52 protein-coding genes, 5 tRNA genes and 1 other RNA gene (1 of these 58 cut by a window edge) are annotated in these 56,293 nt (G+C 73.5%); 32 read left to right on the top strand and 26 right to left on the bottom strand.

Translation table 11 applies throughout. The features are described from left to right. The 3 genes in view from purL to purS are tightly spaced (each overlapping or abutting the next) and all read right to left on the bottom strand, a layout consistent with a single transcriptional unit that may run on beyond the window. Positions 1–1,796, bottom strand: the 5' portion of a protein-coding gene (purL, locus tag ACH499_RS24685; RefSeq protein ID WP_356199158.1) for a phosphoribosylformylglycinamidine synthase subunit PurL. 463 nt of this gene lie to the left of the window's left edge; 1,796 of the gene's 2,259 nt are visible here — the first part of the coding sequence; it begins with the start codon at positions 1,794–1,796; its stop codon lies beyond the left edge, outside the window. After that, positions 1,793–2,473: a phosphoribosylformylglycinamidine synthase subunit PurQ gene (purQ, locus tag ACH499_RS24680; RefSeq protein WP_261699234.1), complete on the bottom strand. Its 681-nt coding sequence runs from the start codon at positions 2,471–2,473 to the stop codon at positions 1,793–1,795. Before purQ ends, purL begins: the two co-directional genes overlap by 4 nt. Beyond that, entirely contained in the window at positions 2,470–2,742 is a 273-nt protein-coding gene (gene purS, locus ACH499_RS24675) for a phosphoribosylformylglycinamidine synthase subunit PurS (RefSeq protein WP_356199156.1), read from the bottom strand. The genes purQ and purS overlap by 4 nt, the downstream gene beginning before the upstream one ends. Positions 2,743–3,082: 340 nt before the next feature. Between purS and ACH499_RS24670 the strand changes: the two genes are divergently transcribed. The 8 genes from ACH499_RS24670 to ACH499_RS24635 all read left to right on the top strand — a co-directional run bounded on the left by ACH499_RS24670 (position 3,083) and on the right by ACH499_RS24635 (position 7,727). Beyond that, positions 3,083–3,400 (top strand): Lsr2 family protein, encoded by a 318-nt coding sequence (locus tag ACH499_RS24670; RefSeq protein ID WP_356199155.1) that lies wholly within the window; start codon positions 3,083–3,085, stop codon positions 3,398–3,400. Positions 3,401–3,555: 155 nt separating this feature from the next. Beyond that, positions 3,556–3,627: transfer RNA gene (locus ACH499_RS24665), tRNA-Gly, on the top strand. Positions 3,628–3,707: 80 nt separating this feature from the next. Beyond that, positions 3,708–3,780 (top strand) — tRNA-Gly (locus ACH499_RS24660). Between the two features lie 134 nt (positions 3,781–3,914). Then, a complete protein-coding gene (locus ACH499_RS24655) occupies positions 3,915–4,883 on the top strand; it encodes an ABC transporter ATP-binding protein (RefSeq protein WP_399018370.1) in 969 nt (322 codons plus the stop codon). Next, positions 4,880–5,686: an ABC transporter permease gene (locus ACH499_RS24650; RefSeq protein WP_399018368.1), complete on the top strand. Its 807-nt coding sequence runs from the start codon at positions 4,880–4,882 to the stop codon at positions 5,684–5,686. Before ACH499_RS24655 ends, ACH499_RS24650 begins: the two co-directional genes overlap by 4 nt. Before the next feature lie 51 nt (positions 5,687–5,737). Then, a complete protein-coding gene (locus ACH499_RS24645) occupies positions 5,738–7,006 on the top strand; it encodes a sensor histidine kinase (RefSeq protein ID WP_399018366.1) in 1,269 nt (422 codons plus the stop codon). Continuing rightward, the gene (locus ACH499_RS24640) at positions 7,003–7,617 is read left to right on the top strand and encodes a response regulator transcription factor (protein ID WP_356199148.1); all 615 of its coding nucleotides are present in this window, start codon (positions 7,003–7,005) and stop codon (positions 7,615–7,617) included. Before ACH499_RS24645 ends, ACH499_RS24640 begins: the two co-directional genes overlap by 4 nt. Positions 7,618–7,651: 34 nt before the next feature. Continuing rightward, positions 7,652–7,727: transfer RNA gene (locus ACH499_RS24635), tRNA-Gly, on the top strand. A 47-nt stretch (positions 7,728–7,774) separates the two neighbouring features. On the opposite strand, the gene ACH499_RS24630 is transcribed toward ACH499_RS24635, so the two are convergent. The 6 genes from ACH499_RS24630 to ffs all read right to left on the bottom strand — a co-directional run bounded on the left by ACH499_RS24630 (position 7,775) and on the right by ffs (position 16,696). Beyond that, positions 7,775–8,674: a phosphoribosylaminoimidazolesuccinocarboxamide synthase gene (locus ACH499_RS24630; protein WP_356199147.1), complete on the bottom strand. Its 900-nt coding sequence runs from the start codon at positions 8,672–8,674 to the stop codon at positions 7,775–7,777. Between the two features lie 82 nt (positions 8,675–8,756). Beyond that, positions 8,757–10,280: a N,N-dimethylformamidase beta subunit family domain-containing protein gene (locus ACH499_RS24625; protein ID WP_399018364.1), complete on the bottom strand. Its 1,524-nt coding sequence runs from the start codon at positions 10,278–10,280 to the stop codon at positions 8,757–8,759. A 201-nt stretch (positions 10,281–10,481) separates the two neighbouring features. Further along, positions 10,482–12,551 carry a hypothetical protein gene (locus ACH499_RS24620; protein ID WP_399018362.1) on the bottom strand — a complete coding sequence of 690 codons (2,070 nt, stop codon included), beginning with the start codon at positions 12,549–12,551 and terminating at the stop codon, positions 10,482–10,484. 306 nt (positions 12,552–12,857) lie between these two features. Further along, positions 12,858–14,123 carry a phosphoribosylamine--glycine ligase gene (gene purD / locus ACH499_RS24615; protein ID WP_399018360.1) on the bottom strand — a complete coding sequence of 422 codons (1,266 nt, stop codon included), beginning with the start codon at positions 14,121–14,123 and terminating at the stop codon, positions 12,858–12,860. 127 nt (positions 14,124–14,250) lie between these two features. Next, a complete protein-coding gene (locus ACH499_RS24610) occupies positions 14,251–16,551 on the bottom strand; it encodes a DNA polymerase III subunit gamma and tau (RefSeq protein ID WP_399018358.1) in 2,301 nt (766 codons plus the stop codon). A 46-nt stretch (positions 16,552–16,597) separates the two neighbouring features. Further along, positions 16,598–16,696: signal recognition particle sRNA small type (gene ffs / locus ACH499_RS24605), an RNA gene on the bottom strand. Positions 16,697–16,767: 71 nt separating this feature from the next. On the opposite strand from ffs, the gene ACH499_RS24600 reads away from it, so the two are divergent. Further along, a tRNA-Ser gene (locus tag ACH499_RS24600) sits at positions 16,768–16,855 on the top strand. Positions 16,856–16,973: 118 nt separating this feature from the next. Here ACH499_RS24600 and ACH499_RS24595 read toward each other — a convergent pair. Then, complete coding sequence (locus ACH499_RS24595; RefSeq protein WP_399018356.1) at positions 16,974–17,573, bottom strand: short chain dehydrogenase; 600 nt, start codon at positions 17,571–17,573, stop codon at positions 16,974–16,976. A 169-nt stretch (positions 17,574–17,742) separates the two neighbouring features. Between ACH499_RS24595 and ACH499_RS24590 the strand changes: the two genes are divergently transcribed. Next, on the top strand, positions 17,743–18,609 hold the full coding sequence (locus ACH499_RS24590; RefSeq protein ID WP_399018354.1) for a LysR family transcriptional regulator: 867 nt from the start codon (positions 17,743–17,745) through the stop codon (positions 18,607–18,609). Positions 18,610–18,905: 296 nt separating this feature from the next. Here ACH499_RS24590 and ACH499_RS24585 read toward each other — a convergent pair whose 3' ends face one another. Both ACH499_RS24585 and ACH499_RS24580 read right to left on the bottom strand, forming a co-directional pair. After that, a complete protein-coding gene (locus ACH499_RS24585; protein ID WP_356199135.1) occupies positions 18,906–19,526 on the bottom strand; it encodes a GNAT family N-acetyltransferase in 621 nt (206 codons plus the stop codon). Beyond that, positions 19,519–21,588, bottom strand: coding sequence for a penicillin acylase family protein (locus tag ACH499_RS24580; protein ID WP_399018352.1), 2,070 nt, complete (start codon positions 21,586–21,588; stop codon positions 19,519–19,521). Before ACH499_RS24580 ends, ACH499_RS24585 begins: the two co-directional genes overlap by 8 nt. An 81-nt stretch (positions 21,589–21,669) precedes the next feature. On the opposite strand from ACH499_RS24580, the gene ACH499_RS24575 reads away from it, so the two are divergent. From ACH499_RS24575 to ACH499_RS24545, 7 genes are all read left to right on the top strand, one after another. Then, on the top strand, positions 21,670–22,392 hold the full coding sequence (locus ACH499_RS24575) for a siderophore-interacting protein (RefSeq protein WP_356199131.1): 723 nt from the start codon (positions 21,670–21,672) through the stop codon (positions 22,390–22,392). Positions 22,393–22,416: 24 nt separating this feature from the next. Next, on the top strand, positions 22,417–23,019 hold the full coding sequence (locus ACH499_RS24570; protein ID WP_356199129.1) for an HhH-GPD-type base excision DNA repair protein: 603 nt from the start codon (positions 22,417–22,419) through the stop codon (positions 23,017–23,019). A 74-nt stretch (positions 23,020–23,093) separates the two neighbouring features. Beyond that, a complete protein-coding gene (locus tag ACH499_RS24565; protein WP_356199127.1) occupies positions 23,094–23,789 on the top strand; it encodes an HdeD family acid-resistance protein in 696 nt (231 codons plus the stop codon). Between the two features lie 88 nt (positions 23,790–23,877). Continuing rightward, on the top strand, positions 23,878–24,252 hold the full coding sequence (locus tag ACH499_RS24560; RefSeq protein ID WP_399018349.1) for a hypothetical protein: 375 nt from the start codon (positions 23,878–23,880) through the stop codon (positions 24,250–24,252). A 57-nt stretch (positions 24,253–24,309) separates the two neighbouring features. Continuing rightward, positions 24,310–24,447: a hypothetical protein gene (locus tag ACH499_RS24555; protein WP_356199123.1), complete on the top strand. Its 138-nt coding sequence runs from the start codon at positions 24,310–24,312 to the stop codon at positions 24,445–24,447. 154 nt (positions 24,448–24,601) lie between these two features. Then, positions 24,602–24,898 carry a type II toxin-antitoxin system VapB family antitoxin gene (locus ACH499_RS24550; RefSeq protein WP_003999914.1) on the top strand — a complete coding sequence of 99 codons (297 nt, stop codon included), beginning with the start codon at positions 24,602–24,604 and terminating at the stop codon, positions 24,896–24,898. Between the two features lie 159 nt (positions 24,899–25,057). Next, positions 25,058–25,681, top strand: coding sequence for a LytR C-terminal domain-containing protein (locus ACH499_RS24545; protein ID WP_356199196.1), 624 nt, complete (start codon positions 25,058–25,060; stop codon positions 25,679–25,681). Between the two features lie 27 nt (positions 25,682–25,708). Here ACH499_RS24545 and upp read toward each other — a convergent pair whose 3' ends face one another. After that, positions 25,709–26,344 carry a uracil phosphoribosyltransferase gene (upp, locus tag ACH499_RS24540; protein ID WP_356199122.1) on the bottom strand — a complete coding sequence of 212 codons (636 nt, stop codon included), beginning with the start codon at positions 26,342–26,344 and terminating at the stop codon, positions 25,709–25,711. A gap of 140 nt (positions 26,345–26,484) precedes the next feature. On the opposite strand from upp, the gene ACH499_RS24535 reads away from it, so the two are divergent. The 8 genes from ACH499_RS24535 to ACH499_RS24500 all read left to right on the top strand — a co-directional run bounded on the left by ACH499_RS24535 (position 26,485) and on the right by ACH499_RS24500 (position 31,150). Continuing rightward, a complete protein-coding gene (locus ACH499_RS24535; protein WP_356199120.1) occupies positions 26,485–26,721 on the top strand; it encodes a hypothetical protein in 237 nt (78 codons plus the stop codon). A gap of 311 nt (positions 26,722–27,032) precedes the next feature. Beyond that, complete coding sequence (locus ACH499_RS24530) at positions 27,033–27,575, top strand: hypothetical protein (RefSeq protein WP_356199195.1); 543 nt, start codon at positions 27,033–27,035, stop codon at positions 27,573–27,575. 92 nt (positions 27,576–27,667) lie between these two features. Beyond that, entirely contained in the window at positions 27,668–28,102 is a 435-nt protein-coding gene (tadA, locus tag ACH499_RS24525) for a tRNA adenosine(34) deaminase TadA (protein WP_356199119.1), read from the top strand. Between the two features lie 65 nt (positions 28,103–28,167). Continuing rightward, positions 28,168–28,252, top strand: a tRNA-Ser gene (locus ACH499_RS24520). A 158-nt stretch (positions 28,253–28,410) separates the two neighbouring features. Then, positions 28,411–28,587, top strand: coding sequence for a hypothetical protein (locus ACH499_RS24515; RefSeq protein ID WP_077801305.1), 177 nt, complete (start codon positions 28,411–28,413; stop codon positions 28,585–28,587). Continuing rightward, positions 28,587–28,880 (top strand): Dabb family protein, encoded by a 294-nt coding sequence (locus ACH499_RS24510; RefSeq protein WP_356199118.1) that lies wholly within the window; start codon positions 28,587–28,589, stop codon positions 28,878–28,880. The genes ACH499_RS24515 and ACH499_RS24510 overlap by 1 nt, the downstream gene beginning before the upstream one ends. 140 nt (positions 28,881–29,020) lie before the next feature. After that, positions 29,021–29,932: an RNA polymerase sigma factor SigF gene (locus ACH499_RS24505; protein ID WP_356199116.1), complete on the top strand. Its 912-nt coding sequence runs from the start codon at positions 29,021–29,023 to the stop codon at positions 29,930–29,932. A gap of 291 nt (positions 29,933–30,223) precedes the next feature. Then, positions 30,224–31,150, top strand: a complete 927-nt coding sequence (locus ACH499_RS24500) for an RNA polymerase sigma factor SigF (RefSeq protein WP_356199115.1) — start codon at positions 30,224–30,226, stop codon at positions 31,148–31,150. Between the two features lie 88 nt (positions 31,151–31,238). Here ACH499_RS24500 and ACH499_RS24495 read toward each other — a convergent pair whose 3' ends face one another. Next, the gene (locus tag ACH499_RS24495; protein ID WP_356199113.1) at positions 31,239–31,439 is read right to left on the bottom strand and encodes a hypothetical protein; all 201 of its coding nucleotides are present in this window, start codon (positions 31,437–31,439) and stop codon (positions 31,239–31,241) included. Between the two features lie 206 nt (positions 31,440–31,645). Here ACH499_RS24495 and ACH499_RS24490 point away from each other — a divergent pair, with 206 nt between their 5' ends. The 3 genes from ACH499_RS24490 (at position 31,646) to ACH499_RS24480 (ending at position 35,659) form a co-directional block, all read left to right on the top strand. Continuing rightward, positions 31,646–32,146, top strand: coding sequence for a MarR family transcriptional regulator (locus ACH499_RS24490; RefSeq protein ID WP_356199112.1), 501 nt, complete (start codon positions 31,646–31,648; stop codon positions 32,144–32,146). Between the two features lie 13 nt (positions 32,147–32,159). Then, a complete protein-coding gene (locus ACH499_RS24485) occupies positions 32,160–34,694 on the top strand; it encodes an MFS transporter (protein ID WP_399018346.1) in 2,535 nt (844 codons plus the stop codon). Between the two features lie 143 nt (positions 34,695–34,837). After that, positions 34,838–35,659, top strand: coding sequence for a YceI family protein (locus tag ACH499_RS24480; RefSeq protein ID WP_399018344.1), 822 nt, complete (start codon positions 34,838–34,840; stop codon positions 35,657–35,659). Here the strand turns inward: ACH499_RS24480 and ACH499_RS24475 are convergent. Both ACH499_RS24475 and ACH499_RS24470 read right to left on the bottom strand, forming a co-directional pair. Continuing rightward, complete coding sequence (locus ACH499_RS24475; protein WP_356199107.1) at positions 35,642–36,352, bottom strand: GAF and ANTAR domain-containing protein; 711 nt, start codon at positions 36,350–36,352, stop codon at positions 35,642–35,644. The genes ACH499_RS24480 and ACH499_RS24475 overlap by 18 nt on opposite strands. A gap of 39 nt (positions 36,353–36,391) precedes the next feature. Then, positions 36,392–37,117, bottom strand: coding sequence for a GAF and ANTAR domain-containing protein (locus ACH499_RS24470; RefSeq protein WP_356199106.1), 726 nt, complete (start codon positions 37,115–37,117; stop codon positions 36,392–36,394). 217 nt (positions 37,118–37,334) lie between these two features. Between ACH499_RS24470 and ACH499_RS24465 the strand changes: the two genes are divergently transcribed. After that, on the top strand, positions 37,335–37,703 hold the full coding sequence (locus tag ACH499_RS24465) for an STAS domain-containing protein (RefSeq protein WP_399018401.1): 369 nt from the start codon (positions 37,335–37,337) through the stop codon (positions 37,701–37,703). Positions 37,704–37,712: 9 nt separating this feature from the next. Further along, positions 37,713–38,183: a PPOX class F420-dependent oxidoreductase gene (locus tag ACH499_RS24460; RefSeq protein WP_399018342.1), complete on the top strand. Its 471-nt coding sequence runs from the start codon at positions 37,713–37,715 to the stop codon at positions 38,181–38,183. 25 nt (positions 38,184–38,208) lie between these two features. Here ACH499_RS24460 and ACH499_RS24455 read toward each other — a convergent pair whose 3' ends face one another. The 10 genes from ACH499_RS24455 to ACH499_RS24410 form a co-directional block, all read right to left on the bottom strand. Next, positions 38,209–38,967 (bottom strand): TetR/AcrR family transcriptional regulator, encoded by a 759-nt coding sequence (locus ACH499_RS24455; protein WP_356199103.1) that lies wholly within the window; start codon positions 38,965–38,967, stop codon positions 38,209–38,211. Positions 38,968–39,047: 80 nt separating this feature from the next. Continuing rightward, entirely contained in the window at positions 39,048–40,565 is a 1,518-nt protein-coding gene (locus tag ACH499_RS24450; RefSeq protein ID WP_356199101.1) for an MFS transporter, read from the bottom strand. Positions 40,566–40,648: 83 nt separating this feature from the next. Beyond that, on the bottom strand, positions 40,649–42,781 hold the full coding sequence (locus ACH499_RS24445; RefSeq protein WP_399018339.1) for an ArnT family glycosyltransferase: 2,133 nt from the start codon (positions 42,779–42,781) through the stop codon (positions 40,649–40,651). After that, complete coding sequence (locus tag ACH499_RS24440) at positions 42,778–44,052, bottom strand: glycosyltransferase (protein WP_399018337.1); 1,275 nt, start codon at positions 44,050–44,052, stop codon at positions 42,778–42,780. Before ACH499_RS24440 ends, ACH499_RS24445 begins: the two co-directional genes overlap by 4 nt. A gap of 14 nt (positions 44,053–44,066) precedes the next feature. Then, positions 44,067–45,638 (bottom strand): HAMP domain-containing sensor histidine kinase, encoded by a 1,572-nt coding sequence (locus ACH499_RS24435; protein ID WP_356199095.1) that lies wholly within the window; start codon positions 45,636–45,638, stop codon positions 44,067–44,069. Continuing rightward, entirely contained in the window at positions 45,635–46,375 is a 741-nt protein-coding gene (locus ACH499_RS24430; RefSeq protein ID WP_356199093.1) for a response regulator transcription factor, read from the bottom strand. Before ACH499_RS24430 ends, ACH499_RS24435 begins: the two co-directional genes overlap by 4 nt. Positions 46,376–46,489: 114 nt before the next feature. Further along, complete coding sequence (locus ACH499_RS24425; RefSeq protein WP_356199091.1) at positions 46,490–47,410, bottom strand: amidohydrolase family protein; 921 nt, start codon at positions 47,408–47,410, stop codon at positions 46,490–46,492. Positions 47,411–47,491: 81 nt separating this feature from the next. Continuing rightward, positions 47,492–48,364, bottom strand: coding sequence for a DUF2797 domain-containing protein (locus tag ACH499_RS24420; RefSeq protein ID WP_399018334.1), 873 nt, complete (start codon positions 48,362–48,364; stop codon positions 47,492–47,494). Positions 48,365–48,449: 85 nt separating this feature from the next. Then, positions 48,450–49,316 (bottom strand): GyrI-like domain-containing protein, encoded by an 867-nt coding sequence (locus ACH499_RS24415; protein ID WP_399018332.1) that lies wholly within the window; start codon positions 49,314–49,316, stop codon positions 48,450–48,452. Positions 49,317–50,330: 1,014 nt separating this feature from the next. After that, complete coding sequence (locus ACH499_RS24410) at positions 50,331–51,704, bottom strand: erythromycin esterase family protein (RefSeq protein WP_399018330.1); 1,374 nt, start codon at positions 51,702–51,704, stop codon at positions 50,331–50,333. 1,054 nt (positions 51,705–52,758) lie between these two features. On the opposite strand from ACH499_RS24410, the gene ACH499_RS24405 reads away from it, so the two are divergent. Both ACH499_RS24405 and ACH499_RS24400 read left to right on the top strand, forming a co-directional pair. After that, positions 52,759–53,616 carry an ABC transporter ATP-binding protein gene (locus tag ACH499_RS24405; protein WP_399018328.1) on the top strand — a complete coding sequence of 286 codons (858 nt, stop codon included), beginning with the start codon at positions 52,759–52,761 and terminating at the stop codon, positions 53,614–53,616. Continuing rightward, complete coding sequence (locus tag ACH499_RS24400; protein ID WP_399018326.1) at positions 53,613–56,138, top strand: ABC transporter permease; 2,526 nt, start codon at positions 53,613–53,615, stop codon at positions 56,136–56,138. Before ACH499_RS24405 ends, ACH499_RS24400 begins: the two co-directional genes overlap by 4 nt. Positions 56,139–56,293 lie beyond the last annotated feature (155 nt).

Here is a 56,293-nt window from a genome sequence, read left to right as displayed (position 1 = left end):
GTGTCGCCGAGGAGGTACAGGAGCTGGCCGTCCTCCTGGAAGGCGACCGGCGTGCGGCGGGCCACGTCGTCGATCACACCGAGGACCGCGACCACCGGGGTCGGGTGGATGGCGGCCTCGCCGGTCTGGTTGTAGAGCGAGACGTTGCCGCCGGTGACCGGGGTGCCGAGCTGGAGGCAGCCGTCGGCCAGGCCGCGCACGGCCTCCGCGAACTGCCACATGACCGCCGGGTCCTCCGGCGAGCCGAAGTTCAGGCAGTCGGAGACGGCGAGCGGCTTGGCGCCGGTCGTCGCCACGTTGCGGTAGGCCTCCGCCAGGGCGAGCTGCGCACCCGTGTACGGGTCGAGCTTGGCGTACCGGCCGTTGCCGTCGGTGGCGATCGCGACGCCGAGGCCGGTCTCCTCGTCCACGCGGATCATGCCCGAGTCCTCGGGCTGGGCGAGGACGGTGTTGCCCTGCACGAAGTGGTCGTACTGCTGGGTGATCCACTGCTTGGACGCCTGGTTCGGCGAGGACACCAGCTTCAGGACCTGGTCCTTCAGCTCCTCGGAGGTCTCCGGGCGCGGCAGCTTGTTCGCGTCGTCGGCCTGGAGGGCGTCCTGCCACTCCGGGCGGGCGTAGGGGCGCTCGTAGACGGGGCCGTCGTGGGCGACGGTGCGCGGGTCCACGTCGACGATCTTCCCGCCGTGCCAGAAGATCTCCAGGCGGTCGCCGTCGGTGACCTCACCGATGACGGTGGCGATGACGTCCCACTTGTCGCAGATCTCCAGGAACCGGTCGACCTTGTCGGGCTCGACCACGGCGCACATGCGCTCCTGCGACTCGCTCATGAGGATCTCCTCGGGCGAGAGCGTGGAGTCGCGCAGCGGTACGTCGTCCAGGGTGACGCGCATGCCGCCGGAGCCGTTGGAGGCCAGCTCGGACGTGGCGCAGGACAGGCCCGCGGCGCCCAGGTCCTGGATGCCGACGACCAGCTTCTCCTGGAACGCCTCCAGGGTGCACTCGATGAGCAGCTTCTCCTGGAAGGGGTCGCCGACCTGCACCGCCGGGCGCTTCGACGGCTTGGCGTCGTCGAAGGTCTCCGAGGCGAGGATGGAGGCGCCGCCGATGCCGTCGCCGCCGGTCCGGGCCCCGTACAGGATGACCTTGTTGCCCGCGCCGGACGCCTTGGCGAGGTGGATGTCCTCGTGCCGCATGACGCCGATGGCGCCGGCGTTCACCAGCGGGTTGCCCTGGTAGCAGGCGTCGAAGACGACCTCGCCGCCGATGTTGGGCAGGCCCAGGCAGTTGCCGTAGCCGCCGATGCCGGCGACGACGCCGGGCAGGACGCGCTTGGTGTCCGGGTGGTCCGCGGCGCCGAAGCGCAGGGGGTCCACGACGGCGACCGGGCGGGCGCCCATCGCGATGATGTCGCGGACGATGCCGCCGACGCCCGTGGCCGCGCCCTGGTAGGGCTCGACGTAGGAGGGGTGGTTGTGCGACTCGACCTTGAAGGTGACCGCGTAGCCCTGGCCGACGTCGACGACGCCGGCGTTCTCGCCGATGCCGACGAGCATCGCGTCGGACTCGGGGGCCTTCTCGCCGAACTGGCGCAGGTGCACCTTGCTGCTCTTGTACGAGCAGTGCTCGGACCACATGACGGAGTACATGGCGAGTTCGGCGCCGGTCGGGCGGCGGCCGAGGATCTCCACCACCCGCTCGTACTCGTCCTTCTTCAGGCCCAGTTCGGCCCAGGGCAGCTCGACGTCGGGGGTCGCGGCCGCGTGCTCGACCGTGTCCAGAGGCGTCCGGCTCATGCGTTGACCAGCTTCTTGAGGATCGAGGTGAAGAACGGGAGGCCGTCGGTGCGGCCGGTGCCGATCAGCGGCTCGACGGCGTGCTCGGGGTGCGGCATCAGGCCGACGACGTTGCCGGCGGCGTTGGTGATGCCGGCGATGTCGTTGAGCGAGCCGTTGGGGTTGACGTCCAGGTAGCGGAAGGCGACCCGGCCCTCGGCCTCCAGCTCGTCCAGCGTCCGCCGGTCGGCGACGTAGCGCCCGTCCATGTTCTTCAGCGGGATGTGGATCTCCTGGCCGGCGGTGTAGTCGCCGGTCCAGGCGGTGTCCGCGTTCTCCACCCGCAGCTTCTGGTCGCGGCAGATGAAGTGCAGGTGGTCGTTGCCGAGCATCCCGCCGGGCAGCAGGTGGGCCTCCGTGAGGATCTGGAAGCCGTTGCAGATGCCGAGCACCGGCAGACCGGCCTTCGCCTGGTCGATGACGGTGTCCATCACCGGCGAGAAGCGCGCGATGGCGCCGGCGCGCAGGTAGTCGCCGTACGAGAAGCCTCCGCACAGCACCACGGCGTCGACCTGCTTGAGGTCCTTGTCCTTGTGCCACAGGGCGACGGGTTCGGCGCCGGCGACGCGGATCGCGCGCTGCGTGTCCCGGTCGTCGAGACTGCCGGGGAAAGTGACGACGCCAATACGAGCGGTCACTTCACGGCCCCCGCGACTACGTCGTCCGACTCGACCTTGACGGTGAAGTCCTCGATCACGGTGTTGGCGAGGAAGGATTCCGCAAGATCATGGATGCGGGCGAGGGCGGCCTCGTCGACCGGCCCGTCCACTTCCAGTTCGAATCGCTTTCCCTGGCGGACGTCCGAGATCCCTTCGAAACCCAGTCGCGGCAGTGCGCGCTGCACCGCCTGGCCCTGGGGGTCGAGGATCTCCGGCTTGAGCATGACGTCGACTACGACGCGTGCCACTGGCACTCCCGGTGTGTGGTGCTGAGCAGGTTCCTTCAGACTACCCGTACAAAATTTCTACGCGCGTAGCCTTGGAGGATTCTACGTGAGCGCCATCACGACTCGCCCCCGTGGAGGGACCGCCGAGAAAAGCTTCGGGAAAGATCCCCGATCCCTCCCGGATGCCTATTGCGCAACAGACACGCGGAGAGATTTAGTCGGGCTTCCCATTGCAATGCCAGGCACGGTACAAATGAAATGTCATTAGCCGATACTTTGCCCAATTACAGGCGAACAGTCGGCATCATCGCGGCGTCCTGGCACGTCATCGCGGAGATGCCGCACGAAGGGACCGATATTCGTGGCGCAGCGTGTCGTGGTCACTCTCTTTGACGACATCGACGGCTCCGAAGCGGCGGAGACGGTCGCCTTCGGGGTCGACGGCCGGATGTACGAGATCGACCTGAATGAAGCCAATGCCCGGAAACTGCGCAAGGCGCTCGAGCCCTACGTGGCGGCCGGCCGCAAGCGCTCCCGGTCCGGCAGGGCCTACCGGCAGACGGAGGTCGCCCCCGATCCGGCGGCCGTCCGGGCGTGGGCCCAGGCACACCAGATGGACGTGCCCGCGCGGGGCCGCATCCCGAAGAAGGTGTACGAGGCGTTCACCGAGGCACAGTGAACACCCGCCCCCGGCGGCCGGCGCCCCGCCGTCCGGTCGCCGACGGCCGCTCAGCGGCCCCTCGCCGCAACCGACTTGCGCAGCACCCCGGGTGATCAGCTAAAGTCTGGAGCACGCCGAGGGGCGAGGCCGAAAAGGCCCAGCTCACGGAACATGCGGGTGTAGTTCAGTAGTAGAACATCCCCCTTCCAGGGGGAAGGCGCAGTGTGCAATTCCTGTCACCCGCTCTGCACCGCCGTACCGATCACTCGATCGGATCAGGTAGGCTGGTGCTCGCACCGATCGGTGAAGGCCGGTCGGGGGCAATGCGGACGTAGCTCAGTTGGTAGAGCGCAACCTTGCCAAGGTTGAGGTCGCGAGTTCGAGCCTCGTCGTCCGCTCGGGAATGAGACCCCGGTCCTCCACGGACCGGGGTCTTTTCGTGTGCCCGGCCCGGACCGCGTCTGACATTTGTCATGCCGAGCGGTGACGGCCCGCACTGTCGCGCAGCCCGCCCCGCCGGGACGCTTGGCGCATGCAAGCAAACGGACACGAGCACGTGATAGAGGTCACTGGCCTGCGACGTGTGTACGGGGGCGGGTTCGAGGCGGTGCGCGGAATCGACTTCTCCGTGCGCCGGGGGGAGATCTTCGCGCTGCTGGGTACCAACGGCGCCGGCAAGACCTCGACGGTCGAACTCCTCGAGGGCCTCGCCGCACCGGCCGGGGGACGGATCCGCGTCCTCGGGCACGACCCGTACACCGAGCGGGCCGCCGTACGGCCGCGCACCGGCGTGATGCTGCAGGAGGGCGGCTTCTCCTTCGAGCTGACCGTCGCGGAGACCGCCCGGATGTGGGCGGGGTGCGTGAGCGGGGCCCGCCCGCCGGCCGAGGTGCTGGCGGTCGTCGGCCTGGAGTCGAAGGCCGGGGTCCGCGTCAAGCAGCTCTCCGGGGGCCAGCGGCGGCGGCTCGACCTGGCGCTCGCCCTGCTCGGCGACCCCGAGGTGCTGTTCCTGGACGAACCCAGCACCGGGCTGGACGCCGAAGGACGCCACGAGACCTGGGAGTTGGTGAGCGCGCTGCGCGACGGCGGTACGACCGTGCTGCTGACCACGCACTACCTGGAGGAGGCCGAGCACCTGGCCGACCGGCTCGCGATCATGCACGAGGGCCGTATCGCCGCCACCGGGACCCCGGCGGAGGTGACCGCCTCGCAGCCGTCCCGGATCTCCTTCGAACTGCCCGAGGGCTACGTCGTCGGCGACCTGCCGCCGCTGGACGAACTGGGCGTCGGCGCCCACGAGACCGAGGGCCGCACGGTCCGGCTGAGCACCCGGGAACTGCAGCGCGCGGCCACCGGACTGCTGGTGTGGGCCGAGCGCGCCGGGGTCGAACTGCGCCGCCTGGACGTGCGGTCGGCGTCCCTGGAGGAGGCGTTCCTCAGCATCGCGAAGGAAGCCGCCGCACAGCCGGCCCGGGCGACGACGAAGGAGTACGCGGCATGAGCGCCACGACCGCCGAGGACACCGGGACGCGCGCCCCGGCCACCACGCCGCTCAGGCGCATGACCGCCCTCGCCCGCGCCGAACTCACCCTGCTCCGGCGGAACAAGGGCACGCTCGTCGCCGCCCTGTTCGTGCCGCTGGCCCTGCCGTTCAGCACGCGCACGGCGGCCGAGGAGATGGACCTGGCCGGGGCCGGGCTGGACGTCGGCACCCTCGTCCTGCCCGCCGCAATCGGGTTCTCCCTGATCTTCGCCGTCTACTCCGCCCTCGTCGGCGTCTTCGTGGTCCGGCGCGAGGAACTGGTCCTCAAGCGGCTGCGCACCGGCGAGCTGCGCGACGCCGAGATCCTGGGCGGGGCGGCGATGCCGGCCGTGCTCATCGGGCTCGTGCAGTGCCTGCTGCTGACGGCGGGCTGCTTCGTGCTGCTGGACCTGTCCGCGCCGTCCGCCCCGCATCTCGCCGTCGCCGGGCTGCTGCTGGGACTCGTGATGTGCGCGGGGCTCGCCGCCGCCACCGCGAGCTTCACCCGGACCGGCGAGAGCGCGCAGGTCACGCCGATGCCGCTGATGCTCGTCTCGATGATCGGCTCCGGCATGATCGTCCCGTTGGAGCTGATGCCGGACCGGCTGGCGTCCCTGTGCGAGCTGCTCCCGCTGAGCCCGGTCATCACGCTGGTGCGCGGCGGCTGGACCGGCGACCTGTCGGCGTACGAGGCCCTGGGCGCCCTGGCGACGGCGGTGGCCTGGACGGTGCTCGCGGTGTTTGCTGTACGACGGTGGTTCCGCTGGGAACCGCGACACTGACCTACGACGGGACCCGGGCCGGGGAGAACGAGAGCGGGGGTGGGCCGGGACATGCGCAGGCCGAGGCGCTGGTGGGGGCGCAAGAGCACGCCGGCGAAGGTGGAGACGTACACACGCTGGTCGTTCCACTTCTTCGGGCTCTGCGAGGTCCTGTCGCTGGGCGTGTCCACTTTCGAGAAGGTCGGCGGGCGGCTCGCGGCCGGGCTCACCCTGCTGGTCGTCGCGCATGCCTCGGTGTGCATGCTGGTCGCCTCCCGCTCCCTGGACTGGACGCGCGGCCGGCGGGCGCAGCCGGTGCGGCTGGTGTGGACGCTCGGCGTGCTCACGGCGCTGATCGCCGTCGGCGCGATCGCCCTCGCCGAGCGCGGGCCGGGCGGCGCGGGTGTGGACACCGCGGCCGGGGGGATCTTCGGCGGCGTGCTGTGCTTCGGCGCGGGCAACATCACGCTCGGGGTGCGCGACCGGCGCCGGGTGATCGCCGTCGTCGCCGGCTTCGCCTTCGGTGCCGGGATCGTGTCGTTCCCCCTGGGCCTGCCGAGCGCGGCCGTGCTCGGGGTCGCGTGCCTCGTCCTGGTGGGCGGCGGGTTCCTCGCCTTCACCTCGGTCTTCTCCGTCTGGCTGCTGAACGCGGTCTACGAGCTCGACGAGGCCAGGGAGACCCGGGCCCGGCTCGCCGTCGCCGAGGAACGGCTGCGGTTCGGCCGCGACCTGCACGACGTGATCGGCCGGAACCTGGCCGTGGTCGCGCTCAAGAGCGAGCTGGCCGTCCAGTTGTCCCGGCGCGGGCGGCCCGAGGCCGTGGAGCAGATGATCGAGGTGCAGCGCATCGCCCAGGAGTCCCAGCGTGAGGTCCGGGACGTCGTCCGCGGCTACCGGGAGGCCGACCTGGAGGTCGAACTCGCCGGCGCCCGGGGTGTGCTGGGCGCGGCCGGGATCGCGTGCGAGGTGCGTGACGGGACGTCCGGGCTGCCCGCCGAGGTGCGGTCGGCGCTCGGCTGGGTGGTGCGGGAGGCGACCACGAACGTGCTGCGGCACGGGGACGCGGAGAAGTGCTCCGTGGTGGTGCGGGTGTCGAAGGGGCGTGTGATGCTGACGGTGGAGAACGACGGGGCGGCGCGGCCGGCCGGGCAGGGTGCCGGGAGCGCGGGTGCCGCGGGCGCGGGTGCCGCCTCCGACGGGTCCGGGCTCGCGGGGCTGCGGGAACGGCTGTCCGCCGTGGACGGCACGCTGGAGGCCGGGCACGCCGACGGCGGTGTGTTCCGGCTCACGGCCGAGGTGCCACTGCCCGCCGCCCGGGCCGTGCTGGAGGCCGCGTCGTGACGGCGCCCGTGCGGGTGCTGCTCGCCGACGACGAGCATCTGATCCGCGGCGCGCTGGCCGCGCTGCTCTCCCTGGAGGACGACCTCGTCGTGGTCGCCGAGGCCGCCACCGGTCCGGAGGCCCTGGCCATGGCACGGGCCCACGAGCCCGACGTGGCCGTACTGGATCTGCAGATGCCCGGCGCCGACGGTGTGAAGGTCGCCACAGCCCTGCGCGCCGAGCTGCCCGGCTGCCGGGTGCTGATCGTGACCGGTCACGGGCGGCCGGGGCACCTGAAGCGGGCGCTCGCGGCGGGGGTGCGGGGCTTCGTCCCCAAGACGGTCAGTGCCCAGCGGCTCGCCGAGCTGATCCGCACGGTGCACGCCGGACACCGGTACGTGGACCCCGAGTTGGCGGCCGACGCGATCTCCGCCGGGGACTCGCCGCTGACCGCGCGGGAGGCCGAGGTGCTGGAGCACGCCGCCGACGGGGCGCCCGTCTCGGAGATCGCCGAGCGTGCCGCGCTCGCCGAGGGGACCGTGCGGAACTACCTGTCGTCGGCCACGACGAAGCTCGGCGCGGAGAACCGGCACGCGGCGGTGCGGCTCGCCCGGGAGCGAGGTTGGGTATAGTTGCTTTCGCACCACGGAGAAATCCGCGGAGCAGGCGAACGTAGCTCAGTTGGTAGAGCGCAACCTTGCCAAGGTTGAGGTCGCGAGTTCGAACCTCGTCGTTCGCTCCACACGAAGAAGCCCCCGGCTCACGCCGGGGGCTTCTTCGTGTCCGCTCCTAGGACCAGCTCATGCCGGTGAGGCGCTCGTAGGCCTCCACGTACTTGGCGCGGGTCGCCTCCACGACCTGCTGCGGCAGCGCCGGCGGGGGCTGCTCGCCCGTGCGGTCCCAGCCGGACTCCGCCGAGGTCAGCCAGTCCCGCACGTACTGCTTGTCGTACGACGGCTGCGCGCGGCCCGGCTGCCACTGGTCGGCGGGCCAGAAGCGGGAGGAGTCGGGGGTGAGGACCTCGTCGGCGAGGACCAGGTCGTCGCCCTCGTAGCCGAACTCGAACTTGGTGTCGGCCAGGATGATGCCCCGCTCGCGGGCGATGTCCCGGGCGCGGGAGTAGACGGCGAGGGTCGCCTGGCGCAGCAGGGCCGCGGTGTCCGCGCCGACCTGCCGGGCGGCCTCCTCGTAGGAGACGTTCTCGTCGTGCTCGCCGACCTCGGCCTTGGTGGCGGGGGTGAAGATCGGGGCGGGCAGCTCCGAGCCGTCCACCAGGCCCTCGGGGAGGGCGAGGCCGCAGACGGTACGGGTCTGCCGGTACTCGGCCAGCCCGGAGCCGGTGAGGTAGCCGCGGGCCACGCACTCCACGGGGACCATCCTCAGCGACTTGCAGACCAGGGTGCGGCCCCTCCAGTCGGCGGGGGCGCCCTCGGGCAATTCGGTGCTCAGGACGTGGTTGGGGACCAGGTCGGCGAGCTGGTCGAACCACCACAGGGAGAGCTGGGTGAGCACCCGCCCCTTGTCGGGGATCTCGGTCGGCAGCACCCAGTCGTAGGCGGACATGCGGTCGCTGGCGACCATCACGAGGTCGCCCGCCTCGTTCCGGTACAGGTCGCGCACCTTGCCGGTGTGCAGATGCACCAGGCCCGGAACCTCGATCGGTTCGGGCTTTTCGACGAATCCGGACACGGTTCCTCCCCGTGGTTCTGTCCAAGTACGACGATTCTCCCGTATGCGGGGATCGGCGTCCGGCCGGGGTGGCCGCGGGCGGTCAGTCGCGTTTGCAGATGCGGTCGAGGAGGTTGGCGGTGGCGCGCTGGACGCGCGGGTCGACGTGGCCGGGGCGGTCCAGGGCCGGGGACCAGGCGAAGGTGCCGGACGCGAAGACCCAGGCGCCGGACGCGGCCCGGTACAGCGACGTCTCCTGGTGGCGCCGGGCGCCGGCGGCGTCGGTGTACGGGGAGTGGGCGAGCAGGACGCGCTCGTCGTACGCGGGCAGCGCGGTGCGCGGGAAGTAGCGGTCGGCCTCGCCCGCGACCAGGTCCTCGATCTCGTCGCCCTCGTGGGCGCCCGTGGACTCCCAGAGCCAGTGGCCGGCGTTGCGGACGATCAGCGGGTGCGGTTCGGGGACGCGGCCCGCGTACTGGATGCCGAGGAGCTGCTGCTCGGGGCGGTCGACCTCCCGCCACAGCACGGGCCGGCCGGGGCCCTGGCGCTTGCGGCAGGTCAGCAGGCGGTCGGGGACGCCGGAGGCGGACGGGGACAGCTCCACCTGCCAGTACATGGTGTTGGCGGAGAGGAAGACCAGGGAGGTGCCGTGGTCGCGGGCCTTCTCCGTGGCCCGGCGCATGGCCGCGGACCAGTACTCGTCGTGGCCCGGGAAGATCAGTCCGCGGTAGCGGGACGGTTCGACGCGGCCGGAGTGCAGGTCGCGGGCGTCGGCGTAGGCGAGGTCGTAGCCGTAGCGCTCGGCGAAGCGGATGACGTCGTAGGCGTGGCCGACGTGCAGGGGCAGGCCCGCGCCCGCGTACGGGCGGTCGAAGGAGACGGTGGTCGCGGCCTCCGCCTCGCCCAGCAGCCGGCCGTCCTCGTCCCAGGCGTGGTAGAGGCTGGCACCGGTGCGGCCGTCCTCCGGGTAGAGGTTGTACGCCTGCCAGGTGATGTCCGGCAGGAGCAGGAGGAGGTCGGCCGGGCGGTCGTCGCGGACGGTGAAGGGGACGTGGGAGCGGTAGCCGTCGGCCGTGGTGAGGACGGCGACGTAGGCGCCGACGCTCCAGTCCGACGGGATCTGCAGCCGCCAGGACAGCCACCAGTGGTGGCAGGAGACCGTGCGGTCGGCGGTGAGCGGCGCGGGCTGGACGATCCCGGACAGGCGGGGGCTGGTCGTGATCTTGGACGCGCCGTCGCCGCCGTAGTGGCCGATGCGGTAGACGTCGACGCTGAACTCCTGCGGCGGGTCGACGGTGACGTGGAAGTCGATGGCCTCGCCGGGGGCGGCCGCTCCGGTACTGGTGAAGCCCTTGATCTGGCGGTGGACGTCGTCGGCGGCGCGGGGGCCGACCGTGGTCGGGCGGCGCTCCGGGGTCCGCCGGCCGGTGGCCCGCCGGGAGCCGGTACCGGCCTCGTCCGGGGCCTGGCCGGGATTCTGCTCCACGTACCAGGGGACCACCTGGCCGGTGTCGCTGAAGTACGTCTCTCCGCCGCGCAGCCAGGGGACGGGTCCCTGCCCGAAGGGATCCGTCACGGCGTGCGCGAGTGCTCCCGACTCCCATCGGCGGATGTGCTCGGACCCCATGGGACCGCCCCCTCCCTCGTGCCCCCGTGGTCGTGCGTATGACTGACGCCCATGCCATGTGCGCGATCGGTCCCAGCACATCACATTTTGCGCGGGTGCTGTCACTGTTCGTCGCGAAGTGACCGAAAGGGGAGTTTGGGATTCCGGCGTCCGGGACCGCTGGTGCGCGAGCCGCCTTCGCGGGGCGTGACCCCGGGCGGGTCAGACCAGGCGTACCGGCTTCTCCGGGCGTATGCCGAGCGCCTTCAGCCAGGCGCGCAGAGGGGCCGGGTCGCCCGCTTCGACGAGGCTGAGGACGCGGGGGGCCAGGTCGGTCGCGCGGGCGCCGCCGACGAGGAGGGACGGGCCGTCGAGCCAGTCCAGGCCGGGGGTGGCTCCCGCGGTGTCCATCGCCGCGCAGCACACCATCGCCGTGATGTGGTCGGTGAGGATCTCCCGGCCGCTGCGCGGGGGCTGGAGCGGGAGGAGCGGCAGCGCGCGGTCGTCCCAGAGGGGGGTGTCCGGGCCGGTCCGTCCCGTGGTCGCCCCGGAGGCGGACGTCGGGGCTCCGGTGGTGTCCGCCTCCTCACGGGCCAACTGCGCGCTGAGCCCGGCGGCCAGGGCGGCGCCCCGGGGGGTGGTGTCGGCCAGGTCGTCCTCGTCGTCGGCGGGGGCGGCGCCCGTGGCGGCGGTGGCCGCCGGGCTGGGGGCGGGCTCGTCGTCGGGGGGCGCGGCTTCGGTTCCGGGTACGGGGTCGCTTCCGACGCGGGGCGCTGCCCCGTCCCGAGATGCCCGCGGGGTGCCGGAGGGTGCGGTGGGGACCGTTCCTGGAGCGTCCTCGGTGCGGGCGTGGGGCCGTGTCCCCGTCGGCGCGGTGCCGGGCTTCCCGTCGGGCGCGGGTGCCGTCCCGCCGTCGGTGGGTCGGGGGCCGGTCCCCGTCCGTTCGGCCCGCGCCTCGGTTTCGCCTCCGTCCTGCTCGGCGGGCGGGCGCTCCGGGGTGACCGGGGCCGTGCGGGACGTGAGGTGGTCCAGGACCCGGGCCAGGGTGGGGCCCTCGGTGTCCGGGGTGGGGGTGCCGGGGCGGACGCCCAGGGTGTCGAGGACGCGGTGGAGGCGGGCCGCGTCCGTGCGCCAGGTGCGGTCGACGACCTCCTCCGGATACTCCTCCCACCCCACCGGCGCCCAGTCCGGACCCCTCTCGGCCGGTCCCCCGTGGAAGAGGCGCGCGGCGAGCAGGGAGACCGCCTCGTCGATCACGCCGGGCTCCTCCAGCAGGTCGCAGGCCGGACGCTCGCCCAGACGCGAGGCGAAGCCCTCGGCCAGGCGGTCCCGGCGGGACAGCTCCGTGAGCGCCGCGACGACGCCGACGTCCAGCCGGGCCGGCCAGCGGCCCATCCGCCAGGCGGGCAGCGCCACCCGGGTCAGCAGCCGGTCCCAGCCCGCGTACGCCAGCCCGACCTGCTCCTGGGCGACGATCCGCAGCCCGTAGTCCACAGCCTGTGCGCGCTCGGCGGCCGCCGCCGCGACCCCGCGTTCCATCTCGGCGGCGTGGACGCGGCAACTGCGCAGCAGCAGCCGGGAGACCTGGCCGAGGCCCGCGCACGCGGCACGGGAGAGCGGGCCGCGGTTCCCCGTCGAGGCGACCGCCACCGCGGCGTCCAGCCCCCGTATGAAGCGCCGGGCGGCGGCTATGTCGGGGTGCGCCGACGGTCCCGTACCGGCGACGACCGGGGCGAGGACGGCGCGCAGCTCGCCCACGCGCATCCACCACAGGAAGGGCGAGCCGATGACCAGGACGGGCGCTGCGGGGCCGTGGTGGTGGACGGGCCCGCCCGGGTCCGCCGGGCCGCCGGGCCGCCGCGCGGGCGGCGGTCCGTGGGCCGGGTGGGTGCGGTCCTCCAGCCAACTGTCGCAGTCCGGGGTGAGCGCTATCGCGGACGGCGCGGGCACCTCCAGCCGGTCGGCGAGGTCGCGCACCATCCGGTACAGGTCGGGCGCCGACTCCTCGGGGACCGGCACCGTCGGGGTCGCGGCGGGCCGGGCGCGGGCCACGACCAGGGCGACGCCGGCGGCGGCCGACAGGACGAGGACGGCGAGCGCGGAGACGGTCCAGCGGGCGGCGTCCCAGCCCGCGCCGGCGAGGTGGCCGGTGGAACCGCCCACGAGCAGGATCACGGCGGCGGCCGCGGGCAGCAGGGCGACGGCCAGCGCCCTGCTGCGGACGCGCAGCACGGCCAGCGCCCGGGAACGCGCGGCCCGCGCGCCCAGCTCCACACCACCGATACCGGTCACGGCCGGACCTCACCCCCTCCTTGCTGCCCTGGGCTGTCCCACTGCTCCTGCTGCTCTCCCGAAGTCGGTCATGCCCCCACTGTGGCACCGGCCACTGACATCGCAATGCCGGTGGGCCAAGTGCCGGAACGCTTGCGCGGCACCCTAGTTGGGGGCTCGGCGCCCGTCAGCCGTATGGCGGATCGGTCACTCGATGGAATGGCTTTGGGGAAAGGTGGATGACGGACAGCAAAGGTCAGGCCCCGGTTCCTGGGAGGGAGCCGGGGCCTGTCGTTCGGGGTGGGAAGAGGTGCTCCCGGGGGCCGGTCAGGCCCCCGTCGCGGCTTCCCGGGCCGCCTTCGCCGCGATGTCCGTACGGTGCTGGGAGCCGTCGAGGCCGATGCGGGCCACGGCCCGGTAGGCGCGGTCGCGGGCCTCCGTGAGGTCCGCGCCGGTGGCCGTGACGGACAGGACGCGGCCGCCCGCGCTGACGACGGCGTCGCCCTCGCGCCGGGTGCCGGCGTGCAGGACGTAGGCGTGCGGGGCGTCCTGGGCGGCCACCTCGTCGAGGCCGGTGATCGGGTCGCCGGTGCGCGGGGTGCCGGGGTAGTTGTGCGAGGCGACGACCACGGTGACGGCCGCGTCCTCGCTCCAGCGCAGGGGTTCGAGGTCGGCGAGGTTGCCGGTGGCGGCGGCCATCAGCAGACCGGCGAGCGGGGTCTTCAGGCGGGCCAGCACGACCTGGGTCTCGGGGTCGCCGAAGCGGGCGTTGAACTCGATCACGCGCACCCCGCGCGAGGTGATCGCGAGGCCGGCGTAGAGGAGGCCGGAGAACGGGGTGCCGCGGCGGCGCATCTCGTCGACCGTCGGCTGGAGCACGCTCTCCACGACCTCGTCGACCAGCTTGGGGTCGGCCCACGGCAGCGGCGAGTACGCGCCCATGCCGCCGGTGTTCGGGCCCTGGTCGCCGTCCAGGGCCCGCTTGAAGTCCTGGGCGGGCTGGAGGGGGCGTACGTTCTCGCCGTCGGTGACGGCGAAGAGGGAGACCTCGGGGCCGTCGAGGTACTCCTCGATGACGACCCGCTCGCAGGCGTTCGCGTGGGCCCGGGCGGCCTCGACGTCCTCGGTGACGACGACGCCCTTGCCGGCGGCGAGACCGTCGTCCTTGACGACGTAGGGGGCGCCGAAGGCGTCGAGGGCCGCGTCGACCTCGGCCGGGGTCGTGCAGACGTACGAGCGGGCCGTGGGAACCCCGGCGCGCGCCATCACGTCCTTGGCGAAGGCCTTGGAGCCTTCGAGCCGCGCGGCGCTGCCGGAGGGGCCGAAGACCGGGATGCCCGCCTCGCGCACGGCGTCGGCGACCCCGGCGACGAGGGGCGCCTCCGGGCCGACGACGACCAGGTCGGCACCCAGCTCCGTGGCCAGGGCGGTCACGGCCGCGCCGTCGAGGGCGTCGACCTGGTGCAGTTCGGCGACCTCGGCGATGCCGGCGTTGCCGGGTGCGCAGTGCAGCGCGGTCACGTCGGGGTCGAGGGACAGGGAACGGCACAGGGCGTGTTCGCGGGCGCCGCCGCCGATGACAAGGACCTTCACGGGGTCAGCCTAATGGGAACGGGCCGGGCCGGTTTGTGCGGGCGCCCGAAGGGGCGGGCGGGAGGGGCTCGTACGTTCCTCCAGCCAGGGGCCCGGGGACCCGGCGGGCGGCGTCCGTTCGCGGGGTCTACTCGTGGGCGATCTCCTCGACCACGGTCGCCCCCAGCTCGCGTACGAGCAGGTCCTTGCCGGAGAGGGCCGACTCGTCGAGGTCGGGGTCGTCGTCCTCGGGGACGTCGTCCTCCGGGGAGACCGGGGGCGGCGGCTCGGGTGCCGCGGGCCGGGGCGCGGCGGCGGCCGGGGCGGGGGAGGACGGCGTCGGAGAGCCCGTGCCCTGGGAGGGCGGGGCCGCGGGTGCGGGGGCCGCCGGACGCTGGGCGGGAGCGCCGCCACCGGATCCGCCGAAGCCGCCCGCGCCGCCGGCTCCGCCGTGGCCACCGCCGCCGTAACCGCCGGACGGGCCCGAGGAGGGCGGGGGTGCCGAGCCGCCGGAGGGGTCGACGACCGCCTCGATCTTCCACTGCACGTTGAACTGCTCGGCCAGGGCCTGCCGCAGGACGTCCTCGCTGCCGCTGCTCTGGAAGTTGTCGCGGGCTCCGGCGTTGACGAAGCCGATCTGCAGGGTGGTGCCGTCGAAGCCGGTCACCTGGGCGTTCTGGCTGAGCAGGATCCAGGTGAAGCGGCGGCGGTTCTTGACCGCTTCCAGGATGTTGGGCCACAGCGAGCGCGGGTCGGGTCCGCCGGCCGGGGGCGGGGTCGGACCGGCCGGGCGCGCGGCGGGGGCCTGCGTCGCAGCCGGGGCGGGCGCCGCCGGGGACTGGGCCGCGGGGGCCGGTGCCTGGGGCTGTCCGCCGCCCGCCGGGGCAGCCGTGGGCCAGCCGCCGGGCCGGCGTCCGCCGCCCGCCGGTGCGGCGGTGGGCCAGGCGCCGGGCGCGGGGGCCGAGGCGGCGGCCGGCGCGGGAGCGGAGGGTGCGGGAGCGGCAGGCGCCTGGGGCTGCCCGGCGCCCTCACCGGGACCGGGACCGGGGGCTGTGGGAGCGGGGCTTGGCGCGGGTGCGGGCGGCGCGGGAGCGGGGCCCGGCGCGGGAGCGGCCGGCGCGCCCTGCGCGGCGGGGCCGCCCGGGGCCGCGGCACCCTGCCCCCGTACCGCCGCCCGGGCCGCGGCCGGACCGCCGCCCGGTGGCACCGGTGCGACGGCCGCGGGGCCCGCGTGGGCCTCCGGGCCGGGGACGTACCCCATGGCGGGCGCGCCGGCGCCCGCGGAGAACTGCACGCCCCGCTCGATCCGGTCGAGGCGTGCCATCACCGACCGCTCGTCGCCGTACGCGGCGGGCAGCATCACGCGCGCGCAGATCAGCTCGAGCTGGAGGCGGGGCGCATGGGCGCCGCGCATCTCGGTGAGGCCCTCGTTGACGATGTCGGCGGCGCGGCTCAGCTCGGCGGCGCCGAAGGACCGCGCCTGGGCCTGCATCCGCTCGACGACGTCGGCGGGGGCGTCGATGAGGCCCTTCTCCGCCGCGTCGGGCACGGCGGCGAGGATCACCAGGTCGCGGAGGCGCTCCAGCAGGTCGGTGACGAAGCGGCGGGGGTCGTTCCCGCCCTCGATCACCCGGTCCACGACCTCGAAGGCGGCCGAGCCGTCCCCCGAGGCGAACGCCTCGACGACGGAGTCGAGCAGCGAGCCGTCGGTGTAGCCGAGGAGAGCCGTCGCCATGGCGTACGTCACACCGTCGGCACCGGCGCCGGCGAGGAGCTGGTCCATGACGGACATGGAGTCACGCACGGAACCGGCACCCGCCCGCACGACCAGCGGCAGCACGCCGTCCTCGACGGGGATGTCCTCCTTGCCGCACACCTCGGCGAGGTACTCCCGCAGGGTGCCCGGCGGGACGAGCCGGAACGGGTAGTGGTGCGTGCGGGAGCGGATGGTCCCGATGACCTTCTCGGGCTCGGTGGTCGCGAAGATGAACTTCAGATGCTCCGGCGGCTCCTCGACCACCTTGAGCAGGGCGTTGAAGCCCGCCGACGTGACCATGTGGGCCTCGTCGATGATGTAGATCTTGTACCGGCTGTGAGCGGGCCCGAAGAACGCCTTCTCTCGCAGGTCACGGGCGTCGTCCACACCGCCGTGCGAAGCGGCGTCGATCTCGATGACGTCGATGGAGCCCGGCCCGTTCCTCGCCAGGTCCCGGCACGACTGGCACTCGCCGCACGGCGTCGGGGTGGGGCCCTGCTCGCAGTTCAGGCACCGCGCGAGGATGCGCGCGCTGGTCGTCTTGCCGCACCCGCGGGGACCGCTGAACAGGTAGGCGTGATTGACCCGGTTGTTCCGCAGCGCCTGCTGCAGCGGGTCGGTGACATGCCCCTGCCCGATGACCTCGGCGAAGGACTCCGGGCGGTAACGGCGGTAGAGCGCGAGAGACGACACGCATACGAGGTTATAGGCGGCCACCGACAACCGGTCCGCCCCGCGGAACGCAAGCGCCCCCCACGCACCCGCCAGAGCCGACCTACCCTTGCTGCCTTCCGGCCCTGGGGGAGTTCAGTCAGATAGCGCCGCGTGAGGGGCTGCGCACAGGCTACCTGATCCGAGGGCCGGGAACGAGTTCGCAAGCACTCTCCGACGTCATGTAATGTTTGCCGCGGAGGATTCGCCTAGAGGCCTAGGGCGCACGCTTGGAAAGCGTGTTGGGGGCAACCCCTCACGAGTTCGAATCTCGTATCCTCCGCCAGTGCCTCACCGGGCACGATGTCGAAGGGCCCCCTGGAAACAGGGGGCCCTTCGACGTTGTCGGGTCCCCTCGGAGGCGTCGCCGTACGTGTCGTGTGCCACAGAGGCGTCGGCCGGGGCTACCAGACCCGGTAGACCTGCCCCGTCTGCGCGCCCTCGATCGAGCGGACGTACGCCGTCGCCACCCTGGCCGCCGGGACCGTCTCCATGCCGGGGAAGAAGGGCCCGTAGGCGGGGAGGGACTCCTCGGCCACCGTCGGGCTCACCGCGTTGATCCGCTGCGGCGGGAGTTCGATCGCGGCGGCCCGCACGAAGGCCTCCACCGCGCCGTTCGCCGCGGACGCGGCCGCCCCCGCCACGATCGGCTGCTCCGCGATGATCCCGCTGACCAGCGTGAACGAGCCGTTCGGGGCCACGTGCCGGGCACCCTGGCGGACCAGCTCGAACTGGCTCAGCGCCTTGCCCCGGAACGTCGTCGTGAAGTCGTCGGCGGTCAGCTCGCCCAGCGGCTTGAACACGGCGTCGCCCGCCGCGACGGCCACCGCGTCCAGCGCGCCGGCCTCCTCGTAGAGCCGGGCCACCGCCTCGGGGTCGGTGACGTCGGCCACGAGATCGCCGCCCGAGCGGCCCACGCCGATCACCTTGTGCCCGCGTTCCGTGAGCGCCTCGCGCACCGCGCCGCCGAGTGTGCCGCCCGCGCCGACCAGAAGAATCCTCATGACCCACCGTCCCCGGCCCGCCACCGCGAGCCGAAAGCAGAAACCGAAAGAACCATGCCGCTGCCCGGTGAGTCCTCAGGACCACCGGAGCCGGTCGGCGTCTTTGACGCTACGGAGCGTCGCCCGGATCCCGGAAATGCCGTCTGCGCAGCGTCTATGCTCCACAGGCATGGATGATGTGGAGCTGCGCCATCTCAGGGCCCTGCACGCGGTGGCCGACGCGGGCACCATCACGGCGGCGGCGTCCCGGCTGCACATGACGCAGCCGGCCCTCTCCCGCACCCTGGCGCAACTGGAGTCGCGCGTCGGGGTCGGGCTGGTGGACCGCTCCTCCCGCCACCTCGCCCTCACCCCGGCGGGGACGACGCTGCTCGGACACGGGCGGGCGATCCTCGCCCACCTGGACGCGGCCCTCGCCGACACCCGTGCCGTCTGCCGTCCGCTGCGCGTCGGTTACACCTGCGCGGTACTGGGCCGGCAGACCGTCCCCCTGCTCCGCTCCTGGCGGCGCGCGCACCCCGACGTCCCGCTCGACGTGGTCCGGCAGGACAACAGCACCGCGGGTCTGGCCACCGGCGACACCGATGTGGCGGTGCTGCGGACCGCGCCCGCCGATCCGCTCATCCGCAGCGAGGCCCTCTACACGGAGGACCGGATCGCCGCCCTGCCCGACGACCACCCGCTCGCCGACCGGGACGAGGTGCGGCTGGCCGAGCTCACGGCGCGACCGGATCTCCCGCTGGCCCTGTGGCCGGACACGGGCACCGCCTCGCCCGGCCTGTGGCCGCCGGAGCAGCGCCCGGAGCGGACGGTCGAGGTGGGCAACGTGGACGAGTGGCTGAACCTCATCGCCGCCGGCGGCGCCTTCGGGCTCGGCGCGGCGGGCACGGCGGAGAGCCACGGCCATCCCGGGGTGCGCTTCGTACCGGTCACCGACGCCCCCGCCGCCACCGTCTACCTGGCCCGCCCGGCCCACCCCACGCACCCGCGTACGGAGGAGTTCCTCGCGGCGGTCCGGGAGGTGGTCAGCGGCTGAGGGCCACCCCGTCCCCGCCCCCGGCTCGGGCCAGGACCCTGTTCCGTCTCGGCGCGCTCACCCGGTCCACCCGACGCCGCTGACGGGGAGGGTGAAGGTGAGCCGCGGCTCGGGCACGGCGGCCAGGCCGCCGCCGGGGCCGAAGACGACGGCCTGGACCGTGTCGTCGCCGGGCGGCCCGGGTCCGGAGTGATCTGGACCGTGCCCCGCGCGCCGGAGGCCCCCACGGCGAAGGGGACCGTGGTGACGGACGCGGACGCCGTCCCGCTCACTGGACCGGCGGCGGGCCGGTGCGGTCAGCCGGGGAAGGCCGTCTCCCGGCGCAGGAAGGCCAGTTGGGCCCGCTTTTCCGGCAGGTACACCTCCGGCAGGTCGACCTCGGGCAGGACCACGGCCGGTCCCGCGGTGAAGCCCTGCTTGACGAAGCGGGCGATCGCCTTGTCGTTGCGCACGTCCGGGTCGACCACGATCCGCGTCCGGCCGAGGCCCGCCAGGACGTACTCCACGACGACCCGGGACAGCGCGGCGGTCCAGCCGGGCCGGGCGCCCCGGGTGCCGGCGGGGGCGAGCAGCAGGTGGACGCCGATGTCCCCGGGCTCGACGTCGTAGCACTCGCTCACCCGGTCGGCCTCCGGCTCGTAGGTCTGGAGCAGCGCGACCGGCTCGCCGTCCTTCACCATCAGGAAGGCGTGGTGGGTGTCGAGGGTGGCCATGTGGGCGTAGACGCCCTCGACCTGATCGCGGGTCAGGCCGTTCATGCCCCAGAAGGCGGCCCGCTCCTCGCTCACCCAGGAGTGGAGGAGCGCGGCGTCCGCGGCGGCGTCGAGGGGCAGGACGCGGACGGTGCCGAAACCGTCGAGCACCTGCTCGTGGACGGCGGCGCGGGACGCGTAGGGGGTCGGGTTCGGGTCAGACATCGGTCTCCTTCGTGAGCCGGTCGAAGTCGGTGACCACCGGGGCGAGTTCCCCCGCGAGCCACAGGGGGAGCTGGTCGTGGTGGTGGGGGGAGCCGGGGACGCCCGAGGCGCCGTGCGGGACCACCCAGAGGCTGTCCTGCCGGTCGGCCAGGTCCCAGACGTACCGGGCGGCCGGGCCGCGCGCGGCGCGGTCGGTGAGGCCGGGGACGGCGGAGGTGCACAGCACGCAGTCGTGGTCGCCGGACAGGCCGGGTTCCCGCGCGGCCGCGTCCGGCAACGCCCGCCAGGGCGCGAGGCGGTGCGTGTCGCCCCAGGTGCCGGGCGGGTCCCCCGCGGCCACCTCCTCCAGGGCCGCGCGGACGGCCTCGGCGCGGTCGACGCCGTACAGGTCCTCGGCCCGCAGCAGGTGTTCGAGGGCGTAGGCGACGCGCGGCGCGAGCGCGAGCCAGGGCAGGAAGATCTCCGGGTAGGCGGGCGGCACGGCGGCCGGGGCGAGGGCCGGGTGGGCCGCCAGGCGCCGTACGAGCGCGCCGCGGACGGCCGCGTACGCCGCCGCGTCCGTGCTGGCGGCGTCCATGTGCCGGTCCCAGGCGAGGAGGCGGTCGCGCAGGGCGGCCGCCCGGGGGGTGAGGGCGTCGAGCTCCGCCAGGCGGTCAAGGAGCGGTCCTGCGGAGGCGAGGTGGGTGTCCATGTGGACGGCGGGCATGTCGGCGACCGACCAGTGGTCCTTCCCGGCGAGCAGGGCGGCGATGCGCTCGGCGCGGTGCGGCGGGGCGAACTCGACACCGAGGGGGGCGGCCGGTCCGCGCTGGTTGGCCATCACGGCGACGCCGTCGGTGAGGCCCGCGCGGGGCGTCTCGTGCCAGCCCCGCCACTCGTGCCCGGGCTCCCAGGCGGGCACCAGGCGTACGCCGTTGGCGGCCGCGCGCACCGGCACCCGGCCCGCGACCCGGTGCAGCAGCCCGCCCTCGGTGTCGGCGGCCTGCACGACGTTGACCGGCTCGGCCCAGGCGTCCAGGGCGCGGTCCACGTCGGCGACCCGGCGGGCCCGCAGCAGCGGCAGCAGGGCGCCGAAGCCGAGGTCGCCGGTGACGCGGGGCGGGTAGCGCAGGCTGAGGGCGACGGGGGTGCCGTCGTCCAGGCCCTCGGGCCCGCCGGCGATCACCGGGCCGCGGTCGGTCTCGACGACCTCGACCTCGACCGTCTCCTCCCCCGCCACCCGGATCCGCTCCGTGTGCCGGGCGGCCCGGCGCCAGACGCCGTCCGGGCCGAGCGCCTCGACGCCGGCGCCGGTGCGGCGCAGCCGTTCGCGGTACAGGTCCTGGTAGTCGGCCATGGCGTTGGTGATGGCCCAGGCGACCGTGCCGGTGTGGCCGAAGTGGGCGATGCCGGGGACCCCGGGGACGGCGAGGCCGACCACGTCGAACTCCGGGCAGGACAGGTGGATCTGCTGGTAGACGCCGGGATCCTCGATGAAGCGGTGCGGGTCGCCGGCGATGACCGCCCGCCCGGTCGTCGTCCGCTCCCCGCTCACCAGCCAGCCGTTGCTGCCGGCGGTGCCGGGGCCGTCGGTGGCGAACAGGGCGACGGCGTCCGGGCCGAGGTGCCCGGCGACGTGCTCGCGCCAGAGCTTGGCGGGGAACCCCGCGAAGAGGATGTGGGTGCTGAGCCAGACGGCGAGCGGCGTCCAGGGCTCCCAGCGGCCGGGGGCGAGGCCGGCCCGCGCGAACTCGGGGGCGGGGGCGTCCCCCTCGAGCGACTCGTTGACGCCGTCGACGTACGCCCGTACCCAGGCGGCCGTCTCCGGGTCCCCCTCCTCCAGTGCCGTGAAGCAGCGGCGGGCGGTGTCGGCGAGCAGGGCCCGGCGGGCGAAGCGGTCCCAGGGCAGGGCCTCGGCGCCGAGGAAGGACGCCGAGGTCCCCTGCGCGCGGTGCCGCTCGACCTCCAGTTGCCAGCCCCGGTCCCGGGCGGTCACGCGGCCCTGGGCGCGGGCGAGTTCGCGCACGCCGTCCGCACGCAGGTGCGGGATTCCCCAGGCGTCGCGGTAGATCTCTGCGCTCACCCCTGTGCCCCTACTTCCCTTTAGGTTAGGCTCACCTAAGTCGTACTCGTGGCGGAATCGTACGCGAAGGGTGAGGAAGCGATGGGGCAGGGGCGGGGCTGGGAGGGCGCGGTCCTCAAACTGATGCGTGCGAAGGACTTCACGCTGACCGTGACGGACGCCGAGGACGTCACCCCGCACTACCGGCGGCTGCGCCTGTCCGACGGCGGGCTGCTGGCGGCGGCCGGCGTCCACCCCACGATGTGGGTGCGGCTGTGGTTCGAGAACGCGGGCAAGCCGCACCAGCGGGCGTACACGCTGGTCGACCCGGATCCGGCGACCGGCACCTTCGGCATGGAGTTCGCCCTGCACGAGGGGTGCGCCAGCGACTGGGCGCGGGCCGCCGAGCCCGGCGACACCATCGAGGCGACCGTCCAGGGCACCGGCTTCCAGCACCCCGACCCGGCGCCCTCGCGGCTGTTCGCCGTGGCCGACGCGGCGTCCCTGCCGGCCCTCAACTCCCTCCTCGACGCCCTGGACACGGTCCCGGCGACCATCTGGTTCGAGGGCGGCACCGAGGGCCTGCCCCTGCGCACCGACCCGGCCCGGCACGAGCTGCGCGCGGTCCCGCGCCGCGACGCGGGCGCCCACCTGGTCGCCGAGGTGAGGCAGGCCCTGCCCGGACTGCTGCGCGCCACCCCGGACCCGTACGTCTGGATCGCCTGCGACACGGCGACGACCCGGACGCTGTCCTCCTACGTCCGCAAGGACCTGGCCCTGGCCAAGCAGCGGGTGAACGCCCTGGGGTACTGGCGCGCGACCTGAGCCGGCACGCGCGATCATCGGGGCATGGACGTCACTCTTCACCTCGCCCAGGACCCCGAGGCCGACGAACTCCTCGGCCGCAGTCCCCTCGCCGCCCTGGTCGGCATGCTGCTGGACCAGCAAGTCCCCATGGAGTGGGCGTTCAAGGGCCCGTCGACCATCGCCCGGCGCATGAACGCGGAGGACCTGGACGCCCACGACATCGCCGCGTACGACCCCGAGGCGTTCGCGGCCCTGCTCTCCGAGAAGCCCGCCGTGCACCGCTACCCCGGCTCCATGGCGGGCCGCATCCAGCAGCTCTGCCGGTACCTCGTCGAGACCTACGACGGTGACGCCGAGGCCGTCTGGCGGGGCGTCGGCACCGGCAAGGAGCTGCTGAAGCGGCTCCAGGAGCTGCCGGGGTTCGGCCGGCAGAAGGCGCAGATCTTCCTCGCCCTGCTGGGCAAGCAGCTCGGCGTGCGGCCCGAGGGCTGGCGCGAGGCGGCGGGCGACTACGGCGAGCCCAAGTCGTACCGCTCGGTCGCCGACATCACCGGCCCCGAGTCGCTGACCAAGGTCCGCGCGCACAAGCAGGAGATGAAGGCGGCGGCCAAGGCGGCCAAGGCCGCGAAGACGGCCGGGAAGTGAGCGGGGGCGCCCGACGTCCGCCGGGCGGACCGCCCCGGGTGGCGGACCGGGCGCGGGCGTCCCCAGCATGGACCATGACCGAGCCACCGAGCGGCGCCCCGAGGGGCCCGGAGTACGACGACCGCGGTGTGCACGCCCGGCGCGCCGCCGCACCCTCCTCCCCCGGCCCCGCACCGGGCGGCGGCCGGTACGAACCCGAGCCGCCCGTCGAGGGGCCGCTGCACCTGCTGGCCCGCGCCGCCTGGCAGGCGGTACTGTTCACCGGCATCGCCTCCCTGGTGCTCGGCGTGCTGGTACTGGTCTGGCCGGACGCGACCGTGGCCGTCGCCGGTGTGCTGTTCGGCCTCTACCTCGTCATCAGCGGCGTCCTCCAGCTCGCGTCGGCGTTCGGCACGCACAGCAGGACCTCGCTGCGCGTCCTCGCCTTCGTCAGCGGCGCGGTGTCGATCCTGCTGGGACTGTTCTGCTTCCGCGGCCCGCTGCAGTCGGTGCTGCTGCTCGGGCTGTGGATCGGCATCGGCTGGCTGTTCCGCGGCATCACGCAGACCGTGGCCGCCGCCCACGACCCGGCGATGCCCGCACGCGGCTGGCACGTCTTCCTCGGCGTCGTCACCGCCGTCGCCGGCATCGTCCTGATCGACTCGCCGGTCGAGTCGGTCACCGTCCTCACCGTCATCGGCGGCTGGTGGCTGGTGGTCGTCGGCGTGGTCGAGATCGTCACGTCCCTGGGCATCCGCGCCCGCGCCCGGCAGCTCCCGCACACCGTGTGACCGGCGCCCGCGCCCGCTCCTACGCCGAGCGGGCGGATCTCGCCCCGGCGTGCGGGACGGCGTGCGCCGGGCGGGGACAGCATCTGACGTGAGCCCCGCACCCCACTCCGCCGCCGCGGACCGCGCCCGGCGCGCCGGACGCCGCCGCGGGTGGGCGCGGGCGCTGGTCCTGCTGCTCGCCCTGCTCGTGCCGTGCGCCCACGCGCAGGCCGGGATCCCGGCGACGCCGTCCGCGGTGGCCGCCGCCGAGAGCGGCCCCGGCGGCACGCCCGCCGAGTACGACCACCTCGACTCTGCCCAGCGCGCACCGGCGCGCGCCGACCGGCGCTGCGCCCCGCCGCGCCGGACGAACCTGCCCGCCCGCGCCCCGCGCGCCCTGCGCGCCCGTACCGACGGGCGTCGCGCACCGCACGCTCCGCCGCACACCCCCCGCGGCACGCGCTCCGTGGTCCTGCGCTGCTGACCGGTCCGGCCGCACCGGTCCCGCAGCCCCCACGGAACACGGAACAGGAGCACAGCCATGCCCCACGACCCCTACGCCGTCCTGCGCGCCCTGCTGCGCGCGGAGGCCGCCCGCCGCACCCCCGCCCGGCCCGGCCCCGCGCCGGACACGACGCGCCAACGGCCGCTGCCCGCGGGCGAAGAGCGGCGGGACTGACCGGGGAACCCCGGCCGCCGGTCCCGGTGGGGCGCCCGCACGGCCGCCCCACCGGGACCCTCTTCCCGTTTGCCCTTGTTTACGGCGTCTTTTCCGAAACCGCACCGCGCCGCCATGGCTGCGCCACCGACGCCGGGGCCGGTAGGCTTTCCGTGTGATCTTCAAGCGCATCGGAAACGGCCGGCCGTACCCCGACCACGGCCGGGAGAGCACCCGGCAGTGGGCGGACGTCGCGCCGCGCCCGGTCCGCCTCGATCAGCTCGTGACGACCAAGGGCCAGCTCGACCTGGAAACGCTCCTCGCCGAGGACTCCACGTTCTACGGGGACCTCTTCGCGCACGTCGTGAAGTGGCAGGGCGACCTGTATCTGGAGGACGGCCTCCACCGCGCGGTCCGCGCGGCGCTCCAGCAGCGCCAGGTGCTGCACGCACGCGTCCTCGAACTGGACTGACCGGGCCCCCGGCGGCCCCCGCACCGGCCCCCGCGCGCTCGCGGATTGCCCCATTCGGGTTGCATTCCACCGAACTGCGGAACACCGACTGATCATCTAATAGGCATCGCCGCCCCGGCGCACTACGCTGCGCCCATGAGCATGCTCACTCCCCCTGGTATGGGCGGCCAGTACAAGATCACGGGGGACAGGTACCCGCGGATGCGACCGGCCCGGCGACGCGGCAGGCTCGCGCTCGTCGCCGTCGCCTGCGCCACCGTCCTCGGGGTGCTCGGCTGGGGCACGCTCCAGCTCGTCGACGTCTTCACCGGCGGCGACAAGGCATCGGCGGCCGGTTCGGCGACGGACTGCCGACCCACCGCGAAGGCGGGCGCCTCCGCCTCGCCGGCCGCCGTGCCCGTGCCGAAGCCGGGGCAGGTCACCGTCAACGTCCTGAACGCCACCACCCGCAGCGGCCTCGCCCAGCAGACCGCCGACGAGCTGAAGAAGCGCGGCTTCCGCATCGGTGAGGTGGGCAACGCGTCCGAAAAGTACGACAAGAAGGTCGCCGGCTCCGGCGTGCTGCTCGGCCCGGCCGCCGCCCTGAAGACCTCGCTGCCCGTGCTCGGCACCCAGCTCCCCGCCGCCGAGCGCCGCACCGACGCGGCCCGCAAGGGCGCCGTCGTCGACCTGATCATCGGCGACGGCTTCAAGGGACTGCAGCAGCGGGCGGCCGCCGACGCGGCGCTGACACGGCTGTCCGCGCCGCAGCCGGCCTCCGCCGCGGACAAGAAGGGCTGCTGAGCGGCCGCGGGGACGAGCGGCGGACGCCTACTCCGCCGCCCCGTACATCCGGTCGCCCGCGTCGCCGAGGCCCGGCACGATGTAGCCCTGGTCGTTGAGGCGCTCGTCGACCGACGCCGTCACGACGGTGACCGGGGTGCCGGCCAGCTCGCGCTCCATCAGCTCGACGCCCTCGGGGGCCGCCAGCAGCACCACGGCCGTCACGTCGTCGGCACCGCGCTTGATCAGCTCCTGGATGGAGGCGACCAGCGTGCCGCCGGTGGCCAGCATCGGGTCCAGGACGTACACCTGACGCCCGGAGAGGTCCTCCGGCATCCGCGTCGCGTACGTGGAGGCCTGGAGCGTCTCCTCGTTGCGGATCATGCCGAGGAAGCCCACCTCGGCGGTCGGCAGCAGCCGGACCATGCCGTCGAGCATGCCGAGGCCCGCGCGCAGGATCGGCACCACCAGCGGGCGCGGGTGGGAGAGCTTGACGCCGGTGGTCTGCGTGACCGGCGTCTGGATGTCGACCTGCTCGGTGCGCACGTCGCGCGTGGCCTCGTAGGCGAGCAGGGTGACCAGCTCGTCGGCGAGACGGCGGAAGGTCGCGGAGTCGGTGCGCTGGTCGCGCAGCGTGGTGAGCTTGTGGGCGACCAGGGGGTGGTCGACGACGTGGAGACGCATGTCCCCCACAGTAGCCGGGCCCCGTCGGCCGGGCGTCTCGCGGGCGGGCAAGCCCGCCCGGCAGGCCCTTCACCCGCCCGCTGGAGTCAAACCGCCCGGCCGGGGGAAGGTGGGAGGCACCGACGCGGGGTGGTGAGACTGTGCCTGACCGGGACCTTCACGAGGCCGCGTCCCCGGGCGAGGAGCCGGGGACGCGGCGCGGCGCGGACGCGGAGCGCCGCACGGGAGCGGACACGGAGGCCGAGCGCCGACGACGCCGGGCGCAGTTCCTGCGCGACCTGGCGGAGGCCCGGGAGCTGCGGGACCGCGTCCAGCCGCGCCGCGCCAAGGCCGCCCGGCTGCGCCACGCGATGCGCATGCGCACCTTCCGCTGGTAGCCCGCCCAGCGCCCGTCGGGGGAAGATCCCGCGCCGCGCCGACGGCACGGGAACGGGTGTGCGCGGGCACGGGGCAAAGCCGCGTACGATCCGCGAGTGGCGGCAAGGACTGCGCCGCCGGATCCGGCACGGACACCCGCGCCCGGAACCGCGATCAAAACGGCCGGACACAGGGCGCCGAAGACGTCCCCCGAAAGCCTTGTTTCTGCCACGATTCCGAGTGGGTGGGGCTCGGAGCACCGCTTGCCCCACCGCAACATCCGCCGGGGGGATCCCCAACCGGCACGCCTATGACCAGTGGGAGAGTCACGGTGTACTTCGCCGCACTGCTCGCGCGCACCGAAGACGGGTGGGAAGCGAGCGACACGGAGCTCGACGATGTGGAGACCCTGTCGGATCTGGCCGACCTGGCCCGGGAAGCCTCTCCCGACGAGGACACGGTGCTCGTGCTGATCGAGCAGGAGGACGCGTGGTTCGGAGTCGTCCGCGTGGACGGCGAGGAGGATCCGCGCATCTACGTCTCCGACGCCGCCGCGGCCGCCCGCAGCAGCTACGGGGAGATCCTGCTCACCGACGAGCTGCTCGGCCGGGAGCCCGGTGACGACGGCACCGACCTCGACGCCCTCGACCTCGACGGCACCGAGGACGGTGAGCCCGACGACGACGATGCCGACGGCGGCGACGCGGAGGCCGGCTCCGGCGATTCCTCCGTGCCGCACGGCCCGGTCGGCGACGCCGAGGTCCTGGAGGATCTCGGCGTGAGCGAGAAGGAGCTGCGTTCGATGTCCGGGGACGCGGTCGGCGAGATCGCCGAGGCGCTCGGCGCCTCCGAGGTGCTGGAGACGGTCCGCTGACCGCTCCGATCGAGAAGGGCCCGGCCGGCCGGGTGCCGCCGGGCCCGCAGGCCGGACCGGCGGACCCGGTGCGCGACCCGTGGCGGCCCGCCATGCGGCTCGCTCTGGCCGAGGCCGCGCACGCGGCGGAGGGCGGGGACGTCCCCGTCGGCGCCGTCGTGCTGGCCCCGGACGGCAGCACCGTGCTGGCGGCCGGGCACAACGAACGCGAGGCCACCGGCGACCCGACGGCCCACGCGGAGGTCCTGGCGATCCGCCGGGCCGCCGCGCGGCTCGGCGACCGGTGGCGGCTGACCGGCTGCACGCTGGTGGTCACCCTGGAGCCCTGCACGATGTGCGCGGGCGCGCTGGTGCAGTCCCGGGTGGACCGCGTCGTCTACGGCGCCCGCGACGACAAGGCGGGCGCGGCCGGCTCCCTGTGGGACGTCGTCCGCGACCGGCGGCTCAACCACCGGCCCGAGGTGATCGAGGGCGTGCTCGCCGAGGACTGCGCCCGGCTGCTCACGGACTTCTTCCGCGACCGCTGACCCCGCCCGCCGGGGGCCGGATACCGATTTCGGTCCACGCCGCACTGTGCTGTAAGGTCTCTCTCGGTAGCGTGTCCGAGCGGCCGAAGGAGCTCGCCTCGAAAGCGAGTGTGGCGCAAGTCACCGAGGGTTCAAATCCCTCCGCTACCGCCGAAGAAGGGCCCGGTCCATCGGACCGGGCCCTTCGCCTTTTCCGGGACGGCCCCGCCGCCGGTCACCGGCACGAGGCATTGATCGCACACGGGAGCGGACGGCTACACTCACCGCCGGTAGCGCAGAGTCCGAGGAAGTCCCAGGGGGAGGCCGCGGTGGCGGTGAACGCGAAGAAGATCGCCGTCTACGTGCTCGTGGTCTTCGTGCTGTACGTGATCATCACGGACCCGGCCAAGGCCGCAGACTATGTCCAGATCGGGTTCCAGGGCATCTCGGACGCCGCGGGAGCCGTCGGTGACTTCATGACCTGGGCCGCCAACGGAGGAAAGTGATGATTCGTCACCTGGTGCTGTTCAAGCTCAACGAGGGCGTCGAGCGTGACGACCCGCGCGTCGTGAAGGGCGTCGAGGCCTTCCGGGCCCTCGGCGGCCAGATCGAGGACCTGCGTTTCTGGGAGTGCGCCTGGAACATCAGCGACCGCCCCATCGCCTACGACTTCGCGATCAACTCGGCCGTGGACGACGCCGCCGCCCTGCGCCGCTACCTGGAACACCCGGCGCACCAGGCGGGCGTCGCGCTGTGGCGGGAGTTCGCCACCTGGGTGATCGCCGACTACGAGTTCTGAGGCACCGCGCACCCCAGCCCCTCGCCGGGAACGGCGGGGGGCTGGCGCGTGCCTGGGCGCCCTGACGCCTCACGTGTCCGCAATACCCTCAACACGGCGTTATGCGGTGCTTGCACACAGTGCACATGTCTTGTGATGCTATGACCGCTTTTGACGGAGAGTTGACTGATGAGTTGACGGATCACGAGGTGGAGTTGACCGTGCCGGCCAGTACTGCGCCTCAAGCACCGCCCGCACCGCCCGCGCAGGACCAGGAGCCGGCCGCGCGGGACGCCGCACCGCCGCGCAGCCGGGGCGCCGACACCCGGGCCCTGACCCAGGTGCTCTTCGGCGAGCTGAAGCAACTCGAGCCCGGTACGCCGGAGCACGACCGGGTGCGCGCGGCGCTCATCGAGGCCAACCTCCCGCTGGTGCGCTACGCCGCCGCGCGCTTCCGCTCCCGCAACGAGCCGATGGAGGACGTCGTCCAGGTCGGCACCATCGGGCTCATCAACGCCATCGACCGCTTCGACCCGGACCGCGGCGTACAGTTCCCGACCTTCGCCATGCCGACGGTGGTCGGCGAGATCAAGCGCTACTTCCGCGACAACGTCCGCACCGTGCACGTACCGCGCCGGCTGCACGAGCTGTGGGTGCAGGTCAACAGCGCGACGGAGGACCTGACGACCGCCTTCGGGCGCTCCCCGACCACCGCCGAGATCGCCGAGCGGCTGCGCATCGGCGAGGACGAGGTGCTCTCCTGCATCGAGGCGGGGCGGTCGTACCACGCCACCTCGTTGGAGGCCGCCCAGGAGGGCGACGGGCTGCCCGGGCTGCTCGACCGGCTCGGCTACGAGGACCCCGCGCTGGACGGGGTCGAGCACCGCGACCTCGTCCGCCATCTGCTGGTCCAGCTCCCGGAACGGGAGCAGCGCATCCTGCTGCTGCGTTACTACAGCAATCTGACCCAGTCGCAGATCAGCGCGGAGCTCGGCGTCTCCCAGATGCACGTGTCGCGGCTGCTGGCGCGCAGTTTCCAGCGGCTGCGGTCCGCCAACCGGATCGACGCGTAGTCTGAAAAACAACCCAGCACGCAATCGAAAGCATGACCGGGGCATCACCGGTGAGAGCGAATCGTCCACCAGGGCCGTAGCGCCGGATTCGGGCCGACGGCCCGTCAGACCCCCTCTCGGCAGGGGGTTTTCGCGTTTAGGATGTCGACATGTCACTACAGCGCGTTGCCGACATGTGACATTCTGCCGGAAGCGCGTTTGCCGGAGCTCCGGCTCCGGTATTCAGGTGAAGGCTGCGTTCCCACCGTGGGGGCGTGCGCCGCGACCGTCCCGCGACCCAAAGGGGGTGGCATGTCCGCAGACCAGGGCAGCTCGAAGGTGCTCGCGCTCGCGGAGAGCGAGACCGCGTCCGACGCTCTCCAGGCGCTCGGCCCCATCGATGACGTCCCGACCCTCGACGCCGTGCCGGCTCAGGCCCTTCCGGAGGCCGAAGCCCCGGCGCCGGCCGACTCGGCGAACATCGACACCCGCACCCTGTCCCGCTCCCTGTTCCTGCGGCTCGCCGCCCTCGACGAGGACAGCCCGGAGCGCGCCTACGTCCGGGACACCCTGATCGAGCTCAACCTCCCGCTGGTGCGCTACGCCGCCGCGCGCTTCCGCTCCCGCAACGAGCCGATGGAGGACATCGTCCAGGTCGGCACCATCGGCCTGATCAAGGCGATCGACCGCTTCGACTGCGAGCGGGGCGTGGAGTTCCCGACCTTCGCCATGCCGACGGTCGTGGGCGAGATCAAGCGGTTCTTCCGGGACACCTCGTGGTCGGTGCGCGTCCCGCGCCGGCTCCAGGAGCTGCGCCTCGCCCTGACGAAGGCCAGCGACGAGCTCTCCCAGAAGCTGGACCGCTCCCCGACGGTCGGGGAACTGGCCGCCGTGCTGGGCGTCTCCGAGGAGGACGTCGTCGACGGCCTCGCGGTCGGCAACGCCTACACCGCCTCCTCGCTGGACTCCCCCGCCCCGGAGGACGACGGCGGCGAGGGCTCGCTGGCGGACCGCCTCGGCTACGAGGACACGGCGCTGGAGGGCGTGGAGTACCGCGAGTCCCTCAAGCCGCTGCTGGCCAAGCTGCCGCCCCGGGAGCGGCGGATCATCATGCTGCGCTTCTTCGCCAACATGACCCAGTCGCAGATCGGCGAGGAGGTCGGCATCTCGCAGATGCACGTCTCCCGGCTGCTCACCCGCACCCTGTCGCAGCTCCGCGACGGCCTGATCTCGGACTGAGCCCGCCCCCACGACAGCACGGCGACCGCCGCGGCCCCTCGCAGGGTGCCGCGGCGGTCGTGTCGTACAGGGGTGCCGGTGTCCGGTCCTACTTCAGCGCCAGCCAGGCCACGGCCGCGACGATCACCACGGCGGCCACGATGCCGACGATCAGGCCGATACGGGGTCCCGAGGAGGCCACGGGGTCCGCCTGCCGGGACTGGGGGGCGCCCTCGTCGACGAACGCGCGGAACATCTGGGTGCTGCCTGCGGGGTCGTAATTGCCCTGGGGGCCCTGGTTGTTCGCCATGGCCCGAGACCCTAGCGAATCCACGGGGACGGCCCAAGTGCGGGGCCGCCCAGAGACGTTGCCCCTGGTCACCGGCCTTCACCTGGGCGTTTACTATCGCAATACTTGCCTTTGCCAACTTTTTGTCCCGGGGGCCCCGGTTTTGTTTGCCTGTAGCAACCAACCGCTCCTATCGTTGCCCTAAGCAACAAATGCGGGAGGTGCGCATGGCCGAGAAGGCGCAGTACGAGGAGCTGATCCGCCAGTTCAGCGCCTTCGGCGCCGTGAAGCGCGAGCTGGGCCGGATCCTGCCGGCCGACTGCCCCGGGGGCTCCGCGGCCGTACTGACGCTGCTCGGCCGTCACGGCGACATGCGCATGAGCAAGCTCGCCGAGCTGCTCGCCGTCGACATGTCGGTGACCAGCCGCCATGTCGCCCACATAGCCGAACGGGGCTGGATCGAACGCTCACCGGACCCGGCGGACAAGCGCTCGCGCATCCTGCGCCTGACGCCCGCCGGCCAGGACGTGCTGGACGACCTGTCCGAACGGACGACCCAGCTCCTGGCCCACCGCCTGAGCGACTGGACCGACGAGGAGGTCGGCCAGCTCACCCGGCTCATGACCAGGCTCAGGGCGAGCTTCGACGACTGCCGGGCCGCACACGCCCGGCCCGCCGCACCACCCGCGGTCGCACAGACCACCCGTACACCCGCGATCACCACGTAAGCAAAGGAAGTCCATGGCAACGACCACACCAGCCGGTGTGCGGGCTCATGCCAAGCACGGGGGAGGCCCCGCCGGAGACACTCCGATGTCGCACCGGCAGATCATGGAGGCGCTGTCCGGGCTGCTGCTCGGCATGTTCTGCGCCATCCTGTCCTCGACCATCGTCACCAACGCCCTGCCCGAGATCGTGGGCGACCTCGGTGGCGGCCAGAGCGCCTACACCTGGGTCGTCACCGCCTCGCTGCTGACGATGACCGCCTCGACCCCCCTGTGGGGCAAGCTCGCCGACCTGGTCAGCAAGAAGGCCCTGGTCCAGATAGCCCTCTGCGTCTTCGTCCTCGGCTCCGTCGTGGCCGGTCTGGCGCAGAACCCGGCGATGCTCATCACCGCGCGCGCCATCCAGGGTCTGGGCGCCGGCGGTCTGTCCGCCCTGGCCCAGATCATCATGGCCGCGATGATCTCCCCGCGTGAGCGCGGCCGGTACTCCGGCTACCTCGGCGCGACCTTCGCCGTCGCCACCGTCGGCGGCCCGCTGCTCGGCGGCGTCATCACCGACACGAGCTGGCTCGGCTGGCGCTGGTGCCTGTACGTCGGCGTGCCCTTCGCCATCATCGCGCTGATCGTGCTGCAGAAGACCCTGCACCTGCCGACCACCAAGCGCGAGGTCAAGGTCGACTGGGCCGGTGCCTTCTTCGTCACCGCGGCCGTCTCCCTGCTGCTCATCTGGGTCACCTTCGCCGACGACAAATACGACTGGATGTCGTGGCAGACCGGCGCCATGGTGGGCGGCGCGATCGTCCTGACGCTGATCTTCCTCTTCGTCGAGTCCAAGGCGAGCGAGCCGATCATCCCGCTGCGCCTGTTCCGCAACCGCACCATCGCGCTGGCCTCGCTGGCCTCGTTGTTCGTCGGTATCGCGATGTTCGCGGGCACCGTCTACTTCAGCCAGTACTTCCAGCTCGCCCGGGACAAGTCCCCGACCATGTCGGGCGTCATGACCATCCCGATGATCGGCGGCCTGTTCGTCTCGTCCACCGTCTCCGGTCAGATCATCACCAAGACCGGCAAGTGGAAGGGCTGGCTGCTGGCCGGCGGTGTGCTGCTGACCGCGGGTCTTGGCCTGCTGAGCGGCATGCGCTACGACACCCCGTACTGGCACATCGGGGTCTTCATGGCCCTGATGGGTCTCGGCGTCGGCATGATGATGCAGAACCTGGTGCTGTGCACGCAGAACCAGGTGGCCCCGAGCGACCTGGGTGCCGCGTCCTCCGTGGTGACCTTCTTCCGGTCCCTCGGCGGCGCGGTGGGCGTCTCGGTGCTCGGCTCGATCATGTCCACCCGGATCAGCCACTACGCCACCGACACCATCGGGCAGCTCAGGCCCGAGGAGCAGATGGCGGCCGGCAAGGCCATGAGCACCGGCCAGATCCCGGACATGGACCTGCTGCCCGCGCCCATCCGCACCTGGCTGGAGAGCGCCTACGGGCACGGCATCGCCGACATCTTCCTGTACGTCGCGCCGGTCGCCGCGCTGGCCTTCGTCACGACGCTGTTCATCAAGGAGGTGCCGCTGCGCACCACCGGTGCCCTGGCCCAGGCGGCCGAGTCCGCCTCCGTGACTGCTTCCCCGGCGGCCCCGGCCCCGGCCGAGGCCACCCGGGTCGCCGCCGAGCCCGTCCCGGCCGCGGTCGCGGCCACGCAGGCCGCCGACACCGCCGAGCAGCCGGCCGCCACGCAGCGGCTCGCCGCGGTCGCCACGGCGGCCGGCACCGAGGCGCCCGTCTCCGGCGGCATCCCGGTCCGCGGCTTCGTCCGCGGCGCCGAGTCCGCGCCCGTCGGGCAGGCCGCCGTCACGCTGATCTCGCTGGCGGGCCGGCAGCTCGGCCGCTCGGTCGCCCAGTCCGACGGCTCGTACGCGGTCGACGCGCCGGGCGCGGGGTCGTACGTCCTGATCGCCTCCGCCGACGGCTTCCAGCCGCAGGCGTCCACGATCGTCGTCAACGACGAGCCGGTCGCCTACGACATCCTGCTCAGCGGCACCAGCGGGCTCACCGGCCTGGTGCGGTCCGCGGAGGGCGGGCAGCCGGTCGAGGGCGCCATGGTGATCGTGACCGATGTGCGCGGTGACCTGCTGGCCACCGCCGCCACCGGGGAGCAGGGCGAGTTCTCCCTCGCCGAGCTGGTGCCGGGCACGGTGACCGTCGCGGTGAACGCCCCCGGCCACCGGCCGCGCGCCCTGCCCGTCGAGGTCGGCGGCACCGACGTGACCCACGTCGAGATCGAGCTGCGGGCGGGTGCCCAGGTGCAGGGTGTCGTGCGGGCGCCGCACGGCCCGCTGGCCGACGCCCGCGTGACCCTGGTCGACGCGGCCGGCAACGTGGTCGGCTCGGCCACCACCGGCACGGACGGCGCGTACGCCTTCACCGACCTGGACGCCGGTGAGTACACCGTCATCGCGACCGGCTACCCGCCGGTGGCGACGGCGCTGACGGTCGCCGGCCAGGGCGTCGACGGCCACGACATCGAACTCGCCCACCCCGGCGAGTAGCGGAATCCCGGCCCGTGGCGGCCGGCGCGCTCCGAGCGAAGGCGCGCCGCCGCCACGGGCCGGTCTCTTTTTGACCGGTATATGAGGCTTATCGGGCCCATGCAGACCCATGGGCCCGCTGTGGGGAGAACAGGGGACAAGGGATGGGACTGACCGCGAGGATCCGCACCCGTGACGGATGGGCCGTGTCGCACGCGGTCGTCACGGTGACCGACATGACCGGCGCGCAGGTGCTGCGCGCCGAGGCGGACGCCGAGGGCACCGTCCGGGACACGACGGAGCTGGCGCCGGGGGCGTACACCGTCATCGTCACGGCCGTCGGCTACGCGCCCGCCGCCTCCAGCGCGATCGTGACCGCGAGCGGCCGGGCGGAGGTGGGCACCGTGACGCTGGCCCGGCAGGGCGGCACCGAGCTGCCCCCGCCGGGGCCGTGGACCATCGACCCGGCACACTCCAGCGTGGCCGCGGTCGCGCAGCACCTGGGCATCTCCAGCGTGCACGGCCGGTTCACCGACTTCGCCGGCACGGTCGAGATCGCGCCGGACGACGTCACCAAGTCCCGCGTGGAGGCGGTGATCAGGGCCGCCTCCATCGACACCGGCAACGGCATGCGCGACACCCACCTGCGCTCCGCGGACTTCCTGGACGTCGAGCGCTTCCCGGAGATCACCTTCCGGTCCACCGGGGTGACGGGGGCCGGCTCCGACCGCTGGACCGTCCACGGCGAGCTGGAACTGCACGGCGTGGTGCGTCCCGTCGACCTGGACCTGGCCTACCTCGGCACCGGCGCCGACCCGTGGGGCGGCACCCGGGCGGCGTTCCGCGCGACCACGGAACTGCGGCGCGAGGACTTCGCCATGAACTACAACCAGGTCCTCCAGGCGGGCATCGCCGCCATCGGCACGACGCTCAGGGTCGAGCTGGACGTCCAGGCCGTGCAGGGGGAATCACTGCCGGCGGCGTGAGGCTCCGCCGGACGCCCGGGCCACCAGTTCGTCGCACAGGTCCCGGAGCTTGATGTTCGTGTGCTGCGAGGCCCGGCGCAGCCGCTCCAGGGCCCGTTGGGCGTCGATGCGCTCCCGGGCCATGAGGATGCCGACCGCCTGGTCTATGACGCTGCGCGAGAGCAGGGCGGTGCGCACATCGGCCGCGGAGGACTGCTGCCGCTCGATGCGCAGCGCCTCGTTGACGGCATCGGCGGCCCGCACCGCGAAGGCGCGGGCCGCCTCGCGTCCCCCGTCCAGGGAGCGGGGTTCGAGGCCGTAGAAGTTGAGCGCAGCGCCCGTCTCGCCCTCGACGCCGAGCGGCAGCGCCAGCACGCAGCGCACCCCGGTGGCCAGCGCGTACTCCGTGTAGGCGGGCCAGCGCGTCTCCTCGGCCAGGTCCGCGGAGTACCGGGGCGTCTGCGTCTGGGCGGCGTCCACGCACGGTCCGGAGCCGTTCTCGTACTGGCGCAGGTCCAGGCCGCTGGGCAGGCCGGTGCTGCCGGCGAGGGTCATCAGCCGGTCGGCGCGGCGCACCGTCACCGAGCAGGCGGCGGCGCCGGGCACCGCGCGCACCGCCCGGTCGGCCAGATCGCGCAGCAGGGTGTCGAGGCCCTGGCTGTGTGCCAGTGCCTGGTCCAGCGTCTCGGGGCTCTCGGGAGTCTGTGCGGTCATGCCCGTACGGATATCCCGTCGGCGCCCTTCGACGCCTGGTCAGCCGGAGGCGCCGTGCGTGTCGACGATGCGGCGGGCGAGGTCGCGGAGTTTGACGTTCTCCCGCTGCGAGGCCTTCACCAGGGAGTCGAAGGCGCCGGCCGCGTCGATGGACATGCGCTCCATGAGGATGCCGGTGGCCTGGCCGATCAGGTCCCGGGTGCGCATGGCCTCGGTGAGCTGCTCGCGCACGGTCGCCGAGTCCAGGGCGAGGCTGACGTGCGCGGTGAACAGGCGGCCGATGCGGGTGGCGTCGTCGTCGAAGGCGCCGGGCTTGCGGGCGTAGGCCGTCAGCACGGTCATCCGGCGCCGGTCGGCGCGCAGCCGCAGGAACAGCGCCGAGCGCAGGCCGAGACCGGACAGGGCGTTGCCGCCGCCGTCGGCCTCGCTGTCCTCTATCCGCACCACGGGCGTGCTCCACAGGCGCTCCCAGTCCGGGTGCGGCTCACGGCCGCCGTGGCGGGCCTCGGCGGAGCGGACGACCTCGTCGGTCCAGGCGAGGGTGCGGCGTCTGCTGCCGCGGTCGATCTCCGAGATGCCGGCGTGCTCGGCGCCGGGCATCAGGTCCACGGCCAACTCGACAGCGGTGCGCAGTGTGTTGTCCGTGGTGCCCGTCTCATGGAGCTGACGGGCCGCCGTGGTCAGAGCCTCGGCCAGCTCGAAACCCACCGGAAAACGCGGCAAATCAGTAAATTCGGACGCAGCCACCACGAACCTCTTCGGCATGCACGGTCACGTGACCGTGCGCAGGAGAGCTCCGCAGCACATTCCCGACTGCGAGCACAGGACGAACAGCACTTTAGCTGCTCGGTTGCGCGCCGGTGACGCCCGGCCGACGGAGCGGGCGGGCACCTTTCGTGGCCCGCCCCGGCATGGTGGAATGGTGGACGGGTCAGGAAGCGGCCCTGCCGGATGCCTTACGGACGTCTGTCAGGTGAGTGATGTGCCCTTCCCGCCCCAGCCCTGCGACCCATACGATCCGCCCGGCCGTACGGTCCTCTCCCTGCCCCCGGAGATCGATTTCTGCAACGCCGAGGGGCTGCTGCCCCTGATCATGACCGTGGCCGACCACTCCGACGGGCTGCGCCTCCTCGTCCTCGACCTGACCGGGACCAGCTTCATGGACTCCCAGGGCGTCCGTCTGGTCGACGAGGTGCGCCGGCGGCTGTGCGGCCGGGCCGGGCTGCGGGTGGTCGCCCCCGCGGGGAGCGTGCCGAGCCGCGTCCTGGAGCTGTCGGGCCTGCGCCGTGACGTGCCGGTCCACGACAGCCTCGACGAGGCGCTCCGGCCGCTGGGCGGTCCCCCGGCCTAGGCTGGCGGCATGGCACCGAACATCGCGACCAACACCCGCGTCTCCCTGGACGAGTTGCTGGACTTCGTACGCCCGCGGCACCGCGCCGTCCTGCTGACCCGGCGGTCCGACGGCGGTCCGCAGGGGTCGCCGCTGACCTGCGGGGTCGACGACTCGGGCCGGATCGTGGTCTCCACGTACCCGGAGCGGGCCAAGACGCGCAACGCCAAGCGAGATCCGCACGTCAGCCTCGTCGTGCTGAGCGACGAGTGGAACGGGCCCTGGGTGCAGATCGACGGGACGGCGGAGGTGATCGACGCGCCCGACTCCGTGGAGCCGCTCGTGGAGTACTACCGCACCATCGCCGGCGAGCACCCCGACTGGGACGAGTACCGGGAGGCCATGCTCCGGCAGGGAAAGTCGATCATCCGGGTGACACCGCTGAGGTGGGGGCCGGTGGCGACGGGCGGCTTCCCCGCCCGGCTCGCGGCGGACGACTGACGGGGCCCGCGGGCCGGGACACCGCCTAGGCGCGTTCCACCATCGCCTCGATCCCCGCGATCAGCAGATCCAGGGCGAAGTCGAAGTCCCGGTCCAGCGTCTCGGCCACGCTCTCGCCGCCGCGGGCCGCCATGATCTCGCGGGACTCCTCGAGGACGTGCGCGGTGTCCGGGGACTCGTTCACCTGGGTCACGGAGCGCCTGACGTACTCGTCCGGGCTCAGGCCGGTGTCCGCGGCGCGGGTGAGGAAGTGGCCCTCGACGGTGCCGTAGCCGTAGACGAACTGGAAGACGGCCGAGATGGCGCCGGTCATGCCGTGCGCGGGCAGGCCGGTGCGGCGGATGACGCGCTGCACGGCCCGGGAGAACGCCTGCGCGTTGGGGCCGATGTTGAGATAGGTGCCGATCAGCGGGGACAGCCAGGGGTGACGCACCAGCAGCGCCCGGTTCTCCCCGGCCAGCGCCCGCAACTGGTCGCGCCAGTCCTCGTCGGCGTCCGCACCCGGCAGCCGCAGCTCGCCGAAGACCCGGTCCAGGGCGAGTTCGAGCAGTTCGTCCTTGGTGTCGACGTACCAGTAGACGGACATCGCCGTGACGTTCAGCTCCGCGGCCAGGCGGCGCATGGAGAACTTGGCCAGGCCCTCGGCGTCCAGCAGCCGCACGGTGACCTCGGTGATGCGCCCGCGGTCGAGCCCGGACGGCTGTCCGCCGCCGCGTCCGCTGCGGCGGGCCCCGCCACCGATCCAGACACTGGCCCGCTGCGCCTGCCGGCCTGCCTTCGCCATGCGTACATTCTCCTCGACTCGTCGGACACCGGTCGTGCCGGGCGCCCCGTGAGCGGCGCGGGGAACCGCGCGCCCGGGCTCTATCCGACCACCTTCTCCGCTTCCCCCTCTTCCCCCTTCTCCGCCCTGCGCAACAGCGCCGCCGCCGTCGCCCCGCCGAGCAGGACGGCCACCGCCCCCACCAACTGGCTGGACTCGACCCCGGAGGAGAAGGCGTCGATGATCCGGCGCCGCTCCTCCTCCCCCTGCGCCGAGGTCAGCGCCGCCGGCAGCGACACCGCCGCCACCGGGGTCAGCGCCGCGAACCGGGAGTTGAGGACCGCGCCGAGCACGGCCACGCCCAGCCCGTTGCCGAACTCGGCCAGCGTCCCGTTGATGCCCGCGCCGATCCCCGCCTTGGCCGGGGGGATCGCGCTCATGATCGCGTGGGCCATGGCCGGGTTGGCGACCGCGCAGCCCGCGCCGATCAGCAGCAGGCCCAGCAGGGTGCCGGCGTAGCCCTGGCCGGTCAGGGTGGCGATGGCCACCAGACCGGCCGACATCAGCACCATGCCCAGCAGCACCGCCCTCGGCGTGCCGAGTCTCGCCAGCCACTTCGCGGACAGGCCGGAGAAGTTCAGCAGCACCACCGTCAGGGCCAGCGGAGCCGTCCGCAGTCCGGCCTCCAGGGGGCCGTAGCCGAGCACGAACTGGAGGTGCTGGGTGAGCAGGAAGAGCGCGCCGCCCATGCCGAAGGTGATCAGCACGGCACCGGCGACCGCGCCGGTGAACCGCCGGTCGCGGAAGAAGTGCAGGTCGAGCATGGGGTACGGGATCCGGCTCTCCCAGTACGCGAAGAGCGTGAGGACCACCACGGCGACGGCCGCCGCGACGAGCACCTCGGCGGACGTCCAGCCCTCGCCGGGGCCGGAGATGATCGCGTAGACCAGGCAGGCCATGCCGATCGTGGACAGGAGCGCGCCCAGCAGGTCGGGGCGGTCGCCCCGGGGGTTCTTCGACTCGGGGACCAGGGTCACCACCGCGACCAGGCCCAGCGCCACGACGGGCAGGTTGATCAGGAAGATCGCGCCCCACCAGAAGTGCTCCAGCATGAAGCCGCCGAGCAGCGGTCCGCACGCGAAGCCGAGCGCGCTGACCGCGCTCCAGATGCCGATGGCCTTCGGGTGCTCGTCGGGCGTGAAGATCTGCATGACCACGGCGAGTGTGGTGGTCAGCAGCAGCGCCCCGCCCACGCCCATCCCGGCCCGGGCGGCGATGAGCTGGCCCGTGGTCTGCGCGAGGCCCGCGACGAGCGAGCCCAGGCCGAACAGGGCGAGACCGGCGGTCAGCATCTTCTTGCGGCCGTAGCGGTCGGCCGCGCTGCCCGCGGTGAGCAGCAGGCCCGACTGCACGAGCGAGTAGGCGTTGATCATCCACTGGATGTCGGACGGCGCGGCCCCCAGCTCGTCGGTGAGCGACGGGATGGCCACGTTGAGCACGGTGTTGTCCAGCACCACGGTGAGCTGGGCGAGGCTGATGACTCCGAGGATCAGCCAGCGCTGGGGATGAGCCTGGGCCGTGGGCCGGGCCGGCACCCGGTCCTGCGAGGACGTCGTCATGTTATACAGCGTATAACGGCTTTCTCGCGTACTCCCCCGCGCCGCCGACGGACGGTGCGGGGGAGTCGGTGGGGGACCGCGGATCAGCCGGCGTCGGCCGGCCGCGTGAGGTCGTAGAAGGTGACCGAACCGGCCGTGACCTTCGTGAAGTTGGCCTCGACCCACGAGGTGATCTGCGACGCGGTGCCGGAGCCGCCCCCACCGCCGCCCATGCCCCCGCCGGAGATGAAGTAGTGGATCCTCCCCTCCTCCACGTACGTCTTGAATCGGGCCGGCGTCGGCGACGGATCGGTACCGTTGAAACCACCGATCGCCATCACCGGTTCGCCGGTGGCGAGTTGGTAGCTCGCCGCGTTCTGGGAGCCGACGGCCGCGGCGGCCCAGGTGTACCGTCCGGCGTCCGCCCCCAGCAGTTCCTCCGCCTCGGAGCCGACCTGGGCGCCGTTGAGCAGGCCGCCCGCGCCCGCGCCCTGACGGCCCGTCGGACCGCCCTCGCCGGCCGTGCCGGTCCGGCCGTCGGCTCCTCCGCCCGGGAGGGCGCCGCCCCGCCCGTCCCCGCCCGGAGCACCACCCGGGAAGCCGCCGCCCGGACCGGCCTGCCCCTGGCCCGGCGGGTTCGCGCCGCCGGGGAAACCGCCGTCCCGCCGGCCGCCCCCGCCCGGGCCGCCCGTCGTGCTGGCGCCCGCCGGACCGGCCGTGACGATGGAGCCGCTGTGCCCCGTCTGCACGGTGCTGAGCGTGTACGCGGCAGGCCCGGCCAGCGCCGTCACGAGACTGAGCCCCGCCACCGCGAGCGCCGGGCGCCGCCCCAGCCGCCCGGCGAAGACCAGCCCGAGCGCGGCGGCCAGACCGCCCGCCAGGACCAGCCACTTCAGCCACGGCACGTAGTCGGGCGTGCGGGTGAGCAGCACGTACCCCCACGCGGCGGTGGCCGTGGCCGCGGCGGCGAGGGCCAGGGACGCCCCGCTCCGCCCGCGGCGCTCCCACAGCGTCGCCGCGCCCATGCCGACGACGGCGGCGAGGTAGGGGGCGAGGGCCACGGTGTAGTACTGGTGGAAGATGCCCGCCATGTAGCTGAAGACGGCCGCGGTCGTCACCAGTGAGCCGCCCCAGACCAGGAAGGACGCCCGCGTCGCGTCGGTACGGCCGCGCCCGCGCATGGCGACCAGGCCCGCGGCGAGGAGGATCAGCGCGGCCGGCAGCAGCCAGGAGATCTGGCCCCCGATCTCGGAGCCGAACATCCGGTCCCAGCCGGTCTCGCCCCACTGCCCGCCGGGGCCGCCCCCGCCGCCGACGCTGCCCGTCTCCTCGCCGTTGAGCCGGCCGAGTCCGTTGTAGCCGAAGGTCAGCTCCAGGAAGCTGTTGTTCTGCGAGCCGCCGATGTACGGCCGCGACGAGGCGGGCCACAGCTCCACGACCGCGACCCACCAGCCGCCCGAGACGACGATCGCGGCGGCCGCCAGGGCCAGTTGCCCGAGCCGCCTCCTCAGCCGCACCGGGGCGCAGACGCCGTGGACGAGGGCGAGCGGCGGGAGGATCAGGAAGGCCTGGAGCGTCTTCGTCAGGAACGCGAAGCCGACCACGGCCCCCGCCCACACCAGCCACCCGGTGCGGCCGTCCTCCAGCGCGCGGACGACGAGGTAGCAGGCGAGGGACATCAGCAGCGCCAGCAGCGCGTCCGGGTTGTTGAACCGGAACATCAGCGCGGCGACGGGCGTGAGCGCCAGCACCGTACCGGCGACCAGCCCGGCCGCGGGGCCCGAGCGGCGGCGCACGGCCGCGTGCACGACGGCGACCGTCGCGGTGCCCATCAGCACCTCGGGGACGAGGACCGACCAGGACGACAGCCCGAAGGCCCGCACCGACAGCGCCATCGGCCACAGCGCGGCCGGGGGCTTGTCGACGGTGATGGCGTTGCCCGCGTCGAGCGAGCCGAAGAAGAACGCCTTCCAGGACTGGCTGCCCGCCTGCACGGCCGCCGAGTAGAAGGAGTTGGCCCAGCCGGAGGCGCTCAGGTTCCAGAGGTAGAGCAGCGCGGTGGCCGACAGCAGGCAGAGGAGGGCCGGGCGCGCCCAGCGGGGGTCCTCGGGTCGGCCCCGCAGGAGTCCGCCCGGCAGGGCCCGTGCGGGCGACCGGGGCGGGTCCGCCGGGGGCGGGGCGCCGTCGCCCGCGGGACGCGCGTCGCCCTCGTACGTCGCCGGGTCGTGGTGCGTCATCGTCCGTCCCTCGTGTCGGTGCCGGCGGCGGGCGGCGTGTCCTGGAACACCCAGGCCCTCAGGAGCAGGAAGCGCAGCACGGTGGCCGCGAGGTTGGCCGCGACGAGCACCGCCAGTTCGGTGGAGTGGGCGGGCTCGGGGCTCGCCGCGCTCAGGGCGGCGAGGGAGCCGCTGGTGAGGGCGAGACCGATGCCGAACACGACCAGCCCCTGCGCCTGGTGGCGTGCCGCGCCGCTCAGGCCCCGCACGCCGAAGGTCAGCCGGCGGTTGGCGGCGGTGTTGGCGACGGCGGAGACCAGCAGCGCGAGCGCGTTGGCGGTCTGCGAGCCCGCCACGTGCCGGAAGCCGCTGTAGAGCAGCAGGTAGCAGAGGGTGGACAGGGCTCCCACGACGCAGAAGCCGACGAGCTGCCGGGCCAGGCCCTGCGGCACGCCCGCGATGTCCCGGTCGCGCGGGTCGTCGCCGAACGGCCGGGCCAGCCGGTCCAGCGGCAACGACCCCGTGGCCAGCGCCCTGCCGACCCGCCAGACGCCCTTGAGGTCGTCGGTGGCCGTCCGCACGATGTGGACGGTGGAGCGGGGGTCGTCGATCCAGTCGACCGGCACCTCGTGGATGCGCAGCCCCGCCCGCTCGGCGAGCACCAGCAGCTCGGTGTCGAAGAACCAGCCGGTGTCCTCCACGAGCGGCAGCAGCACCCGGGCCACGTCCCGGCGGATCGCCTTGAAACCGCACTGGGCGTCGGAGAAGCGGGCCTGGAGGGAACCGCGCAGGATGAGGTTGTAGGTACGGGAGATGAACTCCCGCTTGGCGCCGCGCACCACCCGCGAGCTGCGCGTGAGCCGGGAGCCGATCGCCAGGTCGGAGTGGCCGGAGATCAGCGGGGCGACCAGCGGCAGCAGCGCGTTCAGGTCGGTGGACAGGTCGACGTCCATGTAGGCGAGCACGGGGGCGTCGGAGGCCGACCAGACGGTCCCGAGGGCCCGGCCGCGCCCCTTGCGCTCCAGCCGGGAGGACCTGACCTCGGCGAGCTGTGCCGCCAGGCGCGACGCCACGTGCGGGGTGCCGTCCGTGGAGGCGTTGTCCGCGACCGTGATGCGGAACGCGTACGGGAAGGTGCGGGTGAGGTGCTCGTGCAGTCTCAGGACGCACGGCGCCAGGTCCTTCTCCTCGTTGTGGACGGGGATCACCACGTCGAGGACGGGCGTTCCGGCTCCGGTGGCCGGGAGGTGCTCCCGCGCCGGCAGGGAGCGGGGAGAAGTGTCGGTTCGCATGGGACCGACTCTTCTCAAGTCCCCTTTCCGGCCCGTGTGGTGAGGCTGTGCCGGGGCTGTGAGTCCTCGCCCCCGGACGCGGCGGGCAGGCCGGGCCGCGCGGGCAGGTGCACGGTGAAGACTGTCCGGCCCGGCACGCTGTCGACCGTCACCGCGCCGCCGTGCGCGGTCGTCACGGCCCGCACGATGGCGAGGCCGAGGCCCGTCGAGCCGGTCGCCCGGGACCGGGCCGAGTCACCCCGCGCGAACCGCTCGAAGACGTGCGGCAGCAGCGCCGGCGGAATGCCCGGCCCGTCGTCCTCGACGTCCACGCACAGCCGGGCCCCGTCGCGCCGCACCCGAGCGGTGACGGTCGTCCCGGGCGGGGTGTGGGTGCGGGCGTTGGCCAGCAGGTTGACCAGCACCTGCTGGAGCCGGGCGGCGTCGGCCGGGACCGGCGCGGGTTCGTCGGGCAGGTCGAGCCGCCATACGTGTCCGGGACCGGCGGCACGGGCGTCGCCGACGGTGTCCACGAGGAGCGGGACGAGGTCGGTCGGCTCGAACCACAACGGGCGCCCGGCGTCGAGCCGGGCGAGCAGCAGCAGGTCCTCGACGAGCAGGGTCATCCGCCCGGCCTCGGACTCGATCCGGCCGAGGGCGTGCCGGGTGTCGGGGCCGATCCGCTCCCCTCCCCGGCGGGTGAGTTCGGCGTACCCGCGGATGGAGGCGAGGGGCGTGCGCAGTTCGTGGCCGGCGTCCGCGACGAACTGCCGTACCCGCGTCTCGCTGCGCTGCCGTGCGTGCAGCGCGCCGTGCACGTGGTCCAGCATCCGGTTGAGCGCGGCGCCGACCCGGCCGACCTCGGTGTGCGGGTCGCACTCGGACTCGGGGACGCGTTCGTCGAGGCTGACCTCGCCCGCGTGCAGGGGCAGTTCGGATACGCGGGTGGCGGTGGCGGCGACCCTGCGCAGGGGGCGGGTGGCGACGCCGACGATGACGGTGCCGGCCAGCGAGGCGGCGACGAGGCCGGCCGCGGTGACGCTGGCCTCCACGAGGACCAGGGTGCTGATGGTGCCGCCGACCCCGGCGGTCGGGAGGGCCGCGTAGTAGCCGCCGCCCGCGCCGGAGCGGTACTCCACGCGGTAGTCGCCGTGGCCGGGGATCTCGACGGTGTGCGCGTCGCCGTCCCGGGGGACGGAGGCCAGCGCGTCCCGCTGCGCCCGGGTGAGGGACACGGCCGTCATGCCGCTGTAGTCGGTGCTCTCGTCGGAGTCCCGGCCGATCTCGGCGTCGGTGACGGCACCGCCCCGCACCTCGGCGACGATCGTGCCGCGCGGCTGCGGCCCGTGCGTGACGAACTCGGCGAGGTCGAACGGCCGCGGCCCCGCGCCCCCGCCCCCGGCCTTCGGGGCACCGGGCGGCCCCAAGCCGGAGACCCGCGCCGCGACCTCGTGCACCTGCCCGTCCAACTGGTCGTACAGATGCGACCGCAGCGCCACCGTCGTCACCGTGCCGATCACCGCGCACACCACCGCGATCAGCGCCACGGACGCGACGACGAGCCGCGTCCGCAGGGTCCGCGGCCGCGGTCGTCGCCACCGGCTCATGACACGGCGGGCTTGATCAGGTAACCGGCGCCGCGCCGGGTGTGGATCATCGGCTCCCGCCCGGCGTCGATCTTCCGGCGCAGGTAGGAGATGTACAGCTCGACGACGTTGGCCTGCCCGCCGAAGTCGTAGGACCACACGCGGTCCAGGATCTGCGCCTTGCTGAGCACGCGGCGCGGGTTGCGCATCAAAAAGCGCAGCAGCTCGAACTCGGTGGCGGTGAGGTGGATGCCGTCGCCGCCCCGGGTGACCTCGTGGCTGTCCTCGTCGAGGGTGAGGTCGCCGACGACGAGGACGGACTCGGAGCGCCGGTCGGCCGCTCCCGACCGGCGGATCAGGCCGCGCAGCCGGGCGACGACCTCCTCCAGGCTGAACGGCTTGGTGACGTAGTCGTCGCCGCCCGCGGTGAGCCCGGCGATGCGGTCCTCGACCGCGTCCTTGGCCGTCAGGAACAGCACCGGCACGTCCGGCAGGTCGCGGCGCAGCCGCCCCAGCACGCTCAGCCCGTCCATGTCGGGCAGCATCATGTCCAGTACGACGGCGTCCGGCCGGAACTCACGCGCGGCCCGGACGGCACCGTGCCCGTCCCCCGCGCTGCGGATCTGCCAGCCCTCGTAGCGCAGGGCCATGGACAGCAGCTCGCTGATGGACAGCTCGTCGTCCACCACGAGCACCCGGACGGGGCTCCCGTCCGGCCTCAGCAGTTCGGTGCGCCCCTGGGGCGAGGTCGTGGTCATGCCGGACACCATGTCGGGGGCCTCTGAGAGCACCCTTTCGCCGAGCTGTGATTTCTCTGAGAAACCCACAGGGACCCCTCAGGTACGGCACACCGGCCCGTCACCGCACGCCCGTCAGCGCTCCGGCAGCCCGAACAGCCGGGCCGCGTTGTCGTGGCACACCCCGCGCAGCCACGCGTCCCCCAGCCCCAGCCCCTCCAGGGCGCGGAGCTGGTGCAGGTACGGATAGGGGATGTTGGGGAAGTCCGTGCCGAGCAGCACGCGGTCCCCGAGGCCGGCCAGCCGGGACAGCGCCCCGCGCGGGAAGGGGGCGAGGCGCTCGCTGAAGTCGGTGAACGCCATGGTGGTGTCCAGCCGCACCTCGCCGTACCGCTCGGCGAGGTCCAGGAAGTCCTCGTACTCGGGCATCCCGAGGTGCGCGACCACCAGCCGCAGCCGGGGGTGGCGGGCCAGCACCCGCGCGATCGGCCCGGGCCCGGTGTGCTTGCCCGGCGCGGGCCCGGACCCGCAGTGGATCACCACGGGGATCCCCGCCTCGGCGAGCAGCCCCCAGGCACCGTCCAGCAGCTCGTCGGCCGGGTCGTACGCCCCCACCTGCACGTGCGCCTTGAAGACCCGCGCCCCCGCCTCGACGGCCCGCCCGACGTACGCCTCCACGCCGGGCTCGGGGAAGAGGGTGGAGGTGTGCAGGCAGTCGGGTGTGCGGCGGGCGAAGTCCACCGCCCAGTCGTTCAGCCACGGGGCCATGCCGGGTTTGTGCGGGTAGAGCATGGCGGTGAAGGCCCGCACGCCGAACCGCCGCAGCAGCGAAGCGCGTTCCGCCTCCTCGTGCCGGTAGGTGATGGGCCACTCCACGCCACCGGTCAGCGGGCCGAGCGCGTCGAAGTACGCCCAGACCTTGCGCAGCACCCGCTCGGGCATGAAGTGCGTGTGCACGTCGACGAGTCCGGGCAGCCCCAGCCGCTCCCAGAAACGCCGGACGCCCGCGGCCTCGTCGGATCCGGTCGCCGATGGTGCCGTGCGGTGATCGCTCATGGGGTCCACCCTCGCCCGGCGGGGCGCCGGGGGTCCACCGTCCGGGTGCGGGGAAAACGGGCCGAGGAGCGCGCCCGCGCATCAGAACAGGCCGTCCTGAACTCCCGCCGGCGCGCTGAACTCCCGTACGGGAACGGCGCACCGGCCCCCCTCGGCGGCCATCAGCTCCCACCCCGTCATCAGCCGTGTGTCGAGCACGACGACCCCCCGTTCCGTCGCCAGGTGCAGATCCGGCCCGGCCGCCGCCACCAGCTCGCCCCCGACCGTGCCGGCCGCCACCAGCTCGGTCACCTCCCCCACGGCCGCCGGCGCCCGCTCCAGCCCGAAGACCCGCACGTGGTCAACGCCCCGGAACGGCTGAGGCGTCAGCGACTCCGGCCAGGCATCGAGCGCCACCGCCCGCGCGTGCAGCTCCGCGATCTCCGCCGCCCGCTCCTCCTCCGTCGCGGGCAGCGCGGCCCGCACCGCCCTCTTGTGGGCGTACGGGATCCGGTCGGGCACCCCCAGCGCGGCCCGCAGCAGCTCCTCGGTCCGGCGCGCGGCCATCAACGGCCCGGTCCCCAGCCAGGCGAAGCACACCGCGCCCTGTTCCAGCAGCCGGGCCGGCCCCCGCTCCACCGCCGTGATCCCCACCTTGGCGAGCCCGGGCCCGAACCACGCCAGATAGACCCGGTACGGCCGCGGGTCGTCGGCGATCGTGTCGGCGGCCACGGAGTGCGCCCGGTCCAGCCGCGCGCACTCCTCGCACCGTGCGCCCGTGCTCCGCCCCGGCACGGCCACCCCTCCCGGGCAGGCGTGCCCCCGCGCCCCCACGCAGGTCCGCACGCCCCCTTCCGCGACCCCGAAGGCCACGCGCTTGCCCCGGACCAGCGCACTGCGCCGCCCCCCGACCCACGTCAGCACGGGACCGTCCGCCGCCCACCGCAGCCCCGCGCACTTCCATGCCTGTGCCATCACTCCCGAGCGTAGGAGCCCCCACTGACAACGCCGTGGGCCCGACGGTCCAGCGCGGGGCCCCACGGGAGGCGGGCCGGGTGCTTCAGCCCTGCTCCCGCTCCACCGGGAGCCACAGCTCGGCGTCGGCCTCCGTACCGTCCGGGGACAGGCGGGTGCGCAGGATCTCGGGGCCGGGCCGGCTGCGGTAGGGGTTGGCCGGGAACCACTCTGTGAAAACGTCGCGCCACAGTTCCTGGATGGCCCGCGGGGCCGGGCCGGAGGTGGTGAAGACCGCCCAGGTACCGGCCGGGACGGGGAGGGTCTCGGCCCCCTCGGCAGCCGCCCCGGACGTGATCACCCCGTGGTAGTAGTCGAGCTCGGTGCCTTCGGCGCGGCTCGGGTCCAGGTCGTCGCAGACCGCGACGATGCCCCGCGGCTCCTGGTCGGACAGCTTCTCCAGGCGCTCCAGGACCCGCGGGTCGATGCCGCGGACGAAGTCGACGATCGCCCGGTTCGGCCCCGCGTGCACCAGAGGCACCCGGGCCCTCGGGCCGACGACGGTGAAGGCCGGCCGGTCCACTACGCGATAACGCATGCTGCTGCTCCCTTCGACGGTGAGGCGGAAGGACAGCCGGGGCTGCGAGACGAGCGCCGCGCCGGTGCGCCGGGCCTCGCCCGGACCGACACCGTGCACGGCACGGAACGCCCGGGCGAACGCCTCGCCCGAGCCGTAGCCGTAGCGCACCGCGATCTCCAGCAGGGACTCCCGCCCCGCCAGCACCTCGGCACCCGCGACGGTGAGCCGGCGGCGGCGTATGTACTCCGACAGCGGCATGCCCGCGAGTGCCGAGAACATCCGGCGCAGGTGGTACTCCGAGGTGACCGCGATCCGCGCCAGCTCCCCCACGTCGACCTGCTGGTCGAGTCGGCCCTCGATGTGGGCGAGGGTCTCGTTGAGACGCTCCAGCACTGCCGGCCTCCTTCCTCTTTCCTGATCACCACGCTAGGCAGCGGACCCCGCGCCGGACCCGACATCCTGTGCCCGACCGGATCGGGTGCGGCCGGCGCCTCGGAGGACGGAGAAAGGCCGGAGGCCCCGTGGATTTCTCCACGGGGCCTTCGGTGTGCTGTGCACTCGGCAGGATTCGAACCTGCAACCTTCTGATCCGTAAGCGGCACCGGCTCGCAGCGTAGGCGATCGCCGCGACGCCGAGCCCAGGACTTGTCCGGGCGATCACGTGCGAAGCCGGATGACGAGGGCTGCCGCAGTGACGGTGCCGAGGTAGACGTACCCGCGCTTGTCGTAACGGGTCGCGACCGCACGGGAGTTCTTCAGCTTGTTGATCGCTCTCGACGGTGTTGCGTTTCTTGTACCGGTCCTCGTCGAAGCCTGGTGGCCGACCGCCGCGTGATCCCTTGCGCAGGCGGGCGGCCTGGCTGTCAGTCTTCTCCGGAATCGTGTGCCGGATGCCGCGTCTGCGCAGAAAGTCGCGGCATGGGCCGTTGCTGTATGCCCTATCGGCGGCCAAGCTGTCGGGTTTCTTGCGGGGCCTGCCTCGGCCGATCCGCGGGACTCGGATCTTCTCCAGTACGGCTATGAACTGGGGTGCAGTCCGCCCTCTGCTCTGGTGTGACGATCAGGGACAACGGGCGGTAGCAGCCGTCCGCGCTCAGGTGGATCTTGCTGGTGAACCCGCCCCGCGAGCGGCCCAGGCCCTCACCTCCAGCACCACCTCCACCAGCCGGGCGACAAGGCTCTGCCACGGCGTCTCGTCCTGGTGTTCCCCAGGCCCCTCTCCCTTTGAGCTAAGGGCTGGTGGCGGATTGGTGCGAGCGCCGGCCGCATGCTGGTGGGCGCGCACGATGGGGGAGTCGGCCGAGATGTCCCAGTCGACCTCACCCTCGGCGTCTGTCAGATCATCCCGCCCCATGCTCGAACTAGCGAGCGAGTAGGGCGATAGTCACATGATCGGGCGGGCAAGTCCTAGTTGAGCATGTGGGCGGCCTGGACCTGATGGAGGTGGATGAGGACGTCGTGGGTCTGGGTGAGGCGGATCTGGGGGGCGTCGGCGATGCCGGGGTAGGTGGCGCCGATGTTCTTGATGGTGTGGGGTTCGGCGAGCCAGGCGCGGGCCGCGGTGGGGGCGGTGCGCAGGTCGACGACGTAGTCGCGGTGGCGGACCTTGTCGAGGGTGTGTTCGGCGGTGCCGGGCGCGGCGGGTGCGGCGGTGAAGCGCTGCGGGGCGCCGTCGTGGTTGAAGGCGTTGAACGTGCCCTGATTGAAGGTGAGGCCCACGCTCAGGTAGCCGGTGCCCAGTTGCTCGCGCAGGAACTCGCCCTGGACGCGGGGGTGGCTGGCGGGGGCGTAGGTCTTGAGGGCGGTGTGGCTGTTGTGGGCGGAGATCATGATCTTGCTGCCGGTGCGCTGCTGCCACCAGGCGATGTTGTCCGCCATGACGCGGTCGCGGTAGAGCATGGCGCCGGGGATGGCCCCGGGGTCGTCCAAGTCGAAGGCGTAGAGGGTGGTCATCTGGTGAATCGCGCCGGCGTGCTGCACGGCCCAGGCATGGGCGTCGGGGTTGGCACCGGGGTGCTGTTTGAGCAGGTCCACCGCACGGCCGGTCCGCTCGGCGATCGCCTTGCGCTCGGCGAGCGGCTTCGCGAGGTAGTCGTTGACGTAGGTCTCGGCGCTGGTGGTGGGCCGCAGTCCTTGGTACAGCTCGGTGATCTGTGCGGCGAGTTCGGGGCTGGACGCGGCCGCGAACGTGTTCACCTTGTCGTACAGCTGCGGGCCGGCGAAGCCGTTGTCGTCGCCGACGAAGCGGACGGGGTCACCGGGGTGCTGGATGTTGTAGGAGCGCGCCCACTGGAGCAGGTCGCGGTACTCGGCGTTGTTCCACCAGCTGTAGGCGCCCTGGAACTCCTCGTCCATGATCTGCTTCAGGTCGCCCTCGCCCCGGGTGAGGTAGGCGTCGATCCGCAGTCCGCTGCTCCAGGCGGCTTCGAGGGCGAAGGTGCGGAAGCCCTTCTCCTCGACCAGGTACCGCAGCATCCGGTGCTTGAGGGTGACGAACTCGTGCGAGCTGTGGGTGGCCTCGCCCACGCCCACCACGGTGGCGTCGCCGACCATCGTGCCGAACGGGCGCAGGTCGGCGACGTTGCCGCGGGGTTCGGTGGTGCGCAGCCGGTGCGCCACCCGGTCGAGGGCGGCCTCGGGAGAGCGGAACGCGACGGCGTCGGGGGAGGCCGACGCCGCGGACGCGGCGGGCGGAGCGGCGGCGGAGGCGGCCGGAGCGACAGCCAGGGTGGCACCGAGCGGGACAAGCAGAGCGGCGAGCAGGATCTTGCGTGTGATCATGGCCCCAACCCTCGCCGCCCGGGAGCTCCTCGCACCATCCGCTGCACCCCCCGATCGGCCCGGGGGTTTGCCCCATCCGCCGACGGGCGGGTAGGACCCCGCTCCTGGTCGTGAACGGGCGTCAAGCAGGTCGCCCGGCTGGAGTCGAGCGGCTGTCGGCGACTGGTGGTCGGCCCCGTCGGCCGCCCTATCCGGCTGGCTTCTCTCTGAAGTCACCCGGAGCTCCGCAATCGCCTGTCTCTGAGAGGTACCGCGGTTTGGGGAACGGCGGCAGAGTCGGCCCTGGCGCACAGCCCGGAGGCCGGGTGTTACTGCGCTCGCGCTGCGGCGCTGGCCTCACGGCGGCCTTGCCCGGGATCGAGCAGGCGGCTCGGGACCAGTGCCAGCGGGAACGGGGCTGGGCTGCGAGCCGGTGGTGGGAGAAAGAGGGATGGGCGGTGTTCGAGCGGCTCCGGGACCGCGCGGCCGTACGCGGCGCAGAAGGACCCTTGGTGCAGCGGCCTGCAAGGGCGGCCCGGCCGGTAGGCCTTCATCCGCCGGTGGTTCGTCGAGACGCCGATGCAGCGTGCCTGGTCGGTCGTCAGCTTTTCGCTGCGGTGGCCGCCTCATGGACCGGCTGGGCGGTCCTCGGCCGCCATGGTCGGACGGTGGGCGTGGCCGGTGTTCGGGCCGGGCGCGTTCAAGAGGACCGGGTTCTCAGCTGTCGCCGCCGGCGCACTGGGCCCGGCTGCCGACCTGCTGCTTCTCCTTCTTTGCCCTGCACCAGCCTGCGGCAGAAGGCTCTTTGCGGGTCGTGCAGCGGTCGGCAGCCGCTTAGCCACCACGTTCGCGGCGAAGCGGACGCCGACCGCGACCGTCGGCAGCCGTGGACGGTCCGGCTTCGCGTACCCGTCCTTGCCAAGCGCCGGACCTCCCACCTGCGGTTTCCCGCCGGGGAGTGGGGGGATAACCCCACCTCCGTTCCGCCGGTGGCCTGCATGGTCCGCGCGGCCCGTGCTTCCTAGGTTTGAGGACGTTGACAACGAGCGTCGCGGAACCGAAGGAAGACCCCTCCATGGCACGCCACCGAGACCACAGGACCGACGGGCCTGGAACGGCCCCGTACACCGCAGCCCCGTTCACCGCGCACCCGTACGGCTCGGCCCCGCACCTCGGGGCCCCGTCCGCGGAGCCCGCGATCGAACTGCGGGGTGTGCGCCGGATTTACGGAAGCGGCGCGGCGACGGTGCACGCGCTGCGCGGGATCGACCTGGCGCTCGCCCGCGGCAGCTTCACCGCCGTCATGGGCCCCTCCGGCTCCGGCAAGTCCACCTTCCTGCAGTGCGCGGCGGGCTTGGACCGCCCGGACGAGGGACAGGTCCGGCTCGGCGGCGAGGACATCACCACACTGAGCGAGAACCGGCTCACCAAGCTGCGCCGCTCCCGCATCGGCTTCGTCTTCCAGTCCTTCAACCTGCTGCCCTCGCTGAGCGTCGAGCAGAACGTGCTGCTCCCGCAGCGCCTCGCCGGAAAGCGTCAGGACCGGGCCAAGGCGCGGGAACTGCTCACGCGGGTGGGCCTGGGCGAGCACGCGTCGCGCCGCCCGGGACAGCTGTCCGGCGGCCAGCAGCAGCGGGTGGCGATCGCCCGCGCGCTGATCACTCACCCGGACGTGGTGTTCGCCGACGAGCCGACCGGCGCGCTGGACACCACCACCGCGCGCGAGGTATTGGGCCTGCTGCGGCAGGCCGTGGACTCGCTCGGCGCGACCGTGGTCATGGTGACCCACGACCCGGTGGCCGCCTCCTTCGCCGACCGGGTGCTGTTCCTGGCCGGCGGCGCGATCGCGGACGCCCTGCCGTACCCGACCCCGCAGACCGTCGCGGACCGGATGATCGCGCTGACCGCCCACCCGGTGGGAGCGGCGGCATGACGAACGGACTCGCCCGCGCCTCGGTGCGCTTCCGGCCCGGGTCCTTCGTGGGAACCCTGGTCGCCCTGCTGCTGGGCGCCGCCGTGGTGGTGGCCTGCGGCACGCTGCTGCAGACCGGCCTGACCGCGAGCCTGAAGCCCGAACGGTACGCCGCCGCCCCCGTGGTGGTCACGGCCGACCAGGCGGTCAAGATTGAGCGCACGACCGCTGGGGAGACCGAAACCCAGGAGTATGCCACCCCGGAACGGGCCCGCACGGACGCCGCGCTGGTCGGCCGGTTGACCGCCCTGCCCGCGGTCGCGGCGGCCCGCCCCGACACGGCCTTCCCGCTGCCCGCCGGGGAGAGGACACCGGCCATGACCGGCCGCGGCTTCGCCGCACTCGGGATCGCCGGACCCGGCGACAAGCTGGTCGAGGGCCGCGCACCCGGCGCGAACGAGATAGTGCTGGACACCGACACGGCGCGTGCCGCCCATCTCGCACCCGGCGCGAGCCTCGCGCTCACTGCGCCCGGCGGCACCGCGCACTACCGGATCTCCGGTCTGGCCGCCGCCCAGCAGAGCGGCCCCACCGCCTGGTTCGCCGACACCACCGCCGACCGTATCTCCGGCCACCCCGGCCGCATCGACGCCATCGCGGTGCAACCCCGCGAAGGCGTTCCCACCACCGAACTGGCGGCCCAGGTCCGCCGGGCCCTCGGCGGCGACGCCAGGACCTTCACCGGGGACGACCGGGGCACCGTCGAACACCCCGCCCTCAGCAGTGCCCGCAGCATGCTGATGGCCCTCGGCGGCACCTTCGGCGGCTACGCCACCATGACCGCCGTGTTCGTGGTGATGAGCACCATCGCCCTCGCCACGGGCCAGCGCGCCCGCGAATTCGCGGTGCTGCGCGCCATCGGCGCCACCCCACGCCAGATCCGCCGCACCATCGCCACCGAGGCGATGCTGGTAGCGCCCCTCGCCGCCGCGCTCGGCATCCTGCCCGGACTGGCCCTCGCCCGCTGGTGGTTCGGCCAGCTGGCCGACCGCGGCGCCGTACCCGCAGACGTCCGTCTCGACATCGGCCCGCTGCCGATGCTCGCCGCCGTGCTCCTGTGCACCCTCGCCGCGCTGACCGCCGGCTTCATGGCCGCCCGCCGCCCCTCCAAGATGCGGGCCGCCCAGGCACTCGGCGACGCCGCCGTCGAAGCACCCCGCCCCGGCAAGGTGCGCACCGTCCTCGGCGTGCTCTTCGCCGCCGGCGGCTGCACGGCCGCCGTCGTTGCCAACGCCCTGGACGGCGAGAAAGCCGCCCAGACCGCACTCGGCGTGGTTATGTGCTTCATGGTGACCGTCGCGCTGCTCGGTCCCCGGCTCGCCGCAGCAGCCGCCGCGCTGCTCGGCGCCCCGCTGCGGGCCGGCGGCGCGCCCGGCTCGCTCGCCGCCGACAACGCCCGCGCCAACGCCCGCAGACTGGCCTCCGCGATCACCCCCATCGTTTTGGTCACCGCCTTCTGCGGCACCCTGCTGATCCTCCAGAGCACCGTGCGCCACACCACCGGCGAGAACGTCAAGGCCGGCGTCACCGCCGACCACGTGATCGCCACCACCGGCCCCGGCCTGCCCGCCGGAACCGCGGAGACGGCCGCCCGGGTGCCCGGTGTGGACACCGCCATCGGCCTGCTGCGCACCGGCGTGGTCTACGAGAGCGGCGACATGCTGAGCTCCGCCCCCGCCCTCGGCGTGGGCGGCGACCCGGCCCGGCTGCCGAAGGTGCTCGACCTCGACGTGCGCACAGGTGCCCTCGCCGACCTCGGCCGCGCCCCTGACACGATCGCGCTGAGCACAACCCTGTCCGGCGCACTCGGCGCGAAGGTCGGCGACCGGGTGCCGCTGTGGCTCGGCGACGGCACCGCGGTCCGGCCCACGGTGGTCGCGGTGTACGAGCGAGGGCTCGGCGTCGGCCAGGCGCTGCTGCCCCGGGCCGCGGTCGCATCGCACGTCACCGCCGCCTACGACAGCCAGGTGCTGGTCGCCGCCGCGCCGGGCGCCGACCGCGCGGCCCTGGCCGCCGGCCTGGGCGCGCTGCCCGGGACGGCCGTGACCGACCGGGCCGGGTTCGTCGCCCAGGCGGACAAGGACCTGGAACTCAGCGGCTGGGCCAACACCGTGATGGCGGCCGTACTCGGCGGGTTCGCCGCCGTCAGCGCCGCCAACACCCTGGTCATGACGGTGATCGACCGGCGCCGCGAGGTTGCGCTGCTGCGGCTGGCAGGCACCACCCGGCGCCAGGTGCGCCACATGATGCGCTGGGAGGCGCTGCTGGTGGCCGTGACCGGGCTCGCGGTCGGCGCGTCGATCGCCGGGCTCACGCTGGTACCCGTCGCCCGGGGCGTGACCGGCTCCGCCCCCCACGTGCCGCCGATGCTCGCCCTGCCACTGGCCGTCGGCACCGTGCTGCTCTGCCTCGGCTCGACGGGCCTGCCGGTGCGCGCACTGCTGCGGACCCGGCCGGCAACGCTGGGAACGGCACGCCAGTAGCAGAGTGCGGAAGTCGGCGGAGGGGGGGGGGCCCGGGGCCCCCCCCCCCCCCCCCCCCCCCCCCCCCCCCCCCCCCCGGGGGGGGGGGGGGGGCGGGGCGGCGCCCCCCCCCCCCCCCCCCCCCCAAACACACCCCCAACGCGCGGTGTGCCCCA

This window comes from Streptomyces sp. NPDC018947, from assembly GCF_044390505.1.
Taxonomy (GTDB): Bacteria; Actinomycetota; Actinomycetes; order Streptomycetales; family Streptomycetaceae; genus Streptomyces.
Note: the sequence above shows the minus strand (reverse complement) of the source record. Positions and strands in the feature narration are given on the sequence as shown.

Bases quoted from the DNA above. Each gene is read 5' to 3' on its own strand.
- ACH499_RS24655 (WP_399018370.1), top strand. From the start codon at position 3,915: ATGCAAGCAAACGGACACGAGCACGTGATAGAGGTCACTGGCCTGCGA.
- ACH499_RS24650 (WP_399018368.1), top strand. From the start codon at position 4,880: ATGAGCGCCACGACCGCCGAGGACACCGGGACGCGCGCCCCGGCCACC.
- ACH499_RS24645 (WP_399018366.1), top strand. From the start codon at position 5,738: ATGCGCAGGCCGAGGCGCTGGTGGGGGCGCAAGAGCACGCCGGCGAAG.
- ACH499_RS24625 (WP_399018364.1), bottom strand. From the start codon at position 10,280: ATGGGGTCCGAGCACATCCGCCGATGGGAGTCGGGAGCACTCGCGCAC.
- ACH499_RS24595 (WP_399018356.1), bottom strand. From the start codon at position 17,573: ATGAGGATTCTTCTGGTCGGCGCGGGCGGCACACTCGGCGGCGCGGTG.
- ACH499_RS24590 (WP_399018354.1), top strand. From the start codon at position 17,743: ATGGATGATGTGGAGCTGCGCCATCTCAGGGCCCTGCACGCGGTGGCC.
- ACH499_RS24585 (WP_356199135.1), bottom strand. From the start codon at position 19,526: ATGTCTGACCCGAACCCGACCCCCTACGCGTCCCGCGCCGCCGTCCAC.
- ACH499_RS24575 (WP_356199131.1), top strand. From the start codon at position 21,670: ATGGGGCAGGGGCGGGGCTGGGAGGGCGCGGTCCTCAAACTGATGCGT.
- ACH499_RS24570 (WP_356199129.1), top strand. From the start codon at position 22,417: ATGGACGTCACTCTTCACCTCGCCCAGGACCCCGAGGCCGACGAACTC.
- ACH499_RS24565 (WP_356199127.1), top strand. From the start codon at position 23,094: ATGACCGAGCCACCGAGCGGCGCCCCGAGGGGCCCGGAGTACGACGAC.
- ACH499_RS24555 (WP_356199123.1), top strand. From the start codon at position 24,310: ATGCCCCACGACCCCTACGCCGTCCTGCGCGCCCTGCTGCGCGCGGAG.
- ACH499_RS24545 (WP_356199196.1), top strand. From the start codon at position 25,058: ATGGGCGGCCAGTACAAGATCACGGGGGACAGGTACCCGCGGATGCGA.
- upp (WP_356199122.1), bottom strand. From the start codon at position 26,344: ATGCGTCTCCACGTCGTCGACCACCCCCTGGTCGCCCACAAGCTCACC.
- tadA (WP_356199119.1), top strand. From the start codon at position 27,668: ATGCGGCTCGCTCTGGCCGAGGCCGCGCACGCGGCGGAGGGCGGGGAC.
- ACH499_RS24510 (WP_356199118.1), top strand. From the start codon at position 28,587: ATGATTCGTCACCTGGTGCTGTTCAAGCTCAACGAGGGCGTCGAGCGT.
- ACH499_RS24505 (WP_356199116.1), top strand. From the start codon at position 29,021: ATGACCGCTTTTGACGGAGAGTTGACTGATGAGTTGACGGATCACGAG.
- ACH499_RS24500 (WP_356199115.1), top strand. From the start codon at position 30,224: ATGTCCGCAGACCAGGGCAGCTCGAAGGTGCTCGCGCTCGCGGAGAGC.
- ACH499_RS24495 (WP_356199113.1), bottom strand. From the start codon at position 31,439: ATGGCGAACAACCAGGGCCCCCAGGGCAATTACGACCCCGCAGGCAGC.
- ACH499_RS24490 (WP_356199112.1), top strand. From the start codon at position 31,646: ATGGCCGAGAAGGCGCAGTACGAGGAGCTGATCCGCCAGTTCAGCGCC.
- ACH499_RS24485 (WP_399018346.1), top strand. From the start codon at position 32,160: ATGGCAACGACCACACCAGCCGGTGTGCGGGCTCATGCCAAGCACGGG.
- ACH499_RS24480 (WP_399018344.1), top strand. From the start codon at position 34,838: ATGGGACTGACCGCGAGGATCCGCACCCGTGACGGATGGGCCGTGTCG.
- ACH499_RS24475 (WP_356199107.1), bottom strand. From the start codon at position 36,352: ATGACCGCACAGACTCCCGAGAGCCCCGAGACGCTGGACCAGGCACTG.
- ACH499_RS24470 (WP_356199106.1), bottom strand. From the start codon at position 37,117: ATGCCGAAGAGGTTCGTGGTGGCTGCGTCCGAATTTACTGATTTGCCG.
- ACH499_RS24460 (WP_399018342.1), top strand. From the start codon at position 37,713: ATGGCACCGAACATCGCGACCAACACCCGCGTCTCCCTGGACGAGTTG.
- ACH499_RS24455 (WP_356199103.1), bottom strand. From the start codon at position 38,967: ATGGCGAAGGCAGGCCGGCAGGCGCAGCGGGCCAGTGTCTGGATCGGT.
- ACH499_RS24450 (WP_356199101.1), bottom strand. From the start codon at position 40,565: ATGACGACGTCCTCGCAGGACCGGGTGCCGGCCCGGCCCACGGCCCAG.
- ACH499_RS24445 (WP_399018339.1), bottom strand. From the start codon at position 42,781: ATGACGCACCACGACCCGGCGACGTACGAGGGCGACGCGCGTCCCGCG.
- ACH499_RS24440 (WP_399018337.1), bottom strand. From the start codon at position 44,052: ATGCGAACCGACACTTCTCCCCGCTCCCTGCCGGCGCGGGAGCACCTC.
- ACH499_RS24435 (WP_356199095.1), bottom strand. From the start codon at position 45,638: ATGAGCCGGTGGCGACGACCGCGGCCGCGGACCCTGCGGACGCGGCTC.
- ACH499_RS24430 (WP_356199093.1), bottom strand. From the start codon at position 46,375: ATGACCACGACCTCGCCCCAGGGGCGCACCGAACTGCTGAGGCCGGAC.
- ACH499_RS24425 (WP_356199091.1), bottom strand. From the start codon at position 47,410: ATGAGCGATCACCGCACGGCACCATCGGCGACCGGATCCGACGAGGCC.
- ACH499_RS24420 (WP_399018334.1), bottom strand. From the start codon at position 48,364: ATGGCACAGGCATGGAAGTGCGCGGGGCTGCGGTGGGCGGCGGACGGT.
- ACH499_RS24410 (WP_399018330.1), bottom strand. From the start codon at position 51,704: ATGATCACACGCAAGATCCTGCTCGCCGCTCTGCTTGTCCCGCTCGGT.
- ACH499_RS24405 (WP_399018328.1), top strand. From the start codon at position 52,759: ATGGCACGCCACCGAGACCACAGGACCGACGGGCCTGGAACGGCCCCG.
- ACH499_RS24400 (WP_399018326.1), top strand. From the start codon at position 53,613: ATGACGAACGGACTCGCCCGCGCCTCGGTGCGCTTCCGGCCCGGGTCC.